This window comes from Pseudomonadota bacterium (assembly GCA_039028155.1).
Taxonomy (GTDB): domain Bacteria; phylum Pseudomonadota; class Alphaproteobacteria; order SP197; family SP197; genus JANQGO01.
Map to the genome: position 1 here is coordinate 1 of JBCCIS010000019.1, position 57,671 is coordinate 57,671.

Genomic DNA, 57,671 nt, shown 5'->3' on the forward strand with positions numbered 1-57,671 from the left:
CGTTCAGACACAGCAGCACATCATCGCCGCTACCGAAGCTATAGGTGACAACCTTGTAGCCATCGACCTCGACGTCGACGACAGCATCGGCCTCTTTCTCGTACCACATGATCGCCCTCCCCGGCTCTGCCGTCTGGCGACGGCGGCGAAAGCTTGGGACGGGGATGCAGTGAGGTCAAGGCGACGCGACTTGAAAGGCCGGTGATACACGCCCCGGTGTCAGCGCGGTGATGCCTCCGCGGCCGTCTCCGGCGCCGGCAAGACCTGGAAGTAGGGATGCACCGGCGCGTCCTTAGGCTTGACGAAGAAACGCCGCGCCAGTTCGCGGTAGCCCTTCTGCACGAAACCACCGTTCTCGGCCAACACCTCGTCGCGCATCAGACGATAGCGCGACGGCAGTTCGTACCACGGACGGCCGGGCTCGCGGTGGTGAACGGCATGCAGGTTGTTGTTGAGGAAAAGAACGGCCAGCGGCCACTCCGCCTCGTTGATCACCGTGCGGTGGCCGACCTGTTCGGCCGGACGGTGCTCGGCATAGGAACGCAGCAGCGTCAACGCCATGCCGGGATAGGCGAAGAACAGCAGATAGGCCCAGACCGGAATGCCGCAGACAGCGATCACCCAGGTCAACACCAGCGCGACACCGGCGACATGCAGCGACCACGCAGTGATCGCGCGCCTGTCGCCCTGCATGATGCTGACGATGCCCGCGCGGTAGAGCCAGAACGTCGTGACGAACGGCCCGATGATCAGGCGTCCGGCCAGGGTGCTGAGGATCCAGCGCAAGCCGCGACCGACGGCGCCCATCGACTCCCAGTCATCGGGTGTCGCGTAGCAGCTCTCCGGATCCTTGATCGGACAGGTGAGTTCCTGGTCGCGGTGATGGGTCAGATGGGTATCGCGGTAGACCCGGTAGGGATACCAAAGCGTGAGCGGCGGAAAGACGAGAAGCTCGTTGACCAGATCGCTGCGCGTGGGATGGCCGTGCACGGCCTCGTGCTGCAGCGAACCGTGCCAGGCGCAGAGCCAGCCGCCGAGCACGAACACCAGCCAGCCGGGCAACGCGTCATAGTTCCAGGTAACCGCGAACCAGCCGGCGTAGATGACCACGGCCAGCGCCCAGGTCGGCAGCTCGTAACGGCGCCAAATGCTAGGCACCTCTAGGCTGATGGGTTCGTGATGTCGCGCGCTCGTTCCTGACATGACCCTGTCATGTTTCCCTGGGATCACGGATTTGTCATGATGGGAATGCGCAGATTCCGAGACGATTAATCACCAAACGCGACAGATTGTGATAAAACGCAACAGTTGATGGAAAAAGAGGATAGTGTGGCTTCCTTACGCTACGACCGAAGGGAGACCGTCAGGATCTTCCGGGATCGCCTTCAGGCGGTTCTGGAGCAGGGTCAATTCAGTCAATCGGCCTTCGCCGAGCGCATCGGCATCGACCGCTCGACCTTGTCGCAGTTGCTGTCGCCCCATAACGACCGTTTGCCGCGCGCCGACACGGTGGCGGCGATGGCGCTGGCCGGTCAGGTCAGCGTCGACTGGCTGCTGGGCTTGAGCCAGGACGAGACCGGCGACGAGGCGATTGTCGGCCAGCCCCTGGAGATTGCCCGCGAAGCCTGGGACCCCGCCAACGAACGTTTGACCACGTGGCACGCGGAAGCCGCGGGCTACAAGATCCGCTACGTGCCGAGCACCCTGCCCGATCTCTTGAAGACCGATGCGGTGACCGCGTTCGAATACGAGCCCAGCAAAGGCATGACCGTTAACGAGGCGGCCACCACGGCACAATCCAGGCTCGACTATTCGCGCCGGCCCGAGACCGATATCGAGGCGTGCAGCTCATTCCAGTCCGTCGAGGGTTTTGCGCGCGGCGAAGGCATCTGGCGCGACCTGCCGGCCACGGCCAGGCGCGAACAGCTGACCCAGCTGGCGGATCTGTCGGAGGAGCTCTACCCGACGTTCCGGTGGTTCCTGTTCGATGCGCTGGAGCGTTACGTGCCGCCGATCACCGTGTTCGGTCCGTTGCGCGCCATCCTCTATGCCGGCGAGGTCTACTTCATCTTCAACGCGACCGAGCACATCCGGCTGTTGACCGAACATTTCGATTCGCTGATCCGCTCCGCCGTGGTACAGCCGAACGAACTGCCGCAATACGTTCGCGACCTCATGGGAGAGATCGATGGCTGAGCCCACAACGCCCATGCGCGGCGGATGCCTGTGCGGCGCCGTGCGTTACGAGTTGCGCGGCAAATGCCGCAATGTCGTCGGCTGCCATTGCGGTCAATGTCTGAAGACCCATGGCAACTTCGCCGCCTACAGCGCAGTCGCCAAAGACGATCTGGTGCTGACGGAAGATCGCGGGCTCACCTGGTACGTGTCCTCCGACAAGGCCAGGCGCGGCTTCTGCCGGGAATGCGGCGCGAGCCTGTTCTGGGAGCCCACCTTTGACGATTACGTCGCGGTCTCCGCCGGCTCCATGGACGGACCGACCGGCCTTAAGCTGGTGCGCCACATCTTCACCCAGGACAAGCCGGACTGGTACGACATCGCCGACGGCGCGGAGCAGTTCGAGACCAGCATGTACGGCGTCGACGCTGGATGATCGCGAGCCTGCCCATGTATCTGCTGCCCCAGATCGAAGGGGCGACGGCGGCATGGTGGCAGGGTCTGGCGCGCGCCTTCCGCGCCGTGGGCATCCAGGACGTGCCCGACCGTCTGGAACAGGTCCCCGACAGGTGGCGGCAGTGGTCCTCGCCCGACCTGTTGTTGTCGCAAAGCTGCGGCTATCCCCTGCGCCACGATTTCGCCGACCATCTGCAGCCCGTGGCGACGCCGTGTTACCGGGCCGATGGTTGCGACGGGCCGACTTACCTGAGTGTCATTGTCGTGGCCGAGGACAGTCCCGCTGCGGTGATCGCAGACCTCAGCGGCAAGCGCGCGGCGATCAACGGCTGGGACTCCCAGTCGGGCATGAGCGCGCTGCGCGCCGTCGTCGCGCCCCACCACGAGAATGGCCGCTTCTTCGGCGAGGTCATCGAGACCGGCAGCCACCGCGACAGCATGGCCGCGGTTCAGACGGGCAAGGCCGATGTCGCCGCGATCGACTGCGTCTCCTATGCGCTGGCGCTGCGCCACGCGCCGGACAAGGCGGCGGGTTTAAGGGTGCTCACGCAATCCCCCGCGGTGCCGGCCCTGCCCTATGTCACCCACATTCACCGCGATCAGAACACCGTCGCACGGCTGCGCGACGGGCTCGCCGCCGCCATCGCCGACCCGGATCTGGCGGCTGTTCGCGACGCGCTGCTGATCGATGATTTTGCCGTTCTGACGGTCGAGGACTACGCGCCGATCGACCGGATGCAGGACGAGGCCATCGCGCGAGGTTACCCACAAATCTCCTAACACTACACTATCTTGTGGATGAACAGCGTTCACGGCCGCAACATCTGTCTTTCTTCTGTATAAGTCAGATTATTCTTGAATCTCATTGAGTTAGACGTGACCCTTCACGTGGGAGTTCAAAGGGGAACGTTTGTACACCATGAGTGCCAAGCACCAGGCGCCAAGACTGGCGGGCGCATATTCCGTTATCTACGCCGACCCGCCGTGGAACTTCGCGACATACTCAAGAAAAGGTCGGGGCCGAAGCGCCCACGCCCACTACGACTGTATGTCGCACTCCGAACTTGAGGCGCTGCCCGTTGCGGATTGGGCGGCGGACGATGCCGTCCTCTTGATGTGGACCACCGACACGCACCTGCCCAAGGCCTTCGACCTGATGGAAGCCTGGGGCTTCACGTACAAGACCGTCGGGTTCTATTGGGCCAAGCTGAACCGTTCAGCACCGGTCGACCAGTTCAGCGAAAACGACTTCTTCACCGGCATGGGTTACTGGACCCGCGCCAACGCCGAGCAGTGCCTGCTGGCAACCCGCGGCGCGCCGAAGCGCAAGGGCCGCGACGTGCGCCGCCTTTTGGTCTCGCCACGCCGCGAGCACAGCCGCAAGCCCGACGAGGCCTATGGCCGCATCGAGCGACTGATGGACGGGCCTTATCTCGAGATGTTCGCCCGCTCGACCCAGCCGGGCTGGGACAGCTGGGGCAACCAGGCCGGTCTGTTCGACGCCGGCGAGGTCGCCACCCGCCGCTGGGCCTCCAACCTCAAAAAACACCCGCAGCCCGCGGCATCGCTGCGCTAGGCGGCCGAACGCGTGCTCCCTCTCCCCGTCGAGGGAGAGGGCCGGGGTGAGGGGGAGCGCGCGACAGCGCGCGTCATAGACCCGCCGCCACCTTCGCTTCCGCACACTCCTCATCCAGCTTCGGCTATGGCGCTGACGCGCCCAAGCCCACGCATCCCTCTCCCTCAAGGGGCGAGGGGAACCAGACGTGGCGTCTTACCCAGCCGACGTCACGACGTCGTTGACGTTGACCAGGGCCGACAGGCAGCGGGCGATGTAGAGGCCGGTCTCCGGTTCAAGGTCGTCGACCTGGACGTCGATCTGCAGTTCTGCGCGCGGGCCGTCGACCACGGCGCTGTGCCATCGGGTCGGCACCAGATCGCGCTTGGCGAACTGCTCGAGCACGCGCGGCATGACGCAGGGCTCGGGCAAGGCATAAACGGCGAAGTGGAAACGTTGGGCGCGGCTGGCGCCGGGCGCCTGGCTCGCGGGGTAGTCAGTTGGAACGGTCGACATGGCGATCGGTCTCCATCAAGGCAAAAGGACGAATCACGGTTTCCGGACAACCCTGGGGCGCCCGGCCGGTAATTCGCCTAATGGCCTTCTGGACCGACATCGCGTCGATATTCCTTGGTCCGTTGAGGACATGCGCCTTATACGCCGCAACCGAGGTTTGTTCAATTGGCGGCGATAGCAACGCGTGATGCCCGACACCGGCTTTAACCAAATCGAAACCGAACGGCTGGTGATCCGCCGGTTTGCACGGGGCGATGCCGCACGGTTCTGCACCTATCGGTCGATTCCAGACGTCGCGCTTTATCAAAGCTGGGAGGCCCCCTACTCACTAGCTGAAGCCGAGGCCTTCACGGACGAGATGGCGGTCTGCCACCCGGACACGGAAGGCGAATGGTTCCAGTTCGCGGTCGAGCGGCACGCAGAGCCGGGCCTGATCGGCGACGTTGCCGTCCTGGTGCCCGACGGCGATCCCGGTTCTGTCGAGATCGGCTATTCCCTCAACCCGACATTCGGCGGCCACGGCTATGCCAGCGAGGCGGTCGCCGCCATCACCACCTATTGTTTGGAGGCGCGCGGCAAGAACGAGGTCATGGCGTGGACCGACATCCGTAACCGCCCCTCGATCGCCCTGCTCGAACGGCTGGGCTTCAAACGCGACCCCGCATCGCGACAGCACACCATGTTCAAGGGCGCGTGGTGCGATGAAGACCGCTACGTCATGACATCACAGGATTGGGCGGCACGCGGTTGACGTGATGACCGCCATGATCTTCACATCCGCATGTACTGCGATCATGGCGTGAACAACCCCGCGTGCCACAGACCAACCATCGCGGTCTGACCTAACGCATCGGGCTCGCCGCGCGAGCTGTTTCTATGAGCCAGTCGACGAAGGCACAGACCTCCGGTCGTTTCGTCGCCTCTATTGTTGTTACGACGTCGAAACCGATGTCTGTCTCGACAGTGCTGTCCGCGAAGGGGCACACGAGAAGGCCGGCATCCAGCGAGTCCGACAGGGTCGGCCAGCCTGCCAATATGACGCCCTGGCCTGAGGCGGCCGCCTGAACCGCCAATCCGTAGTCGCTGAACCGTTTGCCCCGCGATGTATCGACACCCTCGATACCGACATGCCGGAGCCACGCGTCCCACGAAAACCAACGCCGTGTCGCGTGCGCCCAGTGCATATGGGACGTATCCCAGTGAATGAGCGGAACGTCCCGTAGCTGATCCAGTGTCTCAAGCCGTGCCGGTCCCTTGGCAAATGCGGGACTGCACGCGGGAAAGACAAGATCCTCGAACAGCCGCTTGGCGACGAGGTCCTCGTCCCGTGGAACGCCATAGCGAACGGCAACATCGACGTCGTTGCGCTTGAGGTCGTTGATCTTCTGGGACGCATCCACCAGGACGTCGATGTCTGGATGTGTTGCCCAGAACGATCCGAGCCGGGGTGCGAGCCATGTTGTCGCGAGCGATGCCTCGACCGACACGATCAATCGTTTGTTCAGCCGAAACTGCCGCATCGTCTGAACGGACTGCGAAAGATGGCGCATGCCGAGCGCGGCGTCGTTCCGTGCGGCTTCGCCGACGGGAGTGAGCCCGAGGCTATGCCCCCTGCGTTCTATCAGCTTCAGATCGAGCGTCGCTTCCAGCTTGGCGACCAGGTGCTTGACCGCCCCGGGTGTCACCCGCAGTTCCTCGGCAGCGCCACGATAACTCAAGTGTCGGGAGACCACTTCGAAGGCCCTAAGGGCGTTTAACGAGGGAATCCAATCGTCCATAAAGTCAGTTTTTCTCAACTTTAGGCGCAGCTCAAGTCGTTTTGGCCTGGACGAGATTGGCACTAAGTAATGGCCTGGCGGATGAGTCGTACACATCATCCGCAGGCAGATGGCGCAGAAAACTCAGCTTCGCGGCGGCGTTGTCGTACCGCCGGGCGACATGCGACGAGGAGGAAACTGGCGATGCGATCAAGCGATGGCGAAACACGGGATCTCGTAACATCGCGGCCCGGCGCGGGTTGGGATTTTGCCTTGGCCCGTCATCCCTACTTCGAGCATGAGCGCCCGCTGGGGCCGCACTACTGCGTCTACAACAGACGCCTGATGGTGGTTCACTTCGATCAACGCGATGTCGAGGACGGCTATTGGACCCTGCGCCAAAAGGTCGGCTTGCAGCACACCGGTGAATACGTTCTGCAGTTCAAGGGGCCGGATGCCGAGCGGCTTCTGGACAAACTCTTCACGCGCGACATCACCAAACAGAAAGTCGGGCGGTGCGGGTATGGGTTGGCCTGCTACGAAGACGGCGGAATGCTCGTCGATGGTATCGTGATGCGGCTCGACACCGATCGCTTTTGGTATGTCCAGGCCGATGGCGATTTCTACAGTTGGACCAGGGCGCACGCGATCGGCATGGACGTCAGCATCACCGATCCGGACGTCTTCGTGTCCCAGGTCCAGGGGCCGAACGCATTGGCCTTTCTGGAGGCCGCCAGCAAAGACGGCCTGCCGGAAGGCTTCACCTACTACGGCATTGCCCGGGTCGATCTGGGTGGCCAGGAATTCATCGTGACGCGCACCGGGTTTACCAACGAACTGGGATGGGAACTCTATACCGAACCCCATCACGATGCGGATGCGGTCTGGGAGCATTTGCGCACCCATGGAGAGCCCTTCGGTTTGGACTTCTATCCGGTCGACTCGACCGACCCCCGGCGGATCGAGGCCGGCATCCTGAACGCCGGCTCGGATTTCAACACCACGACGACGCCGTATGACGTCGGTCTTGGGCGTTTCGTCGATGATAACAAGGGGGACTTCATCGGCAAGACGGCGCTCAAGGATGCGGCGAAAGGACAGCGCCTTCACGGCATCAAATGCCTGACCAGTGAAATGGTGGTTTCCGGTGTGGTCGAACAGGAAGGGCGACGTGTCGGCATCGTGACGGCGGCGGCCATGTCACCCTACCTTGGACACAGCGTCGGCTATGCCCTTCTCGACACGGCCGACCTCGGCCCCGGCGCCAACGTCAGCGTCGGATGTCGCGATGGTTCCCTGCAGGAAGCCGAGCTGGTCGGGCTTCCCATGTACGACAAGGAGCGTGCCATCCCGCGCGGCAAGCTCGTCGATATCCCGACCAGACCCGGTCGCTAGGTATTGCAAGCTCAGTAGAGCCAGCGTTCTCAACGCCGCTATCGAAAACGTCCGGCTTAGAAGAAGCACGCAAGCGCCAACTGAGGTATGGTTGATAGACTGATGACGTTGTCACCGATCCGGGTTTCCTTCGACACTAGATAGCAACACTGACTCCGGTATCGGATGACGCTTCGGCGGCCCCTTTTCAACGGTGGGTTCACCAGTGGAACACAACCCAGACTTTGCCAATGTCTACGCCAAGGTCAGCAACTGGCAGCAGATAAGAGGTCTCGAACTCCTCGAAGAAGCGACGCCTGAGAGCGGTGAGAGCGTCCTCGATATCGGCTGCGGGCCAGGCGAGCTCACCGCCGAAATGGCGCGGCGCGTCGGACGCGACGGCCGGGCGTTCGGCATCGATCCGGACGCGGCCCGCATCGAACTGGCCAAGACGCGTTTCGGAACGGAACTACCGCAGTTAACGTTCGCGGTCGGACGCGGAGAAGCGATGCCAAAGGTGGCGAGCGGCTCCTTCGACCTCGTCTACTCGAACTATGCCATCCAATGGATCCGCGAGAAGGACCGGCTCTTGGAGGAGATCTGGCGTTGCCTCAAGCCCGGCGGCCGGATTGCCTTGGAGATGCCGGCCGCCACCACTGACGTGTTCGAGGAGGTGATGGCGATCGCCGTCGGCTGCAAGAAGAACCCCCTCGACTCCGTCTACTTTGTCGGCGAAAACGAATGGCTTCCGCTCTTGCGGGCACAGGGGTTCTCGATCCAGCGTTCCGAAAGCTTCTGTAACGCGATGCCCTTCGCCTCCGCCGAGGCCTTTTATGATTGGTGGGAGGGCACCACGCACGGCGCCTTCCAGCGCAGCCAGATCTCGGCGGATGAACGCCCCGGGTTTGAAGCGACCTTTGCCGGCGGCCGCACGGCGAATGTTCATTCGGTGCGCGTGCTTGGGACCAGGCCCGTCACCCAGCGCATTTTCCGTTTTCACGGAGTCGGTGCCGGCCCGCTCCCCCTCCTGGCCACCCCGAGGATGCTGCCATGGGTGGCCGGGTGGGGGAGCGGGCTGGTGATGCCGTTTGAACGGAAAATACGCTAGTTCAACGAAACATCCTCATAGGGATAGGTCGACAGGCGCTGCAGGCCGTTCTCCGTCATCAAAAACCTGCTCCTCCAGCTTGACGCCTTCGACGCCGTCCTCGACGCCGATATAGCTCTCGACGCAGATCGTCATGCCGGGATCGAACGAAAACGCCGAACTTTCCGATGTGTTGTCACTGAACGACACGTGCGGGTACTCGTCGCACAACCCGACACCGTGGGCCAAGACACCGTAGCGGCGCGCGTTGGAGCTCATATACACACCCGAAGGCACGATCTGCTGTGCGAAGTCGCCCTTCAAAACGATCGAAACCCATCTAGATTGAGGTGCAACGCAGACAGCCTGAAGGTCATGAACATTCAAATCAGAGGATTGATGGCCTCGTGGGCCTCAAGCGAACGGCAGCATGAACCGTACTCAACTGCGTCAAATGGGCTTTGAACTCGACGCTCGCGCACTTGGTGGCAGATCTCAGGGCGCGTGGTTCGCGACGGCGTCCAACGGTTCACCCGTCGTCCTCAAATGGTCTCCTGACGAGACGATGGTCGAATGGTATGCTGCCCTACTCCCTGGGCTTGATGAGCTCCGCGCGCGCGGTGTACCGGTGCCCGTGTACGTGCATGTGGGCGCTTTCGACGGTGGCACGCTCTCCGCACAGCAGTTCCTGCCTGGCCGGTCGGCGGACAACCCGTCGGCGGCGGTCGTCGAGTCAATGGTCGATTGCATCACTGCCAAGGCCGGCATCGCAGGGCCGCTACCAGCGACCGATCAGCGTACGTGGGGCACGTTTGTCGTCCACACGTTGAGAGGCGGCCAGGATGACCAGGCGATGCATCAACCGCTGCGCACCTGCGATCAGCGCACTACGGCCGTACTCGATCGCGTCGAGGCTATTGGTGCCAATGTCGACCCAAGCTGTTTCCCCAACGACGGACTGGTTCACAACGACTTACACACCGACAACGTCCTCATCGACGATGGGGCGCTCTCTGGCATTGTCGACTGGGAGGAAGCGTGCGCAGGCGACCATCTGTTCGACCTCGTCGCATTCGCCTTCGACCTCGACGGTCATAACCAGCCGATCTGGGACATCGTCGATTCTGCGGGCTTCGAGCCACAGGTGCTGCGCGCCTACGTCGCACTTCTAACGCTGAGATGCACCGCCTCGGCGATCCTTCACCACCCAGAGGACGTGGCGCGCCAGCTCGATCGTGCCAAGCGGGTCTTCGCTCGCTACGAAGTCTAATGTGCTTGTGTTATCCGTGGTTGCAGCGGACCCCACACATTGGCTGACATACTCCAGTGACCTCACATCAGAGTTTTTGCGGCACAGGTAATCTCAACCAGCTTCATGAGGCGTGCCGGGGTTGAGCCGAGGTTGAGGGTGAGTTAGACCACGTCATCTAGTTCAACAGAACATCCTCATAGGGATAGGTCGACAGGCGCTGCAGGCCGTTCTCCGTCATCAAAACCTGCTCCTCCAGCTTGACGCCTTCGACGCCGTCCTCGGCGCCGATATAGCTCTCGACGCAGATCGTCATGCCGGGGTCGAAGCTGAAGGCCGAACTTTCCGATGCGTTGTCACTGAACGACACGTGCGGGTATTCGTCGCACAACCCGACACCGTGGGCCAAGACACCGTAGCGGCGCGCGTTGAACTCGTTGGGGATCTTCCAGGACTTCTCGGCGATCTCCACGAAGCTCATGCCGGGCTTCATGATGTCCATGTTGTAGTGCACCTGATCATAGGCGTAGCGATAGAGGCGCTTCTGCTCGTCGCTCGGTTTGCCGGGTCCGCAGAACCAGGTGCGGCTGATGTCGGAGCAATAGCCGAACGGGCCGATCAGGTCGGTGTCAAAGGCCACGAGTTCGCCGGCGCGGATGATGCGGTCGCTGCATTCGCGGAACCACGGGTTGGTGCGCCCGCCGGACGCCAGGAGACGCGTCTCGATCCACTCGCCGCCGCGGGCAATGTTGACCTGGTGCAGGTGCGACCACAGCTCGTTCTCGGTGATGCCGGCGTGCATCTCCTCGTACATCTTCGCCATGCCGGCCTCGCACACCGAGATCGCGATGGTCATGGCGGCGATCTCGTCGGGCGACTTGATGGCGCGGGCGAGCTCCATGACCTGCTGGCCGTTATGGATCTCGTATCCCAGCTTTTCGATCTCCTTGGCGCCCGCGGGATCAAGGTGGTCGGCGGCGATGCGTTTATTGCCGTCGCCCATGGATTGGCGGATCGCGTCATCCATGTCCTGGGCCCACAGGTGCGCCTTTTCCGCGTACCGCTCGTCGGCGCCGAAGTAGGTCCAGCCAATGCACGGGCGGATCTCGCCGATCGTCTCCAGATGTTCGGACAAGTGCATGGAGGCCTTGTATTCGAACAGGATCGTCGGGCCTTCCGCCGGCACAAAGCAGTAGCGCGCCTGGTTGTGCAGGATCCAGACCTGCATGTTGCTGGAGCCGTTGGCGTATCGCACGTTGATGGGGTCATAGAGAATGACGCCGGCCAGATCGCGCTTCTTCAACTGCTCCTGCACGCGGCCGAGGCGATAGGCCCGCATGCGCTTGATGTCGATCTGCGGTTCGGCATCGTGCTGGGCGATGCCCGGGGTGTTGCGTCCCAGGCGAATCGCGTCGAGGGGTACGTCGTTCATGTTAACTCCCGGCGGCGGCCAACGGCCGTGTTGTGGCGCCCATGGGAATAGCGGACGAGGCCGGGTGTCAATCGGGAACGGCTGGCGGCGCCGACTTTTTTTGCTCTTCGTCGGGCCGAACAACGCCTTCGCGTGTCAGATAATCAAGGATTGCCCGAGCGGCCTCATCAGCCTCGGGATGGTCCAGAAGCTCGGCGCGCCCCTGCACCATCTGTGTCGCCGCCCGCATGCGATCGGCAGCACTGCCGTCGCCGACAATTTTTAGCCGCCGAGGTTTGGGCCGGGCGGCCTGCCAATGGCCGTCAATGGCATAGGGCGTGCTCTCACATGGCACCGTCTCGATCGTGCCGCGCCGCGCCTGCGCGAAAGCGACCGGCGCCGGATCGGGCGCCGCCGACGACACGGTGACGATGGCGTTGCGCGGCGCGCCGACCTTGCGGCGCCGCCCACCCGCCAAGCCTTGCGCAATCTCGACCCGCTCACCGCCGAACGACAAGCCGGCGGCGCCTGGGACCAATGGCCGGCCCGAACGCTCGGCGAGTAGATAGGGCACCATGCCGCTCGCCTCGCCCTGCTCGGCCCGCTCGCCCGCCAGCACCAAGGCGCCCGGACGGGTCTCCAGATAGGCCAGCAAGGGCGGCACGATGTCGTCGCCGCTCGCAATCGTTAGGACAGACATCCGCGCGACACCCATGCCCAGATAGTCGCGCAGCGCCGGTTCGGCATCGCTGCCGGCATGAATCAGATCGATGCTGACGTCCCGCAGCGACCGCGCCAGGGTGACGGCACGAGCATCGAGCAGCGCGCGGCGCGCCCTGGCCGACACCGGATGGCGGCCAAGTGAGACGAGCACGATGACCTGGTCAGTCACGAAACCTCACCCCTGACGCGGGCGGCAAGCGCCGGCATGACAAGTTGGGCGTCCTGGATGATCGCGAGGTCGGCGCGTTTCACCATGTCGGCATGCAGGTCGGTGTTGATGGCGACCACGCGTTCACACCGCTCGATGCCCTGCAGATGTTGAGGCGCGCCGGCTATACCAAAGGCGAGGTAACAGCGTGGTTCGACAAGCGTGCCTGACGCACCGACCTGGCGATCGCGCGGCAGCTGGCCGGTATCGCAAACGACACGGCTGCCGCCCTCGACAGCGCCCAGCGCGGCGGCGACGTCGTGAAACGCGGCCCAGTCGGTGACACCGTTGCCGGCGGAAACAATGAAGTCGGCCTCGGCCAGGGCGACGGCGCTTGTGTCGATCGGCATCGCGCCGTCGTCGTCCAGGCGTGACGCGACCGTGATCTCCGGCGCGTCCAGGCTGCGCGCTTCATGCGCGGGACCGCGATGGGGTTCGCCGGTTTCCGGCATCAACAGCATGACATCGCCCGGCGTGCGGACGATGTCGCGGACACCGCCATCGGCGCGGCAAGAGATGCTGTCCGCCTCGATCGCGAAAACACGCGCCGCGACCCGGAGACCGCGCGCGGCGGCCCGACGCCGCGCGACATCGCCCGCGCCAATAGGCGTTTCGGGCGCCAGGACGTGGCGCGGCCGAAGTATGTCGACCAGCGCGCCAGCCATCGCCGCCATCCTCTCGGGCTCGTAAGAGGACGGGCTTGTGCCACCCTTCACCGCGCGGTCAACCCCGGCAGCACCCAGTTCCTCGTGCACGGCCGGCGCCAACACGACGACGCCGCCATCGCCGTCGCGATCGGCCAAGCCGCGCGCCGCGCCCAGGACATCGCGGTCGTGAGGTGACAGGCGGCCATCCGGCATGTCGGCGAGGACCAGGACCCAGAACGCCGGGTCCTCGATAACTTTGACTGACGGAGCGACACCGTCGCGCGCAGTCTTTGCCGCGCTCGGCCTGGCTGCCGCGACCAGTCCCCGTCGCGCATCGCGTTCGGCACGGGGATCGCGGCGCACCAACCGGCCGGTCTCGCCCGCCTCCGCAGACACGGGCTCCGCCAGATCGCCGCCACGTCGCGCGTTGCGTTCGGCGCGTGGGTCTCGGCGCTTGCGCGTGGTCATGGGTCGACCGCCTCAAGCAGCAGCTCGGCGACATCGACGACCTGGGGCCGTGGCTCTACGACGCCTTCCAGCATCTGCATGCAGCCCGGACAAGAGACCGCCACGCGCTCGGCGCCGGTCTCGCGTGCCTGCTCCATGCGCAGGTCAGGGATCCGCGCCTTACCGGGGATATCGGTGACCGGCGCACCGCCGCCACCACCGCAACAGAACGAGCGCAGGCCGGAACGTGTCATCTCGCGGCGCTCCAGACCGAGCGCGTCGATCAGGCCGCGCGGCGCATCGACCTCGCCGTTGTAGCGGCCGAGATAACAGGGGTCATGATAGGTGACACTGCCTTCGCGGACGCCCGACACGGTCAGCCGATTCTCGGCGACCAGACGCGACAGAAGTTGCGTGTGGTGCAACACCTCGTAGTGCCCGCCAAACTCGGGATACTCGTTCTTCAGACAATGAAGCACATGGGGATCGGCGGTGACGATCCGCTCGATGCCGAGCCGGTCCAGCGTCGCGATGTTCTCCGTTGCGAGGCGCTGAAACGTCGCCTCGTCGCCCAAGCGCCGGGAGAGATCGCCGCACTCCTTTTCGTCATCACCCAGTACGACGAAATCCACGCGTGCCTTGCGCAAGAGTTTGACGAACGCACGAAGGGTCCGCTGATTGCGTCGGTCATAGGCGCCGTCGCCAAGCCACAAGAGCCAGTCGACGGCCTTGACCTCGCGCGCAAGACGCAGGTCCAGGTCGCTCGCCCAATCGAGCCGCTCACCAAGCGCGCGGCCACCAGGATTGTCGGCAAGCCGGGTTTCTTCCAGCGTTTCGGGCCCGCGTCCAGGCACCCTGCCCTCCTCCAACGTCAGGAAGCGGCGCAGGTCGACCATGGCATCGACATGCTCGATCATCATCGGACATTCATAGACGCAGGCGCGGCACGTCGTGCAGGCCCAGATCGTCGACTCAGGCACCAGATTGTCGGCGATCAATCCACCGGCGCCATGCCGGCGCGCGCCCAACGCGATGCCCGGATAAGGCTGGCCCGTGTACATCACATCGTTGGCGTTGCGGCTGGTACCCGCGACCAGATCCTGGATGAACTTCTTGGGCGTCAGCGGCTGGCCGGCGGCAAATGCCGGACACGCCGCCTCGCACCGACCGCACGAGACACAGGCGTCGAAACCCAGCAACTGGTTCCACGCGAACTCACCGATCGTGCCGACGCCGAGCGGCCCCTTCTCCAGATCGACCGGCTTGAGCGCGGCGTCCGGCGTCTTGCTCCTGAAGCGCGCCTGGCGCGGATGCCAGCCCAGATGCAGCGCACCCGCGACGGCATGGCGCATGGGACCGTAGGCGGCGAAAGCGATAAGTTCGGCCAAGACCCAGATGGTGAGGAGCAGCACAACGGTACCGACGAATACCGCGCCAGTGACATTCCAGATCGGGGTATCAGCGCCCAGTACCGACGCAGCGTACAACACGGCAAACGCCAGAATGGCGTAGGGCAAACGGTTCCATGCGCCGCCCGATAGACGGGCCGGTTTCGCCGGCCGTCGCCGTCGCAGAACAAGCACGCCCCCGACAGCCATGCCCGCAAGCGCAACGAGCAACAGGTAGCTCGGAATGTCAGTCGCCCAGTCGAACAACAACACGGCGGGGATCAAGATGAGTGCAGCCACAAATCCCGCCGCCGTCGGCACGTGCATACGCGCGGCATACCGGTCACGGGCAACGACATGGTGAACGTCGACAAGATAACGTCGCGGAATCGTCCACAGACCGCCGCCGGTCAGCGATGGACGCCCGCGACGCCAGCGCCTTGCGCGCAGGCCGATGGCCACCACCCCGATCAACCCGGCCAGTACGAAGAGAACGGCCAGCCAATGATAAACCAGGTACGCGACCCAACCGACGTCGAGAGAACCGTCAGACATCACGCATCAAGCGACGGGCGTCGTAGAGGGCGGCGTGGATGTTGCGTCCGGCAACGCAGTCGCCGATGCGGAACAGTTGGAAACGTCCGGTCTCCTGGTTGACGATTGCCTGGGGCCTGCCCTCGATCAGCGCGTCGAGATCGACCTCGCCCAGATTCGACGAGTACGGTTTGAGCGCGAAGTAGAGATCATCGACCGGCAGCGTACCGTGTTCGGCGACAACCTGGTCGACCAGGCGCTCTTCCTCCTGCAACGAGAATGGGTTGCGCAACGTGGCGCGCAGCTTGTTGCCGTCACGCCGGATCGCGGTCAGCCGCAGGTTGGGCGACATGACAACACCGAGGCGATACATCTCCGCCAGATGAACCGAAAAGTTCGTCGAGCCCATTTCCTCCGCCACCATGCGATCAGGCGTCGCAAGCTCGACCTGGGCGCCGCGCGTTGCCATGAACTGGGCGACGCTCGGCCCCTGGTGCTGGCCGTTGTCGTCGTGCAGCAGAACGTTTTCGCCGGGCTCGACCGTTCCCTCGAGAACATCCCAGGCCGACACCGCGAGATCGTCGCCGCCAAACAGGCCCTTGTTGGGCAGGCCGCCGGTCGCGACGACGACCAGGTCAGGCTCGTCCGCCTCGACCACCTCGGACGTCGCCGCCGTGTTCAAGCGGATGTCGATGGGCTTCTTCTCGACCTGCTGGGCCAGCCAACGCGTAATGCCGGAAAGGTTCTCTCGCCACCCCGCGCGGGCCGCCAGGTTGACCTGGCCGCCTAGCCGGTCGGTCTTTTCGTAGAGAACGACATCGTGGCCGCGTTCGGCCGCCGCGCGCGCGGCCTCCATGCCGGCAACGCCGCCACCGGCAACGACTATGCGCCGCTTGCTTTCGGCCTTGGGCAACACGTGGGGCAGGTTCTGCTCGCGTCCAGTCGACGGGTTCTGGATACACAAGGCATCGCCGCCGACATAGATGCGATCGATGCAGTAGTTGGCGCCGACGCATTGGCGCACATCGTCAACCCGGTCCTCCGACAGTTTCTTCATCAGATGAGGGTCGGCCATGTGGGCGCGGGTCATGGCGATCATGTCAACATGGCCTTCGGCCACCGCCCGGTCAGCGGTCGCCAGATCGGCGATGCGCCCGGCGTGGAACACGGTGATGTCGCAGGCCTGTTTGACCGCGCTGGGTAGATAGAGAAACGACGCCGGCGGATACGCCATGTTGGGGATCATGACGGCCAGCGCGTGGTGGGTTTCGGTGTTGCCGTGCATGACGTTCATGACGTCGACCAGGCCGCTATCGGCATAACGCTTCAGGACCCCGATCATCTCCTCTTGGGCGAGACCGCCGTCGAGCAACGAGTCGCCGGTGACGCGCAGGCAGATGATGAAGTCGTCGCCAACCGCGCGCCGCACCTCCTGCATGACGAGATGACCGAAGCGTTCGCGGTTCTTCAGGCTGCCGCCCCATTCGTCGTCACGCAGGTTGTTCGACGGCGTCAGGAACTGTTCGACCAGGTGGGAGGCGTCGAACATCATCTCGACACCGTCCAGGCCGCCCTCCTTGCATCGCGCCGCGGCCTTGCCGAATGCCTTGATGATCCGCTCGATATCGAAGTCTTCGATCTCCTTGGCAAAGGCGCGATGGGCGGGTTCGCGCATCTGGGTCGGCGCGACCAGCGGCAGCCAGTCGGCGGTGTCCCATCGGTTGCGTTTCCCCATATGCGTGATCTGGCACATGATCGCCGCGCCCTCGTCGTGCACGCGCCGCGAGAATTCCTGGAAGTACGGAATGACCCGGTCCTCACTGACCGAGATCTGGCCGAACGCCTCGGCTGAGCTGTCCGGCGCGACCGACGCCGAGCCGCCGAACATGGTGAGCCCGATGCCGCCCTTGGCCTTTTCCAGGTGATAACGTTGGTACCGCTCGCCCGGCATGCCGGCATCCGCATAGGCCGGCGCGTGGCTCGTGCTCATGACCCGGTTGCGGATCGTGAGGTTCTTGATCGTCAGCGGTTTGAGCAGCGCCTCGAACTGTGCCATGGCCGAATTGTCGCCCGTGCTGCGCCGAATGCAAGCGGACCTTGATGCCGGATTGGGCTAGAATGGCGATGTGAACCAAGAGGGAGGCCTGGAAGGTGAGCGACACGTTTTCCGCCGAAGGCGGCTGCCTGTGCGGCGAGGTCCGTTACCGCATGACGTCGGAGCCGCTGTTTGTCCATTGCTGCCACTGCACGCGCTGCCAGCGCGGCACCGGCTCGGCTTTTGTGCTGAACGCCATGATCGAAGCCGACAGGGTCGAGTTGCTACAAGGCAAACCCGTCACCGTCCCGGTGACCGCACCCAACGGCAACGTCCACAGCATCGCGCGCTGCCCGACCTGCGAGGTCGCGGTCTGGAGCACCTATTCAGGCGCCGGCGACAAGATCTACTTCGTGCGTGTCGGCACCCTGGACGAGGCCGACCGCGTACCGCCCGACATCCACATCTTTACCTCGACCAAACAACCCTGGGTGCAGTTGCCCGACGACGTGCCGGTGATGGAGGAGTACTACAGCGCCAAGAAGTACTGGCCCCAGGAAAGCCTGGAGCGCTTTGCGGTTCTGAAGGCCGGCTAAGCCGCCTCGGAAGGATTGCGTCAGGCCTGTCTGCTTAGAGCTTCACGCTGCTGTCTCGATGTCGCGCCGTCGCGCGAAGAGGCGCGTCAACAACCAGATCAGGATGACCACGGCGAGCAAATTGATCGAGGTCGTCGCGACCGGTCCGGCGGCACCGGCGGCCGGCACGGAGATGTCGGCGGCGGCCACCAGGGTCTCGAAGCTGAACTCGACACCGTCTTCTGCGAAGGCCACGCCGACATAGGGGCCGCTGATAAAGAACAGCCAAAGGGACGCGGTCTTGATCTGCACGAGCTGCAAGATCTGATTGATGATCGAGAGGACGACGCCCGAGCCCTTGCGCCGCATGAGTTGGACACCGGCAACGATGCTGTTGAGGAAAAGCACCACGAAGAGAGCAAAGATCAGAACGTTAAGCGCCGGTTGTTCGGCAAGGCCGCCGACCGTGCCCGACAGCAGTAACAACCCATAGACACCGCCGGCGACCTGGATAACGGCGACAATCACCGCGATGATAAAAGCCAGCCCAGTTGCCTTTGCGGTTGCCATGGCATCACTCCCTCTACTGACGGCACCAGTGCGGCCCGTCGCATCACCGGCAACCCATAGTAGTAGCTGGACATCGCTTGCCAAGGCAAGCTTGCAGCGCGTCCCTTCCGACGGTTTTTTCCGCCGGCGACTTACTGCATCATCAGCGGGTGCGCCGGCGTCGTGAGCGCCATGTGCAGGAGCGAGACGCCGAACGCCAGAACGATGAGACCACCCACCAGGGCGACCACTTCGACGACAACACCGATGCGGTTGCCGCTTTCCGGCAAGCGCTCGGCCAGGCGCAGGGAAAAACCGCGGGCATAGACCGCGAGCGCCGCAAGCACCGAGACGGTCAGCGCGGTGCCGATCGACATCGCAAGCACGGCCACGACGCCGGTGAAGGTGAGCCCGAGCGCATAGGCAAGCAGCAGAACCAGGATTGCGCCGCTGCATGGGCGCAAGCCGATCGAGATGATAACGCCAAGCCCCTTGCGCCACGACGCGCCGGCCTGCATGTCGCGGGGATCGGGCATGTGGCTGTGGCCGCAGTGATCGTGCCCCTGCCCGTCATGACCTATCTCGCCGTGGTGATGGTGCCCGGCATGATTGTCACCGTGACCGCCGGCGCGGCGGCGCCACAGCCGGCGACCCGCCGAGATCACCAGGATCAAGCCAAGCAGCAGCACGGCGGCGTAACTCGCCGTCTCGAAGTGGCCGGCGGTGCGTTGGGCGCCGCGTAACGGCAGGTCGAGTAACGTCACCGTCACCTCGACGGCGATAATCGCAACGATGCCCTGGGCCAACGCCGCCAGGAACGACAGCGTGACACCGCGGCGCAGCTCGCTCTCCTGGGTCAACATGTAGGTCGCGATGACGACCTTGCCGTGACCGGGTCCGACCGCGTGAAAGACGCCATAAAGAAAACTGAGCCCAACCAGGCCCCAGGCTGCCCACACGCCATGCTCGCCGACCGCTTTTACCGCGGCCGCCATGCGATCGTGCAGGTCGCGCTGCATCGTCTGCACCCAGACGACCAGCTGCGACCACGGATTATCAATGAAGGCAAATGCCAGAACGATCAGCACGACCGCCGCCACAACGGCGGCGACAGGCACCCAAGCGACCGGCAGGGGCCGGCCGCTCAGTCGCAGGTAACGTGTACCCATTCAGCGAACATGGCACCCAGGTCCGTGGGGCCGGTCTGGGTGCGGTCAATGGCCGCGGCCAGCGCGACAGCCTCGAAGGTCGGATCGGCCGACTGAGTCAGCGCGATGCAGGAGCCGGTTTCCCCGCCGCTCAGCATCACCGGCTCGCCTTCCAGGTGGACCATTTCGATGTAATAGCTGGGATCGTAGATCGAATAACTGACGAGCTGCGCATTGGGATCGACCGGTTCGTCAAGCTCAACGACAAAACGCATCCACAGGCGCTCGTCGCGCATCTCGGTCTCGTACTCCAAGACCTCGCCGATCGCCACTTCGCCGCCGTTGGCGATCATCTCTGTAAAGTAGTCGTAGTCGGCGAGACTGTTGAGGTTGATCTCCGCGAGTTCGTCGAGAACGTCTTGCAGCGGCCGATCCTCCATCGCCAACTCTTCGGCGACGATGGTGGAGTAGAAATAGTCAAAGAACCACTCCTGCTCGATCGCCGTGATCCGTCCGTCGTCATCAAACAGCAGGCCGCTTCTCAGATCGATCCAGGCGTGGGGGTGGGATGTCGCGGGCGCGCCGGGTAGCGAGACAAGAAGCGCCGCAACGGCCGCTATGAGCATTCGGGGCCACGTGACGACATTCGACAGGCAACGACGTGTCATGAACATCCAGTGTTACGAATTGGTCCGATCCCCTCAGAAACGCGCGCACTCTACCTCAATCCGGCGACCGGCGCACGTCACGTTCGAACACCTAACCGCGCGGTGAGTCCGAAATGTGGCAGCGCTACGGCGTCCGCCACAAGGTCACAGCCGGACCGTCGACGCCTAGAATCGGGTCGGACGTCGGCAAGGCGACAGTGTCGATGCTGGCGCGGATGGCGTCCTTTTGCGGTTCATGCTCGCGCTTGATGTCGGGCGACTGGCCCGGCGGATAGGCGCCGACAACGGAGAGACCCGGCGCATCGTCAAGCCGCCGGTGGCCAACGCCGGCCGGGATAACCGCTGCGTCGCCTGCCTCGACATCGAACACCGGCCCTTCCGGTCCGCCGAACTGGATGCGCGCGGTGCCCTTTGCGATACCGACGACCTCATGCGCCTGGGCGTGATAGTGGTGAAAATCGAAGATGACGCCGCCCCGCCAGCCGCCGCCCCAGCCGTGGCTGTGGAACATTTCCTCGAACGCGCCATCGGGATCGTCGCACGCGACGTCGACGGCGCCCTTGTAAAGGATCAGCGGCAAACGCCCATTGTTGGGAATATCGCCGTCATCGATCAGAATCTGATGGATCACTTCGGCCATGGTGACACTCCGTTGCCGGTCAATTCGAAGAGCCTGAGCCTTGGCGCCCAACCGGTCAACCCAATGCACTGACGCTCTTAAAGGCATCGACGGCAAATTTCTGGCAGTCCACCATGCGCGGCGCACAACCGAATTGGCCGAAAACATGAACGGAACGCCTGACTCCGCACAGACACCGCCCGACCTCGGCGACGGCTGGGCCGTCGCCGCGCCCGGCGAGCAAGGCATGGATGGCGCGCTGCTCGCCGGGATCGCCAAACACTTCACGGCCTGGGCCGAGTCCAATGTGCATGGCGTGGTGATCGCGCGTCGCGGCGCCCTGGTCTATGAGCGCTATTTCACCGGCGAGGACCAAGCCTGGGGCAAACCCTTGGGCGAGGTCACCTACGATGCCGCCATGCGCCACGATCTGCGGTCGATGACCAAAAGCATCACCGGCCTTCTGGTCGGTATCGCGTTCGACCGCGGCTGGCTCGATACGATCGACACACCGGTCTTTTCGTTCTTCCCGGAACACGACGATCTGAAGACGCCGGAGAAAGCAGGCATCACCCTTGCCCACCTGCTCACCATGTCGCCGGGCCTGGCGTGGGACGAGGACACGCCCTATAGCGACCCCGCCAACAGCGAGCGACAGATGTCGGTGGCCCCGGATCCCGTGCGCTATGTATTGGAGCAGCCGCTCGTGCGCCCGCCGGGCATCTCTTACAACTATGGCGGCGGCAACACGGCGCTGCTGGCGGCCATCTTGAAGCGGGTTTCCGGCCGCGACCTCGACGCCCTTGCCCAAGACGTCCTGTTCGATCCGCTCGACATCACCGACGTCGAATGGGTGCGTTATCCCGATGGCACGCCGATTGCGGCCTCGGGCCTGCGTCTGCGGCCCCGCGACATCGCCAAGTTCGGCCAGCTCGTCCTGGACAAGGGCCAGTGGCACGGCGAACGTGTCGTCTCAGCGGACTGGATCACGCAATCGATCACGCCGCAGATCAACGGCCAGAGCCTCTTCTTCTACGGCTACCACTGGTGGCTCGGCCGCTCGCTGGTCGACAAGCGCGAGGTCTCCTGGGCCGCCGCCGTCGGCTGGGGCGGTCAGCGCATGTTCATCGTGCCGAGCCACGGGCTCGTCGTGACCGTTCTGGCCGGCCTCTACGACAGCATGTTCCTGCAGCCAATCCCCGGTGAGGTCGTGCTCAGGCGCTACGCGCTGGCGTCGGTGCGGCCTTAAGTCAAACCGCAACAGCCACCACCGTGCAACCGTAAGGCGGCTCTGTTAGGGTGACACCGGCGCGCAGTTCAACCTTGGGTTAAGCATGAGTAGTAAGATGGCGGCATCGTCCGGGGCGGCGGCCGCGCGCAAAAGCCGGGTGACGCCGAAGACGGTGTTCGCCTGCGCCATCGGCAATATCCTGGAATGGTACGATTTCACCGCCTACGGTTTTCTGGCGACGATCATCGGCGCCAGCTTCTTTCCGTCCGGCGACAGCTTCGCGTCGGTACTCGCAGCGTTCGGCGCGCTTGCCGCCGGTTACGGCGCGCGACCGCTGGGCAGCATTATCGGCGGCCACCTGGGCGACCGGATCGGGCGCAAACCGACCATGATCCTGTGCATGGCAAGCATAAACATCTCGACGTTTTTGTTGGGCTTGTTGCCCACCTATGAGCAGATCGGCGTGATGGCCGCGGTCCTGCTTGTGGCGATCCGTCTCGTCCAGGGCCTGTCGGTAGCGGGCGAATACAGCTCGTCCTCGGTTCTGCTGGTCGAGAACGCCGAACCCCGCCGGCGCGGTTTTGTCGGCACCTGGATTGCCTGCGCCATGATGGCCGGCTGCCTGCTGGGCTCCGGCATGGCAGCGCTCTCCAGCGCGGTAGTCGGCGACGAGGCCATGAAGGAATGGGGCTGGCGCATCCCGTTCCTGTTCGGCGGCGTCATCGCCATCATCGGCATCATCATTCGCCGTCGCCTCACTGAGTCCGCGGCCATGCCGGGCGAAGACGAGATCCTCGCCATCCCCATCGTCAGCGCGTTCAGGGATCACTGGCGCACGATCGTCACGATCATCGGCATCAACATGCCGATTTCGGTCAGCTACTTCGTTCTCTTCGTCTATGCCGTTTCCTACCTGACCGACCAGATGCACTTCACGACGGCCCAGGCGATGGACATCAACACGGTCAGCCTGATCGCCATGACCGTGCTGATCCCGTTCACCGGCCTTGCCGCGGACCGTTTTGGCCGCAAGGCCGTGCTCTACGTCTCGCTGCTCGGCACGATCGTCGCCGGCTGGCCCGCCTGGTACCTCATGCACACGCCGGAGCTTGGCCTTGTCCTGGTCGGCCAGATGGTGCTCGCCTGCTTGAGTGCTGCGGGCTGGGCGTTGTCGGTTCCGTTGATGGTCGAGTTGCTGCCCGCCAAGGTGCGCTGCACCGGCGGCGGCCTCGGCTACAACATTTGCCTCGCCCTGTTCGGCGGCACGACACCGCTGATCGCCGCCTATCTGGTCGAGCGCACCGGCGACGATTTCACGCCGATCTATTACATCATGATCGCCGCCGCGATCGCCCTCTTCTTCACCTGGCGCATGCCGGAGATGGCGGGCAGAGACCTACCGAAGGATTAAGCCCGCAGCTTTTCGTTCTCCGGATCGAACGGCGATTCCTCGATGATCGTCACCCGGTGGCTGGTGCCCAGGATATCCATCTGGAGGTCGGTGCCGATCTCCGCGTGTTCCGGGCGCACCATGCCGAGCGCCAGCGACTTGCCGAGGCGGAAACCGAAACCGCCGGATGTCGCGCGGCCCACGACCTCGCCGTTGAGTGAGATCGGGTTGTTGCCGAGAGGATCGGCATCGGTGACGTCGTGCACCTCCATGGTGACGAACTGGTTCTGGAAGCCCCTCTCCTGCCACTGCGAGAGCGCGTCGCGGCCGATGAACTCACCCTTGTTCAGATGCACGAAGCGATGCAGGCCGGATTCAAGCGCGGCGTACTCGATCGAGAGCTCCTGGCCGACCATGCGGTAGGATTTTTCGATGCGCATGGCTTCCATGGCGCGAATGCCGAAGGGTTTGATGCCCAGATCCTCGCCCGCCGCCATGACGGCGTCGAAGATGTGGTTCTGATACTCCAGCGGATGGTGCAGCTCCCAACCGAGCTCGCCGACAAAGTTCATGCGCAAGGCAAGCGTCGGCGCCAGACCGACATCGATCCAGCGGCCCGACAACCACTTGAAGCTATCGCCGGAGAGGTCGTCGCGGGTGATGCTCTGCAGCAGCTCGCGCGATTTCGGACCGGCGACGACCAGGACGCCCATCTGGTTGGTCAGATGATCGAAACGGACCGAACCGTCGGTCGGCATGTGTTTCTTCAGCCAGTCGTGGTCGAGGCGCTGGAGCGCGCCGGCCGAGACGACATAGAACGAGTCGTCTGCCTCACGCATGATCGTGTATTCCGAATGCACGCCGCCGCGCGTGTTGAGCGCGTGGACCAGGCCGACGCGGCCGATCTTCTTCGGCAGCCGGTTGGCGATCAGGCCATCCAGGAAGGCTTCGGCGCCCGGGCCTGAGATACGGCACTTGGCGAACGCGGTCATATCCAGAATGCCGACGTTTTCGTGAACGTTGCGCACCTCGTTGCCGACATGCTCGAACCACTTCGAACGGCGGAACGACCAGTCGTCTTCCTGGGGCACGCCGGCAGGCGCGAACCAGTTGGCGCGCTCCCAGCCGAACTTCTGGCCGAACACGGCACCCAGCCCTTTCAGGCGGTCGTAGCAAGGCGCCTGACGCAATGGGCGTGCGGCCTCGCGCTCCTCGTCGGGGTAATGGATGGTGAAGACGTTGGCGTAGGCCTCCTCGTTCTTTTCGACGAGGTAGGACTTCGTGCAGTAGTCGCCGAAGCGGCGGGGATCGACGCCCAGCATGTCGATGGTGGGCTCGCCCTCGACCATCCATTCGGCGAGCTGCCAGCCGGCGCCGCCGGCCGCGGTGATGCCAAAGCTGTGGCCTTCGTTGAGCCAGAAGTTGGGCAGATCCCAGGCCGGGCCGATAATCGGGCTTCCGTCGGGCGTATAACAGATGGCGCCGTTATAGACCTGCTTGACGCCAACCTCGCCGAACGCGGGCACGCGGTTGATGGCGGATTCGATATGCGGCTCCAGCCGTTCCAGGTCTTCCTGGAAGAGTTCGTACTCCATGTCGTCGGACGGACCGTCGACATAACAGGCGGGCGCGCCCTTTTCATACGGCCCCAGGATCAGGCCGCCGCGTTCCTCGCGCATGTACCAGGAACCGTCGGACTCGCGCAGCACACCCATTTCGGGCAGACCGTCGGCCTTGCGCTTCTGGATGTCGGGATGCGGCTCGGTAACGATGTACTGGTGCTCGACCGGAATGACCGGCACGTCGAGGCCGACCATGGCGCCGACCTGACGCGCGAAGCTGCCGGAGGCCGTCACCACGTGCTCGCATGTGATGTCGCCCTTGTCGGTCTTGACCAGCCATTCGCCGGCGGGCGTACGCTCGATGCCGGTCACGGTGGTGTTGCGATAGATTTCGGCGCCGTTGTTGCGCGCGCCGATGGCAAGCGCCTGGGTCAGGTCAGCCGGTTGGATGTAACCGTCTTCGGGGTGCTGAATCGCACCCACCAACCCGTCGGTGTTGCACAGCGGCCAGACCTCCTTGATTTGATCGGGGGTCAGGAACTTCACCTCGACGCCGATGGTGTCGGCGACGCCGGCATACTGGCGGTACTCGTCCATACGCGCCTGGTTCATGGCGAGCCGGATGTTGGAGACCTTGGCGAAGCCGACGCGTTGGCCGGTCTCCTCCTCAAGCTCCTGATAGAAGCGCACGGCGAACTTGTGCACCTGGCCGACCGAGTAGCTCATGTTGAACAGCGGCAGGAGGCCCGCGGCGTGCCAGGTCGAGCCGGACGTCAGCTCCTTGCGTTCGACCAGAACGACATCGGACCAGCCCTTCTTGGCCAGGTGATAGAGGGTACCGACGCCGACAACGCCGCCACCGATAACAACGACCCGTGCATGGCTCTTCATGAATGCCTCTCCCCTGCACCGCCCGCTTTGGCGCGGTTGGTCCTGTCGTAACAAAAGCCAGGGCGCTTCACTAGCGTCCGCCAAGGCCCGCCATTGTCACGCAGGCGACACCGACTGTGCGTGTGCCGTCATGACGGCGCCGATTCGGCGGCGAGACGAGCCCCGCCTGCAAAAGCGCCGCTGTGTGACCGCCATCCTGGCCTGGAGCACGCGGAAGTCGCATAATCGTGGGTGATTGCGATCTTAGGGAGTAGGCCATGCCTATCCTGGTTGTTCTGACCCTGCTGGTTCAGATCGCCGCCTGCATTCATGTCGCCCGCAATGGGCGCGAGTACTGGTGGATCCTGTTCATCATCGCCGCGCCGTGGCTGGGCGCGCTCGTCTACTTCGCGGTCCACATCCTGCCCGGCATGCGCCACAGCAAGGCGGCGAAACAGATCAAGACGGATGTCGGCAAGCTGATCGACCCGGACAAGGATTACCGTCTGGCGGCCAACGACCTGGCCGACGTGGAGACCGTCGAGACACTGTCAGCGATGGCCGAACAATTGATGCAGCGGCAGCGCTATGAGGAGGCCGCCGTCCTGCTGAATCGCTCGCTGAAGGGCGTCCACGAGCATGATGCCGACACCCTGATCCGGCTCGCCGAAGCCTACTTCCTGGACGACAAGTTCGACGCGGCGCTCGGCGCGTTGGACCGGGTCCAGGAGCACCATCCGGGATACCGTTCACGCGCGGGCCATCTGCTCTATGCGCGCAGCCTGGAAGCCCTGGGCCGTGACGACGAAGCGCTCTCGACCTATGCCGATCTGGTCGGCTACGCCAACGAGGAAGAGCCGCGCGTGCGCTATGCCCTGTTGCTCCGCAAGACCGGACGACCGGACGAAGCGCGAGGGATGTTCGAGACTGTCGTCAACAGTGTCGAGCGTGGCGGCAAGGTCTATTTCCAGAGTCAAAAAGACTGGTACCAGGTCGCTAAGGATAATCTTTAACTCGCCGTCTCTAGCCCGCCCGCTCTAGCCCGGCGGTCAATTTGCTTGGCTATGTGATGGGCCGCGTCTTAGAGCAGATCCTGTTTTGATGGAATCGCTTCGCGAGTCCGTTAAGGCAGGTGATTCTGCTCTACTCACAGATCGAGAGCGGATTCACATGGTCAGGTGAAACCGTCAGAGGTTCCACCTGACCATGATCCGCTCTAGGGTCGCATCCATGACATCCGAGGGTATTGGCGCGCCGGTCAGGCGCAAGGAAGATCGGCGGTTTCTGACCGGGCGCGGGAACTATGTCGGCGACTATCACGTACCCGGTGCGCTGCATCTGGCGTTCGTCAGGTCGATCCATGCGCACGCCACGATCAGCACCATCGATACGTCGGCCGCGCGGAGCATGCCGGGCGTCGTCGATGTCCTGACCGGCGAGGATCTGGAAGCCGACGGCATCAAACCGATCCCCAATCGGATCGCATTCGACGGCAGCGACGGCAGGCCGCTGCCGATCCTGCCCCGGCCCGCCCTGGTTCGCGACATCGTCCGGGTTGTCGGCGACGCGGTGGCCGTTGTCGTCGCGGAGACCAGCGACGCCGCGCACGACGCCGCCGAAGCGGTTCACGTCGACTATGACGACATACCCGCCGTCGTCACCATGGATCAGGCGCGCGCCGACGACGCCGAGACGATCTGGGCCGATGCACCGGGCAACCTTGCCTATGTCTGGCAAAGCGGCGACGCGCCAGCGGCCGAAGAAGCATTCGCCAACGCCGCCCATGTCGTCAGCTTGGACCTCGTCAACAACCGCATCACCGCCAACCCGATGGAGCCGCGCCTTGTGGTTGCCGAGCCGGATGCGACGACCGGCGGTTTGATCTTCACCTTGGGCAGTCAAGCGCCGCACCTGCTGCGCACGCGTCTCGCCGGACTGTTGGACATGCAGGAATCGCAACTGCGTATCGTCTCGCCCGACTTCGGCGGCGGGTTCGGCATGCGCGGTTCGACCCCCTACCCCGAAGACATCGTTGCGTGCTGGCTTGCCCGGCGTCTGGATCGTCCGGTGCGTTGGACGGGCACACGCCACGAGGTGCTGATGACCGACACCCAGGCGCGCGACCAGGAGACGCGGGCCGAACTGGCGCTGGACGGCGACGGCCAGTTTCTTGCGCTGCGCGTTCACACGAGAGTCAATCTGGGCGCCTATCTGATCGGCATCGGAGCAACCCTGCCAATCAATCTCTATGCCCCGCTGATCGCCGGCATCTACCGGATCGGCGCCGTCGACATGAACATCGAGGGTATCCTGACCAATACGGTGCCGACGGCGCCCTATCGCGGCGCCGGCCGGCCTGAGGCCGCCTACGTCATAGAGCGTCTCGTCGACGAGGCCGCGGTCGCGACGGGCATCGACCGGATCGAGATAAGACACCGCAACATGTACCGGCCCGACGACCTGCCGGCCACCAACGTGACCGGCCTGACGATCGACAGCGGCGACTTCGCCGCGGTTATGGATCGCGCGCTGAATGGCGCGGCGGCGACGGACTTCGCGGCACGGCGGTCACGGTCTGAAGCCGGCGGCCGCTATCGCGGCCTTGGTTTCGCGACCTATATCGAATCGGCCGCCGACGGCTCGCCGACCAGCTATGAGTCCGCGCGGCTTCGGGTGAACCCGACCGGCAGCGCCACGCTGCATGTCGGCACCCACAGCCACGGCCAGGGCCATGCGACCGCGTTCGTGCAAATCGCCGCCGACCGGCTGGGCCTGCCGATCGACGCCATTGACCTCGCGTTTGGCGATACGGAGCGCGAGCCCTATGGCCTGGGCACCTATGCGTCGCGCTCGCTGGTCTCTGCCGGCCCAGCCATTGCGGTAGCAACCGACAAGGTGATCGCCAAGGGGCGGCATATCGCCGCCCACCTGCTGGAGGCCGATGTCGACGACGTCACCTATGCCGACGGCATGTTCGCCGTCGCCGGCACCAACCGCCAGGCAAGCTTTGCCGAGATAGCCGAGGCCGCCTATGTGCCGCACAACTTTCCCCATGACCGGCTGGAGCCCGGCCTGGACGAAACCGCGTTCAACAAAGTCAAGGCCGCGACGTTCCCCAATGGCTGCCACGTCGCGGAGGTCGAGATCGACCCCGACACCGGTGTCGTCACGCTGCTCAACTACGTCTGCGTCGACGATATCGGCACGGTGGTCAACCCGATGATCGCCGAGGCGCAGGTCCACGGTGCAGTCGCCCAGGGCGTCGGCCAGGCGCTGATGGAGCTGTGCCACTATCATCCCGATACCGGCCAGTTTCAGTCCGCGACGTTTCTGGACTACTGCATGCCGCGCGCCGGCGACCTGCCGATGGTCGACTGGTCGGCCCGACCGGTGCCGACAGGCACCAACAGCCTGGGCGTCAAAGGCGTCGGCGAGGTCGGCACCATCGCCGCACCCCCGGCGGTGATGAACGCGATCCTGGACGCGCTGCGCCCGATCGGCGTCACCCGTCTGGACATGCCGGCGACGGCTGAGACCGTGTGGCGAGCGATCCGGGATGCCCGGACCTGATCATCCGGCTTGCCTTGCGGCCAGCCTTCAGGAGATCCGCGCAGGCCGGGCCGACGTACCTTGATTGGGTCCGCTCGCGGACCGATCTAAGGATCAAGCCTTGCGAAGGAGACGGTCGATGAGTGGGAATGCGGACATCTTTGGATTGCATCACAACGCCTATCGCTGCCGCGACGCCGAGCAGACCCGGCAGTTCTACGAGGGCTTTCTGGGCCTGGAACTGGCCGAGGCGTTCGAGATCGCGACGACGCAGACCGGGCGCGACACCAGGGTCCTGCATGTCTTCTTTGAGATGGGCGACGGGTCGTTCCTTGCTTTCTTCGAGGCGCCGGGCCAGCCCTTCACGTTCAGGGACCAGCACGACTTCGACCTGCACATCGCGCTGGAAGTCAGCATGGAGACGCTGCACGCGATGTTCCAAAAGGGCAAGGACGCGGGCATCGAGACGCGCGGCATCGCCGACCACGGCTTCATCCACTCGATCTACTTCCGCGACCCCAACGGTTATGTCATCGAACTGACCGCCAAGACCGACACGCGCGACGCCGAGGAATGGGACCGCGTGAAAAGCGGCGCGCGGGAAACACTCGACAAGTGGACGGCAACCAAACCGGCTGACGCGGCCTGACATCCGGATGACAGCGCGCTAGTCTGGCTGGCATGTCAGAGGCCGCACGCAAAGCGATCGACGGCGACGGGCCGTTCTTCACCTTGCCACCACGCTGGTTCACCGATCCGGCGATCCTGGCGCGCGAGAAAGAAACCATCTTCTACAAGAGCTGGCGCTATGTCGGCCACCAAAGCGATCTGCCGGAACCCGGCAGTTACATCACCTGCCGCATCGTCGATCAGGAGATCTTTCTGATCCGCAGCCGGGATGGCGCGATCAAGGGCTTCTACAATGTCTGCCGTCATCGCGCCCATGAGCTGCTGGAGGGTCGCGGGCGAATCAAAGCAGTGATCACCTGCCCCTATCACGCCTGGGCCTATGACAGCGATGGCGCATTGCGCTCGGCACGCCTGTCGGACGGCGTGCGGGGCTTCGACAGAACAGATTTCAGCCTGACGCCCGTCCGTGTCGAATCGATGCTGGGCCTGTTGTTCGTCAACCTCGATCCGGACGCCGCGCCCTTCGCCGACCAGTTCGACGGTCTAGCCGACGAAATCACGTCGCTGGTCCCGTCATTTCAAGACCTGGTCAAGGTCGATGGTCAGCGCACGCGCAACGACAGCGATAACGGCGTCGACCTGAAGGCCAACTGGAAGGTGCTGATGGACAATTGCAGCGAGTGTTATCACTGCGACCCCGCCCATCCGGCCTTCGTCGATCTGGTCGACATGGAAAGCTACACGATCGAACTCAACACGATGTACACGCGCCACGAGATGGCGTGCACGAAACCCGCCAACGCCGCCTATGACTATCGCGCCGATACATCCGTGACGAAGGCCGTCTTCTGGCACCTGTGGCCGAACATGACCTTGGGCGTCATGCCGGGCTCACCGAACTTCGACGTGTTTATGTTCGAGCCCATTGACGTCGCGTCGACGCGCCTGGGCGGCGACAGCTTCCGGCTACCAGATGGCGCCGGCGAAACGGACGCCGCGCGGGCGCGTTACGGATCGAATGTGCTGTGGCCCGAGGACCGGGATCTCTGTGAATCCGTCCAGCGCGGTCTTCATTCGCGCGGCTATGAGCGAGGCCGTTTCATGGTCGACAGTCAGCGCAGCGCCATTTCCGAACACGTGCCCGCGTTCTTCCACCACAAGGTCGCCGAAGCGCTCGGCGAGGTCTGATGCCTAGACGGGCGCCATGCCCTTTTCGGCCAGTTCCTTCTTCGCCTCGTCGGTCTTGTCGAGTCCTTCAAGGCCCATGCCTTTCAGGACGCCCGGCGCCTTGGTGTACTGGATGTTCTGATAGGTCGTGATCTCCACCCGGTTGCCCCAGGGGTCGAGAAAGTCGAGGAACCGGCCAGGCAGCACCTCGACACCCATTGCCTTCAGAGTCTCGCGCACCAACTCCTTGTCATCGACAGCAATCCCGAAATGTCGTTTATCATCAGGTGATTGCGAGCGCCCCTTGGCAAAATTAATGAACTGATCACCGAAGTAGATAAACGCGGCATTCTCGCTTTGCGACTTAAGCTCAAAGTTTAAGAAGCCGCCGTAGAAGGCGAGCGCCTCATCGATATCACCTACTTCCAGCGCGATGTGATTGATACCCACCGCGTTGGCCTTCCTGCTCACCTGCTGTGCCGTCATGGCATCCTCCTGATGGCTGTCGACTAAAGCATGGGAACGCGCGCCGTACGCTTCAAGGATGCGTCACGCCTCGCCACAGGCCGCCGGTTGGCAACACTGTCATGACCTCGGCACGGATGGAGAAATAAGTTGCGAATGATTCTCATTCGCAGATATGGTTCGGCTCGCGTGGCGGGTGGACCGCGCGCTCGGCCCTCGGAACCCGTGGGCCGCAGACACCATGAGCAACCGCGGGCGCGCTTCGTCGGGCCCGGAGCCTAACGAGGGGAAACGTGCGATGAGCGGTTATTGGGGGCGCCTAAACTCTTGGAATTGGGGTTTCGGAAAGTGGGGTCACGGCCATCATCAACCACCAGTCGATCCCTCGGTGATCGTGCCGGAGGTATCGCTGACGCCCGCCTATCAGCCACTTGAAGGCGTGTTGCTCGGCGACCAAAGGGCCGATGTGGTCTGGCACCTGCGCGACCTGAACGGCGACGGCGACGCAAGCGACGAAGGCGAAACCATCGTCTTCTTCGATGAAACCAACGCTTCCGGCCTGCCGGATCCCACCGGCAATATCTTTAACGTCCACCAAGCCTCCGATGGAACGGTCTATGTCGGCGACGGCAACACAGACAGCGTCTACGCGCTGAACGATCTGAACGGTGACGGTGACGCCAACGACGCCGGCGAGGCGAGCGTCTGGTTCTCCGCTGAGAATGCCGGCGGCCTGCCCTTCGTCACGCCTAACGGCATCGCCGAAGGTCCGGACGGTGCCATCTATCTTGTCAATCCCGGCGTCGTCGCGGGCCCGTTCGATGACGCCGTCTACCGCACCGTCGACCTGAACAACGACGGCGACGCCAACGACCTCGGCGAAGCCACGGTCTGGCTTGATCTGAAGACGCTCAATGCCAGTTCCTCGGCCTTCGATATCTCATTTGCCGGCGACGTCGCCTTCATCTCCGACACCAATGGCGGCGACCCCGACACGATCTATCGCGCAGAAGACACGAACGGTAACGGTACGATCGATCCGGGCGAGGCCAAGGTCTTCATCGACGAGGACAACCCATTTGGCGCGCCTGTGGCATTCACACACGCAGTACAGGGCGACAGCGTGCTGACCTGGCAATTCCTTCCGTCGGGCGGCATTTCGTCGGTCTATCGTCTTACCGATCTGAACGGCAGCGGCGATATCGACCAGGCGGCGGAAGCGCAGGAGGTTTGGAACAGCAGCCTGCTGCCAGAAGGGTTCGACGTCTTCGTCGGTTTTTCGATCGCCGCGTCGGAGAACGGCGACGTCGCCATCACCTCGAACGGCGGTCCCAACCAGCGCAACGTCATCCGTCTGACCGATTTGAACGGCGACGGTGACTTTTTCGATTTCGGCGAGACCATTGTCGCGGTCTCCAACGCGCTTGACCCCGACATCGCCGAGCGGCCCCGGGCTGTCGCCTTCTATGATGACGGCACACCGGACCCGCATCCGCAGACCTATGAGGAAGGCGGGCCGGCCATCGAGTTCGCCACCGATCTCGCCATTACCGACACAGACTCGACCTTGCTCGGCGGCGCCGTGGTCAAGATCGTCGGTGGCCTGGACCCCAAGCACGATCTGCTGTCCGTCGAGCTGCCCAAGCACAGCGGCGTTCATGCGCACTATGACCCCAAGGAGGGCACACTGACGCTGAAGGGTTTGGCGAGTGCCGAGACCTATCAGGAGATCCTGCAGAGCCTCAGTTTCGAAAGCCGCACCGATGACCCGGACGAAACCCTGCGGCAGATCGAAATCACCGTGCAGGACGAGCGCGGCGAAGACGGCAGTTCGACCGCCGTGGCCACGACCATCGCGGTCGAAGCCAATCCCGATTTGAACACCATCTTCGGCAGTGACCGCAGCAACTTCCTCAAGGGTACGAACCAGGACGATCAGATCGTGGCCGGCGACGGCATCGATGTGGTGGATGGCCGCGCCGGCAATGACGTGCTGATCGGCGGGCCCGGCTGGGACAAGCTGAAAGGCGGGCCGGGCGATGACACGTTCATCTTCACCAGCGAGTCGGACACCGACGTCATTACCGACTTCGACCCGCTTCACGACAACGTGGTCCTGAAAGATATCACGCTCAACGGCGAAGCCATCGAGTCACTTGACGAGGCCAGCGCGGCGGCGCAGTCCTTTGGGCCCAACGTCACCATCTACAACTTCGACAACGACGCGACACTATGGATCATTGAAGATCATGGCTTGTATGGGTGAGCCAAAGCCGGCCACCCGTCCACACGGCAAGCCCACCCCGCGGGTCCATTGACGCCAACGGGTGTTCGGGCTCCCTGCGATAGCGCAGAGCGGCGCCATGTCTTTTTGGGTCATGTCACTGGCCGCCGCTCCGATCGCCGTGACCCGGTACGCCGTCAGCCGAACACCTTCTTGACGGCCGGGCGCACGGCGGCGTTGGCCACCACCCGGTTGGCATTGGGGAACTCCTGCATGGTCGGATGGCCCATGTCCGGGCTGAGCCAGGTGGCCAGCATGCGCACGTGGATATCGGCGGCGGTGAAACGGTTGCCGACCAGCCAGTCGTCGTCGCCGATGGCGTCGTCGATCATGCCCCAGATCTCGCGCAGCCGTATGCACGAGCGCGCCCGCGCGCTGGCGATATGCTCCTCGCTCTCGCAGAAACGCAGCGGATAGTAGCTCAGCTGATAGGCCATCTGCAGTGTGTTCGACAAATAGACCAGCCATTGCAGGAACGGCCCGCGCAGGGGGTCGTCAGCGCCCGGCGCCAGATTGGCTTCGGCGTGCCGATCGGTCAGGAAGACGGTGATCGCCGAGGCCTCGTGCATGGCGCCGCCGTCATAGATCAGGACGGGAACCCAGCCGTTGGGATTGAGCGCCAGGAGTTCCGGCGGGCGCGGCTCGTCGAGATCGATACTGGAGTCGAGCAGTTCGTAGTCCGCGCCGATTTCCTCGAGCACGGCGCGCGTGCCCATGGCGGCGGAATGATTCGCATAGAACAGTTTGTACATGTCTCCCCTTTTGCCAGTTCGCACCGGATGGCCAGCGATCAGTCACGCAGGACAAACGACGTTACATCGATGCGACTCAGAACAGCGAGTCGAGTTCACCGTCAATTCGGAACATATCCAGAATCTCACGAAACGCCTCGTCAGACAAACCTGTGTCTTTGTAACCACAGGCATAGAACCTTAGCCCGCCTTTGGCCGGATCCTCGTCCGGACGACTCAAACGTTTGTAGTCCAGGGCGAATCCTGCACACGGCTCACTGGTTCCAGCGCGAGCGTCATGATTCTCAAATCGAACGATCTGCAGACTTCCAAGCCTGGTCTCAACCAAACCACCAACTCGGTAGCCTTCGACTTCTTTTAGCAACGAAAACGAAAACAATCCCCTGACCGACGTCGACGGCTGCCACACAACAGCTTCGTGAGTAACGCACAACGTGCTTTCAGCGTAAAATGTATCGGCGTACCAAAGCGCACCCTCACAGAAACCGTTGACGCCTCGGAAGTAGTCTTCTCGGGTCCACGCTCGAAACTGGAACCAATCGTATTCGTCCGTTCCCAGTTGCAGGCGGCTCTCGTACTCCGTCGTGTCATTATGAATGACATCGGCGGCTGCTTGTTGTCCTAGAACTAGACTCAGCAGTGCGGTAGCAACAGATGCTTTCCTCCAACTCAAGAGCGCTCTCCCCATGCATTGCAAGTCTTCGCACTTCCTGTTGTGACACTGGAGTTGTGCGGCAACTCTTGGGGAGCCTAAGCACACTTGGTGGCGACAGTGTGGAAGTCAGCACGACTCTGAATTGGCCCGTGCATCTTAGGTTTGCAAACCCAAAGGCAGATGTTTAGGTCGAGTAAACGGTGCGGGGTTCGCCGAGCTTAACGGGCTGGGGAGGAAACCGGCCCCGGTGACTGGTGCTCTCAGGCGCCCCGCGCCATGCCGCGAAGCACGTCGACATAGCGATCGGCGAAGGCGTTCGCGGCGTCGCGGCCGCGCAGGGGTTGGTCGTAGCCGAAGGAAAGACACGCGCCTTCGGATGTCGAGACAATCGCGACCATGATCGGGTGCACGCCATGGTTCTGCGACGGCATGATCAAGATCCGGCCGATGCCGACCGGCCGCCCCGACAGGCGGTCGAGATCGCCGACATCCGAGACGCAGATGCCGCTGGCAAACCTATCGCTCGGCGCGGCGATCTGGTCGACCTGCTCGATCGTGACGTCAAGCGGCACATCCGTCTCCATCATGAGACTGGCCGGCCGGTTGTCTCGAAGCATCTCGCCCATGGCGCGCGCGAGCGCGATCGTGCTGAGGTCGTCGTGTTCGGGTCCGGCAAAGATATTGATGGCGGCGACGAACTCGCCGACGGCGGTGCCTGGAATCGCCGGGTTGCAATCGGCGCGCACATCGGTCGGCTCGACGATCCCCGTCCACGCCGTGTGCCCGGGCAGCGCCGGTCCCGCGCGCACCGCCGCGGCGCAGAAGGCGGCGGCCAGATGCACGCCCTCGCCGTGCAGGCGGTCGTGCAGCGCCTGAAGGTCTGCCTTCGGCAACACCCTGAGCATGGCGTGGGGGCGCCGTCGGGCCGCCGGCGCCGCCGCATCGACGGGCCAACTGGCCTGGTCCGGCCATTCGGCGAAGATGCCGGCTTCGCCTTTCAGCCCGGCGGCCGCCAGTCCACGTTCGGGCGCTTCGGTCAGCGGCAGCGACGCATGATCGAGGGCATTGGGATCGCGGACCAGTTTGTCTATCTCGTTGAACACGACCAGCGCCGAGCGTCCATCGATCGCCGCATGGTTGGTCACCAGGATCAGCCATCGGGCCCGACCCGCGTCATCCGTCAACACGACGAGCCGCCATGCGGTATCGGCCACATCGTGAACGATCGCCGCTTCACGGGCGTAGATCGCCTCCATGTCGAACGGCTCTTCAAGCCTCTCCGTGCGTATCTCGATGGTCTCGAACGGCACGTCGCACACCCACCACAGATTGTCGCGTGCCTCGATCCGTCCGCGCATGAGCGGGTGACGACCATGGATGACCTTGAGAGCGCGGCGCAGATCGCCGACATCCATCGGCTCACGCAGCTCCACCATGGCGACCAGTTGCACGGCACCGTTGCAGCGTCGGTTGAGTTCGACAAGCAACACCTCCTGCGGTCCTAGCTCTCGCGCGACGACGTCTGCGTTGTTCATGGTGTACCTTGGCGCTACCGGTCAGCTTCTTGCGGGCGATGCGTCGAGCGACAACCATTCACGGCCGCCAGAAGGCCGGTATCGCTCTGTCATCGAAAGGTCGCGCTGCCAAACTCTGACGGACATGGTCTTCATTGTGTGAACCGTTCGTGTGCTTTGTCGATACCGCAGGCGCCAAAGCCCAAGACGTCACGTTGCGCCACCGCTCCTTCGGGTCCATTATGGAGTCTGTTGCGAGCCTGGGAAACAAGAGGCTGAGTAAGGAAACTTGTCAACGTCTATTGGACGGAGACCAACCAATGGCAACGTTCTTACATTCTTACTGTGTGTCGTTGCGTATGCATTCGTCGTCGCCATGTTCTTTCGTCTTGTCATGCGTTACGACGAACCGCCTCCCTGGCGGTGGCACCGCAGATCATCAAGCGGCCCATCCCTGTCAGCTTGACGCCAGCGCCTTGTCGAACTCGCGGCGCGTGATCGGCGTGGTGCAGATGAGCCGACCGTCACAGACGACATGAAACACGCCATAGGCGGACGGGGCCCGGCGGCGTACGTCCTTGGCTGACGTCAACTCGAGCTCCTTGAAGGTCAGGCCGTGATCGTCAGCGGCCTCGCGCAGAATGGTGACGGTGTCGTCGATGTACGGGCACTGGTCCGAGCGCAAGACGGTGAGCCCGCCGCCCAACGCGGCGCGTTTCTTGTCCCAGTTGCCGGAGAATGACGGCGGATCGACGTCGCCCCAGCGCTTCACCATCAGCGAGAATGTCGGCGTCGCTTCGTCAACGCAAGTGAAGCCGTGCTTGTCCAGGAAGCGGCGGCCGATCAGCCAGTTGCCTTCGCTTGTCACCATGGCGATACCGGGAAAACCCGCGCGCTTCGCTTCATCGACGGCGAGGTTCATGAGGTGGCCGCTCAGGCCGCTACCCTTGCTGCGCCCGACGACCCACAGGCAGTGGATGACCAGATAGTCCTTGGCCTCGACCGCCCGCCAGGCGTAGGCGCCGGGGATCGTCTCGACGAAGCCGCGGCCGCCGTCCTTGATCATGTGGATCTTCAAGCCCTCGGCGAAACGTTTGTCGAGCCAGGCGCGTTTTCGTTTGTAGCCATCCGCCTTGCGCCGGCTCATCAGGCAGAAGAAGCCGGTCTCGTCCACATTGTCCGGACCCACCTCAACAGTGTTGAATGCGCCAGCAGCCATCCGGACTATAGATCCTTCGCCAGCCGCAGGGCGTCGTAGACCGCCGCGTGGATGTTGCGGCTGGCGACGCAATCGCCGATGCGGAAGAGTTGGAACCGCCCGTCCGGGTTGGTGCGCAGGGCCTGAGGTTCTCCCGCGATCAACGCGTCGTAGTCCGTCTGGCCGCGATTGAGCGAAAGCTCCTTCAGGTCGCCATAAAGGCCGTCATTGGCGAGTGTGCCGTAATCGGAGACGACCTGGTCGACGACCCGCTCCTCCTCCTCATGGCTATAGTCGTTGTGGAGAACGCAGACCAGATGTCCGTTCTCGCGGTAGATCTGTTTGAGGTGAAAGTCGGGCGTCAAGAGCACGTCCGACTTATAGAGGTTGTGCATGTGGGTCGGCAGATTGGTCGCACCGACCTCCTCGCCGATCATGCGTCCGTTGGTCACGACCTCGACCAACGCGCCGCGCTCGGCCATGTACTCCGCGCAGGATGGACCCTGTTGCATGCCATTCTCGTCATAGAGCAGCACGTTCTTACCGGGTTCCGCTGCGTCCATCAGGATGTCCCAAACGCTGGCGGCCAGGTCGGCGCCATCGAAGTAGCCGGTGTTGGGGCGTCCGCCGGTCGCCAGGATCACGACATCCGGGTTCTCAGCCACGACGGTGTCGCGGGTTGCTTCGGTGCCGAGACGTTTGTCGACGCCCAGCTTCGTCACCTGCCCGTCGAGCCAACGCACGATGCCCGACAGGTTTTCGCGCCAGGGCGCCTTGGCGGCAATGTTGATCTGGCCGCCGGGCTGATTGGCGGATTCGAAAAGGACGACACTGTGGCCCCGCTCGCCGGCGACGCGGGCGGCCTCCAAACCGCCGGGTCCGGCACCGACGACGACCACCTTGCGCGCGGCCTGTGCCTTGGCGATCACATGGGGCATCGTCTTTTCGCGGCCGGTCGCGGCGTTATAGGCGCACAACGCCTCGCCGCCCAACGAAACGCGGTCGACGCAATAGGTCGCGCCGACGCACTGGCGAATGTCGTCGACACGGCCTTCGACCAGTTTATTGACGATGTGCGGATCGGCGATGTGGGCGCGTGTCATGGCGATCATGTCGACATGGCCTTCGGCGATGGCGCGGTCGGCGGTCGGCAGGTCGCGGATCGCCGAGGCATGCAGCACGGGGATGTCGACTTGAGCCTTCACCGCACTGGCGAGGTAGAGGAACGGCGCCGGCGGATAGCTCATGTTCGGCATCAGCGTGGCGAGCCCGGACCAGTCGGTGCCGTGGCTTTGGTAGACGGACAAGAAGTCGATCAGGCCAGATTCAGCGAACCGTGTCGCGACCGTCATGCAGTCGGACTGATCAAGGCCGCCTTCCAGAAGCTCGTCGCCGGAGAGGCGCATGCCGACGATGAAGTCGTCGCCGACCGCCTCGCGGATTGCCTCGAACACCTCCAGGCCGAAACGCATGCGGTTCTCCAGGCTGCCGCCGTAGTCATCGGTCCGGCGGTTGACGCTGGGCGACAGGAAGGCATCGATCAGGTGTTGTGCGGCGGCGATGACCTCGACGCCATCCAGCCCGCCCTCACGGCAGCGCTGGGCCGCGCGCGCGTAACTGGCGATGATGCGGCGGATATCCCAATCCTCGGCTTCCTTGGGAAAGCTTCGGTGCAACGGTTCGCGCACAGGCGATGGCGCCACCAGCGGCATCCAGTTGCCGCCGTCCCAGCGTCCGCGCCGGCCGATATGGGTGATCTGGCACATGGTCGCCGCACCGTGGCTGTGCACGCGATCGGACAAGGCTTTCAGGTGCGGAATGACATCGTCGTGGGCGACGGAGAGCTGGCGAAACGGCAGTGGCGAATCCGGCGCGACCGACGACGAACCGCCGAACATGGTGAGCGCGATGCCGCCCTTTGCCTTTTCTTCGTGATAGAGCTGATAACGCTCGCCCGGCATACCGTTCTCGGCATAGGCCGGCGCGTGCGCGGTCGACATGATGCGGTTCCTCAGCGCCAGGCCCTTGATCGTGAGCGGCTTCAGGAGCGCGTCATACTGAGCCATCGAAACGACGTCCCTAGCGCGCGACGCGGTCGCGGTATTGGTAGTAGCGCTGCACGATCGGCAGGAACCAGGGATTGCCGTCGTAGAACGGTATGGTCGGGAACGCCAACCCCTCGAACGCGCATTCGGCTTCCGGCGTGCCCAGAATGCGCTGCGCGGTCTTGTAGCCCAGATAGGTCTGCTTCACGACGCCGGACCCGTTGCAGGCGAGCGCGAAGTGCAGGCCGTCCTTCACGCCGGTATGCGGCAGCTTGTCGAAGGCAAAGGCGACGTTGCCGGTCCAGCTATGCGTCACCTTGACGTCCTTCAGCTCCGGAAAGACGCCGGTCATGAAGTCGTGCAGAACCTTGCCGCTTTCCCGCGTCTCGACATCGCGGGTCTTGGCGCGGCCGCCGAAGATGACGCGCTTGCGGTCCGGCGACGGGCGGTAATAGTAGAGGATCTTCTTCGTGTCGGCGATCATACGGTGATTGGGGAACAGCCGGTTCATGGTCTCGTCCGGCAGTTCCTCAGTCGCGATGATATAGCTGCCGACCGGCACCAGGCGTCGGCGGAACTCCTGGGTCGCGCGCGGGGTGTAGCCGTTGGTCATCACGGCGACCTCTTTCGCCTTGACCGTGCCGCGGGAAGTCTTGACGTCAAAACCATCGCCGTCGCGGCTGATGCGCTCGACCGGCGTGTGCGCCGCCAGCTTGACTCCGGCCGCCATCACGCGGTCCAGGAACTCCTGATGGTAGACCGCCGGATGCAGACCGCCACCCGACAGCGTTACCTTGCCGCCGTGATAGATGTCGGTCGCGACTTCGTTCGCCACATCGCTCTTGGGGATCATGTAGCCGGTGTCGATGCCGACTTCCTTTTTCACCAGTTCGGCGTCACGGGCCATGGATTCGTAGTGGCTGGTCGCGTGGGCGCCGACGAAACGCCCGACCTTCTGGTAGTGGCACTGGATCTGCTCGGACGCGATGAACTCGTCGAAGAATGTCATCGCATTGTCACCTTCGCGGACCAGGGCGGCGGCCTTCGTCTGACCGTACTTGGCCTTCAGCTCGCCATAGCCGAGTTTCAGCCCGCCGCCGGCCATGCCGCCGCTGCGCGAGCTGGCGCCGTGGCCGGGGTCGCTGGCTTCCAGGATCAGGACATCGCGCCCGGCGCGCGCCAGGTAGAGCGCAGCCGACATGCCGGCATAGCCGGAGCCGACGACCGCCACGTCGACGGCCCGGGGCAAGGGGATCGGGACAAACTCTGGCCGGGGTGCTGCTTCCCACCAATAGGGCGTTGCCTTCCACTCGTCAGCAAACGGTGCCTCGGCCATGGGTGTCCTCCCGCGTTTCAATGCAACGTACCGCTTTCATGCCGCTGACGACAAGACGGGCGAACCCGACCAAAGACGACCTTGGCCTCGTCGTCGGCGACGGAAACTGGCCGTATTGCCGTCCGGGCGCGTGCCATAAGCTGCCGCAGGCCCAAGGAGGCAGGACCATGAATGACGAGGCACCCAGCGGACGGCGCGGCAGGCGCCATCGCGGCGAACACGGCGGCAGCGGCGCGCGGCGCGCCCAGCGCAGCCACAAATACTCGACCGACGCCCTGCCCTATATCCAGCGCAACATCCCGTTGACCGAGGTGCTGACCGAAGAGGCGCTGGAGATCATCGAGAACAACGCCGAAACGGTCATGGAAGAGGTCGGCATCGCCATCCACGACGACCAGGAGGTCGTCGATATGTGGAAGGAGGCCGGCGCCGATGTCGGCAAGGACGGCCAGACGCTCCACGTGCCGCGCGGCCTGGCGCGCAAGCTGTTGTCGACCGCCCCCAACCACTTCATCCAGCATGCCCGCAACCCCGACCGCAAGGTCAAGATTGGCGACGGCGCGACCGTCTTCGCACCAGTCTACGGTCCGCCCTTCATCCGCAATCTGGACGACGGTCGTCGCTACGCGACGATCGAGGATTTCCGGAACTTCGTGAAGCTGGCTTACATGACGCCGGCCATGCACCATTCCGGCGGTACCGTGTGTGAGCCGGTCGATATCCCGGTCAACAAGCGCCACCTGGATATGGTCTATTCACATATCCGCTATTCCGACAAACCGTTTATGGGCTCGGTGACAGCGCCAGAGCGCGCCGAAGACACGGTGGCGATGGCGAAGCTTGTCTTCGGCGATCAGTTCGTCGAGGACAACTGCTGCATCATCAACCTGATCAACGCCAACTCGCCGATGACCTTCGACGGTACCATGCTGGGCGCGCTGAAGGTTTATGCGCGCCACAACCAGGCCTGCGTCGTCTCGCCGTTCATTCTGGCCGGCGCCATGAGTCCGGTGACCGTTGCCGGCACGCTCGCCCAGCTTCTGGCCGAGGCCATGGTCGGCATGGCGACGACGCAACTGGTCAGGCCCGGCGCGCCGGTGGTGTTCGGCACCTTCGGCAGTTCAATCTCCATGCAATCGGGTGCGCCGACCTTCGGCACGCCGGAACCGACCCAGGTGCTCCTGGGCAGCGCGCAGTTGGCGCGCCGTCTGGGCGTGCCGTTCCGCTCCGGCGGATCGCTGTGCGGTTCAAAGATTGCCGACGCGCAGGCGGCCTATGAAAGCGCGAATACGCTGCTGCCGACGCTTCTTGGCGGCGTCAACTTCGTGCTGCACGCGGCGGGCTGGCTCGAGGGCGGCTTGGCGTCGGGTTACGAGAAGTTCGTCATGGACGCCGATCAGCTCGGCATGATGCAGGTGCTGGCCGCCGGCGTCGACACGTCGGAGAACGGCCAGGCCATGGACGCCATCCGCGAGGTCGGCCCAGGCAGCCATTTCCTGGGCTGCGCCCACACCCAGGCGAACTTCGAGACCGCCTTCTACCGCTCGACCATCGCCGACAACAACAGCTTCGAGCAGTGGGAGTCCGAAGGCAGCCAGGACGCGATGAAGCGCGCCAACACGCTGTGGAAGGAGATGCTGGCAAGCTACGAGGCGCCAGCCATCGATCCGAGCGTCGACGAAGCGCTCAACGCCTTCATCGCCGAGAAAAAGGCCGCGGTGCCCGATTCGTTTACCTGAGCGTGACGGCGGTCACCTGAGGCGGCGCTACCCCGTCTGGCCGATAGGCGGGCCCGGCACCATTTGCTAGACTGGCTCGTCTCGTTCGGTCAGCCCGCGTCTCCCATCGATGCCGGGTGACCGGCATTCGAAACACAGAATCAGGACCCGGCCGCCGCGCGCTTGGCGTTCGCCGGGCGACCTAGAACGCTCTGCCATGCATCTTGATGTCATCGACGACTACGACAGCTTCCTCGCTTTGAAGGACCCGTGGGACTCCGTCTATGCCGACGATCCCGAGGCGCAGTTTTATCTGTCGTGGACATGGATGACGAAGTGGCTGGATGCGGCGATCTCCGAATGGGTCGTTCTCGCCGCGCGCGACGAAACTGATGGCGACAGGTATGTCGCTTTCCTGCCGTTGCGCATCAGGGCGTTCCCGGCCAAGAACGGCACGTTCTACACCGAAATCTGGATGGCGGCCCAGGGTATCGCCGATTATGTCGGTTTTCTGTGCCGCGCCGGCGCTGAAGAGCAGGCCCTGCCGGCTCTCGCCAACTATGTGAAGACGCTGAAGTGGAACGGCCTGAACCTCCGGTGTTTCGACGCCTCGGATGCACGCATGAAGCTCTGGACGGATGCTTTTCCTCGTTCTGACTTCAAGCTGAAGCGCGTGACGTCGACCAACAACGAAGAGGGCTACGACAACGCGATCTGCCCGTACGTAACGTTGCCGGATGACTGGGACACTTATCTCGACAACCAGGTCAGCGCCAACACACGTCAGAAAATCCGTCGATTTCTGAGAAAGGTCGAGAACGACGATGCCTATCGCATCACCGTGACCGACAAAGACAGTTTGGAGAGCGACTACGAAGTCTTGCAGAAACTGTGGGACGACAAGTGGGGCGAGAGCAAGGGTGAAGCGGCGACACAGATCTTTGGCAGGATCCGCCGCATCATGCTGACGCACTGTCTGGAACACGACGCGCTGTTCATGCCGATCCTGTGGCACGGCGACAAGGCGGTCGGTGCCCTGGGTTCGATCGTCGACACGGTCAAAAAATCGATGCTGTTCATGCTGGCGGGCCGCGACCTGAAGGCCAAAGGTGTGCCAAGCGGCTTGGTGCTGCACGCCTACAGCATTCGCTATGCTATTGAGAACGGGTTCAAGACCTACGATTTCATGCGCGGCAACGAGCCCTATAAGTATTCCTTCGGCTCCAAGGAGCGCTTGGTCAAGTACATGGTCGTTGAGCGCAAGGTCGCCGGCAACCAGTTGGATCCGCGATGTGTGGGTTCGGCCACGCTCTTGACGCAACGGACGCAGGCCTATGGCCAATGGGCGCAAGCCGAGCGCGGCTATCGTCAGATCCTGAAGGCGCAGCCCGACAACGAAGAGGTCCAGACCCGCCTTGACCAGGTCCTGTCGATGAAGAGCAAGCCGAAAGCCTCCGGCAAGCGCCGATCCGCGTGAGGCGACGCTCGCCGTTGCCGCGCACGAAAGGACGCCTGGCCCGTCTCGCCCACCGTTTCCTCGCTCCGGCTCTTCTGATCGCGATCGTCTGGCCGCTGCCACTGCAAGCCGGCGGCGCCACAGAGCAGACAATCGTGGAACTGATCCATGCGCGCCTTAGCCTGATGGACGAGGTCGCGGCCTATAAGCTGCTCAACGACGTCCCGATTGAAGACCAGGAACGCGAAGCTGTCGTGCTGGCTCATGCGGTCGAAGCAGCCGAAGATGTCGGGTTGGATGGCGCAACGACGGTCGCGTTCTTTTCAGCCCAGATAGAGGCGGCCAAGGCAATCCAGGTTTGCTGGATGGAACGCTGGCGCCAAGGTGAATCGCCTGTGCCTGAAGGCGCACCGGATCTGGCCGGTGTCATACGACCTCAATTGATCGAGATCGGCGACGCGCTGATCGCCACGATCGCCCGGCACGCCGGCGAGACCGGCGGGATCGATGCGGGCACCCTCCCCGCCATTGACTGCCTGCCACCGGACAAGGCCGACACGATCACAAGTAGTCTCTCCGCTGTCGCACCGGCCACCCCCTAGCGATCACAGTTAACCTAAGCCACCTACCCAAGCGCCCGGCGCACCCTTATGCTCGCCCAAACAACAACAGGAGGGATCGCCATGACCGATTACGACTCCGCCAAGGTCGCGGCACTCCATCGCGAACTGCATAACCATCTGCCGTCCGATCCCGCGCTTCGGGTCAAGGTGCTGGAAAGCCTGCTGGTCGACAAGGGCATGATCGACCGCAAGACCATCGACTCCTGGGTCGAGGTCTATGCCGAGGAAATCGGTCCCAAACGTGGCGCCCACGTGGTCGCCAAGGCCTGGACCGACCCGGCGTTCAAGGAACGGTTGATGCAGGACGCGCCCAAGGCGATCGAGGAGCTCGGTTATCTGGGCGTGGCGACCGGTCACTTGCATGTGGTCGAAAACACCGACGATATCCATAACCTCGTCGTCTGTACGCTCTGCTCCTGTTACCCGTTTTCGGTCCTGGGCATCGCGCCCAATTGGTACAAGACCGCGGCCTACCGGTCGCGCGTCGTGCGCGACCCGCGTGGCGTGCTCGACGAGTTCGGCGTCGAGGTTTCCGACGACGTCGAAGTGCGCGTCTGGGACAGCACGGCGGAGCTGCGCTATCTCGTCTTGCCCCAGCGCCCATCCGGCACCGATGATATGAACGAAGATGAGCTCGCCAAGCTGGTCAGCCGTAACTCCATGATCGGCACCGACCGCGATCTCTCCAAGTACATAAACGGAGCGGGCTGATGGACGGCATTCATGATCTTGGCGGCAAGCAGGGCTACGGCCCGGTCGATGTCGATGAAGAAGAAGTCGCATTTCACGCGCCGTGGGAAGCGCGCATCTGGGCGATCTCGCGTAACCGCGGCGCGCCCGGATGCACCATCGACTGGTGGCGCCATGTGCGCGAGCTGATCGACCCGGCGGACTATCTGACCCGCGCCTACTTCGATCAGTGGATCCAGACCGAGCTAGCCGTCCATATCGATGCCGGCGTGTTCACGCTGGACGAGGTGATCACCGGCAAGTCGACGACCGAACCAGTACAGCATGGACCAGGCATCGACCGCGCCGGCGCTTTGGAGGCTGACCGCGCCCGGGCGACGCGCTTCGATCGCGACGTCAACGAAGCACCCGCCTTTCAACCGGGCGACCGTGTCAGGACCGCCCGGTTCGGCCACAGCCATCACACGCGCCTGCCCAAGTACGCCCGCGATCGCGAGGGCGAGATACTGTCCCATCGCGGCGCACACCTGTTCCCGGATGCCGGCGCACGTGGCATCCACGAGCCGCAGCACCTCTATACCGTCGGCTTCGACGGCGCCGAACTGTGGCCGGAGGCCGATGGCCGCCGCGAACGTGTCTTCGTGGACCTGTGGGAGAGTTACCTTGAGCCGGCGTGAGGGCGACACGCTCAAGCCGCTCGCCAGGCTCGACGGCGATCCCGTCTTCGATGAGCCGTGGCAGGCGGAAGTCCTGGCCATGGCCGACCGGCTGGCCGCGTCCGGTGTGTTTACGCGTGAGCTGTGGTCAGAGACCTTGGGCGACGAACTCGTGCGCGCCGAACGGGACGGCAAGCCGGACGATGTCACGACCTATTACGAAGCCACGCTCAAGACGCTCGAACGTCTTCTGGAAGACGGCGGCCACGTGACGCCGGACGCGCGGTTCGAACGTCGCGAAGCCTGGGAACACGCCTACCGCACGACACCCCATGGCAAGCCGGTATTGTTAGAGCGCGGCTGAACCACCCTGGAGCAGCACGCCTTTGCTGACGGCAACGCAAGTGCCGCGAATAGTCGGCGCCCGCACTTGGCCGTCTTCTGCCGGCACTGTGACGGTGATCTGACTGGGTCGCCCCATCTCCACGCCCTGCTCGATCTGAACCACTGTCTTGTCCGCAGGCATCGCACGACTCGCGGCAAGCAGTGACGCCAGCGCACCCGATGCGCTGCCGGTTGCCGGGTCTTCGATCGGATGGCCTAGCGGTGACAGGACGCGTGAGCGGACGCGAAATCCATTGTCGCGATCATCAAGCACGACAAAGGCGCAGAGCGCGAAGTCGTCGACCGTGTTGATCTCCGTCCTGGCGGCTTCGGCGAAGGCGCTGATGTCGAGCGTGATGTTCTCAAGATCATCCAAGGTCGCCAGTTCCGCAAACGCGAACTCCAGTCCAACCGACGCAACGGTCGGCGTAAATCGACCAGTGGCAATCGCTGTTTCAGGAAGGCTTAGACAGCGCGCGATGCGTGCGACGTCGCAGGTCCCCAGGCGCTCAACCGCTTGGGGCGCCGTGATCGCAGCACCGAGGACGGCATCGTCATCACGAACGATATCGATGGCAACCGGTCCACCGGCCTCGTCGAACACCATCGTGTCGTCGATGGCAAGGTCGAGGTCGCTGCCGCCACTGGCCAGCACGAAGGCCGTGCCGACATTGGGATGGCCGGCGAACGGCACTTCCGTCAGCGGCGTGAAGATACGCACATGGGCCGTCGTAGCGGGGTCGCGGGGCGGCAGGACGAACGTCGTCTCGGCATACCCGAATTCGTTCGCGATCGTCTGCATGGTGGCGTCGTCGAGCGAGCGGGCATCGGTGATGACGGCCAACGGATTACCCGCATAGCGCCGGTTGGTGAAGACGTCGACGGTCCAGAAGGGAACACCGTTTGTCATGATTTAGTCCCGCACGTTCTCTGCATGAGGCACTCGTGACGTGGCATCGGCGCAGCCAAACGGCAATCAGAGTTTTGTCGCGGTGACAATTGCGTGGGCGACGCCGTTCTCAGGCAGAGGCGGCTGGGTTAGTACCCGGACGCCGACGAATCTCTCCAGCTGTCGGCGCAAGCTTGCGCATGAGCGCCTCCAAGGGCCCGTTGGAAAAGACCATGAGCCACAGATGTGCCGCCACGACACAAGCGGCGAACAGCGCGATGGCCCAATAGAACCCATCGGCGGCATCGCAGTGCATGCCGCGCGAACAGACGGCATCGAACCATGCCGTTAGAACAATACCGTGGATGACGTAGAGCGTCAGCGCCATGCGCCCGGCGCTGGCCAGGGCACGCAGCGGCAGGCTCGCGCCGAAGCGCTGACCCAGTTCCAGGCAGGCGGTGATGACCGCGACCGCCGTGCCGGATGCCGCGACGACGTAGAGCGGTCCCGGCGGCCAGCCGTGCAGCGCGATCAGCATCTGTGCGGGGTCGCGATAGGTATCGCCACCCGGATAGACATGGCCCAGGCCGTTGAAGATCAGCGCGATGGCGACGCCGCCGAGAAACAGATGAAGGCGTGTGCGTCCGTCGTTGAGCTGCTGTCGGCCCAACCACAGCCCGACCAGAATGAACGCGAACCAAGGCAGGATAGGATGCAGCCCGTTGACCAAGAGGTTGCGCAGGAAACCGCCGATCGTCCACACGTCGACATAGCGGTCGGTGCGCCAGTCCCAGCCCCAGTTGTAGTCGACATAGAACCGCAGAAAGACGGCCGCCAGGATGACAATGATGGCCCCGGCCGCCAAAAGCGATCGTGGCGCGGCAAGAAAGGCCAGCGACAGGGCGAAGTAGACGCCATAGAAATGCAGGATGTCGCCGCGCCAGTAGGTGAAGAGGAGAATGCCGACGACAAACAGGAAGACCGCGCGCCGCGCCACGCAGCCGTAGAACAGCCCGCGGTCTTCGGACGGCGTCGCGCGCATCATCAGCGACAAGCCGACGCCGGCCAAGACGACAAATGTGCCGGCGGCGCGGCCCAGCAACTGCTGGTCAATGACGACCGCCCAGGCGGGACCCGCGAACCACGTCTTCATAATCCAGTTGAAGTTGACGATCAGCATGCCAAGCAGCGCCAGCGCGCGACAGATGTCCAGACCGACGAGGCGACCGGTGGACGTCATGACCCCGACCGCTCGCTCCGGCGCACGGTGTCGGTGCCGTCATAGTCGCCGTCCAGGGTGTACCAATAGACCCGCTCGCCGGGCCCCCGCGCCACGCGCCAACAGCCGGAACCGCCCGACCAATCGAAACACAACGTATCGTCTTCGATCCACCATCGACCGGAGTTGTCGTCACCCGCCCAAAAGTCGACACCGCTACCGTCCAGTTCCGTGTCGGACCTTGCCGTCCAGTTGCGTTCGAAATGCCACACTTCGATGTACTTGTCGGCGAAGTAATCCTGCAGCTCCGCCCCGGACATTGTCGGCGGCGGACGGTACGTCAGCATGACGACGAGCACACCAACGACAACGCAGCCAATCACTGCGAGCGGTAACCCAAGGCGGATCAAGGCCGATGGCGGTCGCTCGGGCCAGAAGGTATCGGCGATCGTGCCCGGACCCGCCTCAGACATGGCTTCTTAGATACGCGCCGACCTCGTTGAGCGACTCCATGCCCTCGGGCACGAAATGGCACCAGTATTCCGTGGTGTGAACCATGCCGGGCAACGTCTTGAAGCGGGCGTCGATACCGGCTTCGACCGCTTTCTCGACGACCCGCTTGCCGTCGTCATGCAGCACCTCGCGCTCGCCGGCATGCACCAGGAAGGGCGGCAGGCCGGCGAAGTCGCCGAAGACCGGCGAGACATAGGGATGGATCAGCGGCGTATCGTCGGTGACGTAGATGCTGGCCATCCAGGCGACGTCGTCCGGGCTGATCATCGGATCGAACGGCGCGCGTTCCGTCATCGACGGGCTGGAGCAGGTAAAGTCGGTCGCCGGCCCGAACGCGGCGGCGGCCTTGGGTAGGCGCCGCCCCTCGTCTCTCAAGCGCAGCATGAGCGCGAAGGTCAGGTTGCCGCCCGCCGAATCGCCGGCCAGAAAAACTTCGCGCGGCGCGCTCTCGCCGACTGGGCCGTTGGCCAGAATCCAGGTCCAGGCGGAGACGCAGTCGTTCAGGCCGGCGGGATAGGGATGCTCGGGCGCCAATCGGTAATCGATGGCGAGCACCGCCATGCCGGTCGCGTGCGACATCGCCTCGACCTGGTGACGATAGCCGGCAAGCGTGCCAGCGACCCAGCCGCCGCCATGGATGAACATGAGCCTGAGATCCGGATCGGCGCCCTCGGCCAGGACCCACTCCGACGGCACGGTGCCGGCAGAGACTTTCTCGATCCGCGTGGCGGGTGCGATGCGGGGCGCGACGCCGTCAATCACCAGGCTCTCATCGGTCTCGCGACGATAGGCCCCGATGATCTCGTCGACAGACGCACCGGGCACCGGCTCGTTATCGCGCGCGGCCTTTTCGGCTGCTTCCAGCAGCTTGGCAAACTCCGGTGACGGCATCTGGTCTTCCCTTAAGCGGATCGACGTTAGCGTCGCGCAACAGGTTGCCGTGACCAGCAGGCAAAGATCAACCGTTAGAGCAGACCGTGCATCTGGAGGTCGCGGCGTAGGGTCTCGGGCCCGATGTAGTGATGAGTGTGAAAGCCGAGCGACGAAGCCGCTTCCGCGTTGGAGGCTGTATCGTCGATGAACAGTGTCTCGTCTGCCTTCAGGCCGAAGCGTTCGAGGCTCAGGTGAAAGATGGCTGGATCCGGTTTAATGATCCCTTCCCGCCCCGAAACAACGATGTCGTCAAACCACCGCAAAAAACCGAAACGTTCTTCGGCCACCGGAAACGTCTCGGCGGACCAGTTCGTCAGACCAAAAAGCGGCACACCGGCGTTCCTTAGCTCCGCGACAATGGCCACGGTGTCGTCGAAGGTTCCGTTCCACATACGCTCGAACTGACCGTAGTAGGCTTCGATCAAGTCGCGGTGTTCGGGGAACTGCCCGACTAAGATCGCGGTGGCTTCGGCGGTACTGCGCCCGGCATCCTGCTGGCTGTTCCATGCCTGCGTGCAGACGTTCGCGAGGAAGTCTTCCATGACTGCCTCGTCATCGATCATCTCACGGTAGAGGTGGCGGGGATTCCAGTCGATCAGGACACCGCCCAGGTCGAAAACGACATGGCGCGGCCGGACGCTCACGTCTGATCGGCCACGGCGTCGCCGCTTTCGGGCTCGTCTTTCTTCTTGGCGGCCTTGCGTTTGGCCGGGCGGCGCCACGAGGCGGCCACGGGCGGCTCGGCGACGATCGCGACGCCATAGGCTTCGCCCGCCCGCTCGAACCAGGTCCACAGGTAGTCGGCCTGGCTGCGCTCGACATAAACGTCATAGACGGGCGCGTTATCGACCTGATCCAGGATGATCGTGGTGCGTGCCAGATGGCTCTGGGCGCACTGGCCGGCGGTGAAGACGCTTGGATGCAGATCGAGCGGGCAGCCCATGGCGAGAACGTCGCGGGCCATCGGTCCGGCCAGCCGGATTACCGTGCGGCCTTCCGAGACGTCGATCACGGCACGGGCGGCACCGTCGAGCGCCTCGACAAGCGCCCTTTCCGCGCCCGGCGGGCCGACGATCAGCCACTCGTCCGGACCCAGCCACAGGCCGGTCAAGCCGTTGCCCTGGCTGGTCGTGTTGGGGGTTAAAGGAAGATCTAAGCCCGTTGCCTTTTTAACTTCCTTTTCAATAGCTTGGCCACGCACGTTAATCTTCGTGAGATAGCGGCGTTCGGTCAGCCAAAGGCGAGCCTCGCCAGGCTCGGCGACGACCCTGGCATCGAGCCCCAGATGCGCCAGTGGGCTCTGTCTCAAGTAGCTCTCAACCACGCAACCGCTCCCCTTCCGGATCGAAGAACACGGGATCGACGATCTTGGCGCGGACCACCTTGTCTTCCAACGGCAGCGACACCGTCTGACCCTTGCGCGCATGCCCGCTCTTGATGAGCGCCAGCGCGATGGAGCGGCCGCAATTGGGGCTCCAATAGCTCGACGAGACCCAGCCCTCCATCGGCACCGGCGGCGGCGCGTTCGGCGTCGGCGAGATATGCGCACCTTCCGGCAACACGACGTTGGGGTCTTCCGTCTCCAGCCCCACGAGTTGCTTCCTGTCCTGGCGCTCGGTGTCGGGCCGGCTCAGGCCGCGCTTGCCCAGGAAGTCCGGCTTATTCTTGCTGACGATCCAGTCCATACCGAGATCGTAGGGCGTCGTCGTGCCGTCGGTATCCTGGCCGGCGATGATGAACCCCTTCTCGGCGCGCAGCACGTGCATGGCTTCTGTGCCATAGGGCGTGATCGCGTACTTTTCGCCGACGGACATCAAGGCGTTCCACAGCGCCAGCCCGTAGCTGGCGGGCACCTGGACTTCGAAGCCGAGCTCGCCAGAAAAGCTGATGCGGAAAATGCGCGCGGGAATGCCCGCGACTTCGCCGTCCTGCCACGCCATGAACGGGAAGGCTTCGGTCGAAAAGTCGACGCCGGTCGTCAGTTCTTCGACGAGCTTGCGGCTGTTCGGCCCGGCAATCGCGATCGCCGCCCAGTGGGTGGTGACCGAGGTGCAATAGACCTCCAGATCCGTCCACTCAGTTTGCAGCCACTCTTCGAGCCAGTTCAGCACCGTCGGCGCGCCACCGGTGGTGGTGCTCATTAAGAAGTGGTTTTCGCCGATGCGTGATGTCACGCCATCGTCGAACACCATGCCGTCGTCCTTGCACATCAGGCCGTAGCGGCAGCGCCCGACGGCGAGCTTGCTGAACGCATTCGTGTAGACGCGGTTGATCAGCTCGACCGCGTCGGGCCCTTGAATGTCGATCTTGCCGAGCGTGCTCGCATCCAGAATGCCGACCGACGCGCGCGCGGCGGCGACCTCGCGGTTCACCGCATCGGCGACGCTCTCGCGCTCGCGCAGATAACAGTAAGGCCGCTTCCACTGGCCGACGTCCTCGAAGTGGGCACCGTTTTGTTCGTGCCAGACATGCATCGGCGTCTTGCGGATGGGGTCCAGCAATTCCGCGCCGGTATCCTGTCCGGCGATCGCGCCGATGGTGGTCGCCGTATAGAACGGCCGGAACGTGGTGTGGCCGACCTCTGGGATTGGCTCCTCGCGGGTCTCGGCCAGGATGGCAAGCGCGTTGACGTTCGACGTCTTGCCCTGGTCGGTGCCCATGCCGGTCGTGGTGTAGCGCTTGAAATGCTCGACCGAGCGGTAGTTCTCGCGCACCGCCAGACCGACATCGGCGGCGGTGACGTCGTTCTGGAAATCCAGGAACTTCTTGGCGCCCTTGCGGTCGGTTGGGATCGACCAGACGGCGCGCGGCGCGCTCACATCGTCGTCGGCAACGGCCGGCAGATCCGGCGCGGCACCGGCGGTCTTGCCAACGGCTTCGGCGGCGGCGCGCCCGGCGGCGGCACCGCCCGCAAGGCACGCACTCAAGGCAAAGTCGCCATTCGCGGCGCCGACACTTGTCTCGGCCTGACGCGACACGTCCGGGCGGAACTGGCTCATGTCGTCATCCCAGCGCAGCTTGCCGCCCGACTGGGAATAAAGATGAACCGTCGGGTTCCAGCCGCCGGACATCATGACGAGATCACACGCGATGGTGCGCTTGGTGCCACTGACGGCCTTGCCGTCGGCGGTTAACGGGATCACGTCGACCTGGTTGACCCGTTTGTCGCCGCGCGTGCCTGTAATGCCGCTGCCCGCCAGGATCTCGATATCCCGGCCCCGGGCCTGCGAGGCCAGCGGCCCGCCGACCTCCGAGCGCAGATCGACGATCGCAGCGATCTTGATACCGCCATCGGCGGCGTCGAGTGCGGCGCGGTAACCGGACTCGTTGTTGGTCACAAGCACGGCATTGTTGCCGGGCCGCACACCGAATCGATTGACGTAACTGCGCGCGGCGCCTGCCAGCATGATGCCGGGCCGGTCGTTCTCGGCGAAGACCAGCGGGCGCTCCAGCGCGCCGGTCGCCAGGATTACGTGGCGCGCGCGGATCTTCCACAAGCGTTGGCGTGGCCCGTGCCGTTCGTTCCGCGGCAGATGATCGTTCAGCCGCTCGACGGCAATCAGATAGTTGTGGTCCTGATAGGCGACCACCGTAGTGCGCGGCAGCAGCGACACGTCCGACATCGAGGCGAGTTCGTCGGTCGTCTGGTCGATCCACTGGGTCGCTGCCTCACCGCCGACGCTCTCGCGGCTCGACAAAAGCGAGCCGCCAAACGCCATCTGTTCGTCGGCCAGCATGACCCGCGCACCGGCGCGACCGGCAGCGAGCGCAGCCGACAGCCCGGCCGCTCCACCGCCGACGACCAGGACATCGCAGAACGCATAACGCTTTTCATAGGTCTCAGGATCGGCCTCACGCGGCGCCTTGCCCAGGCCGGCGGCCTTGCGGATGACCTTCTCGTAGAGCATCCAGGCGGCTTCCGGCCACATGAATGTCTTGTAGTAGAAGCCGGCAGGCAGGAACTTCGACAGGTGATTGTTGATCGACTGGATGTCGAAGTTGACGCTGGGCCAGCAGTTCTGGCTGGCGCCGACCAGGCCGTCGAAGAGTTCGATCTGGGTCGCGCGGATGTTGGGTTCCGTCAAGGCCCCCTCGCCCAACTGGACCAGCGCGTTCGGCTCTTCCGGACCGGCGGTGACGATGCCGCGCGGCCGGTGGTACTTGAAGCTGCGCCCAACCAGATGCACGCCGTTGGCAAGCAAGGCAGAGGCCAGGGTATCACCGGGATGGCCGAGGAAACGGTCACCGTCATAGGTGAAGGCAAGCTCGCGGCTGCGATCGATCAAGCCGCCTTCGCTATTGCGGAACGACTGGCTCATGCGTCGTCTCCGTCAAGCGTCGGCCTAGGCTCGGTGATGCCGTAGACCTTCAGGACCTCATGGGTGACCGTCGAGCGCGCGACATGGAACCACTTGCGGCAGCCATGGGCGTGAAACCAGCGCTCGAAGTGGACGCCCTTCGGGTTCTCGCGCATGAAGAGATAGTCGCCCCACTCAGCGTCGCTCGCGGTATCCGGGTCGGGCCGCACGATGTGGCCTTCGCCACCACAGGTGAACTCGGTCTGGGCGCGCGCGCCGCACCATGGGCATGTAATGACTAGCATCTCTCGCCCCCGCCCTAGTGCGCCACCGCGGCGGCGCCGTGTTCGTCGATCAAGAAGCCGGTTTCGAACCGCTTCAGGTCGAAGGCTTCGTTGATCTTGTGCGGACGGTCCTGGGCGATGGTGTGGGCGAAGACCCAGCCCGAGCCCGGCGTCGCCTTGAAGCCGCCGGTGCCCCAGCCGCAGTTGATGTAGAAGCCGTCGACCGGCGTCTTCGAAACAATCGGGCTGGCGTCCGGGCACGTGTCGACGATACCACCCCAGGTGCGCATGACCTTGAGCCGGCTGACGATAGGATAGAGATCCTTCAGCGCCTCGATCTGGTGTTCGATGACATCGAACGACCCGCGCTGCGCGTAAGAGAGATAAGGGTCGATGCCGGCACCCAACACCAGTTCGCCCTTGTCTGATTGGCTGACATAGACGTGCACGGTGTTCGACATGATCACCGTGTCGATGACCGGCTTGATCGGCTCCGACACCATGGCCTGCAGCGGGTGGCTCTCGACCGGCAGACGAAGGCCCGCCATCGCCGCGACCACCGAGGCGTGACCGGCAACGACGGCGCCAATCTTCTTGGCGCGGATCGTGCCGCGGTTGGTTTCGACACCGGTCACCGCGCCGTTCTCTATATTGATGCCGGTGACCTCGCAGTTCTGGATGATGTCGATGCCGGCTTCGTCGGCGCTCCGCGCGTAGCCCCAGGCGACGGCGTCATGGCGGGCGGTCCCGGCGCGCCGCTGCATGGCGCCGCCCAGGACCGGATAACGGATGTTCTTGGAGATGTTGATGATCGGCGCGATTTGCTTGATCTGCGCCGGCGTCACCATCTCATAGTCGATACCGTTCAGGCGGCAGGCATGGCCGCGCCGGGTCAATTCCTTCAGGTCGTGTTCGTTATGGGCGAGGTTGATGACACCGCGCTGGGAGAACATGACGTTGTAGTTGAGGTCCTGGGAGAGCCCTTCCCACAGCTTCAGCGACTTCTCATAGAGATGCGCGCTTTCGTCCCACAGATAGTTGGAACGAACGATTGTGGTGTTACGTCCGGTATTGCCGCCGCCGAGCCAACCTTTTTCAAGCACCGCGACATTGGTGATGCCGTGTTCCTTGGCCAGGTAATAGGCGGTCGCCAGACCGTGGCCGCCGCCGCCGATGACAATGACATCGTATTCCGGCTTCGGGTCGGGGCTGCGCCACGCCTGAGGCCAGTTCTGATGGTAGTCGCGGGCCTGCCGAAGCAGGCTGAAAATGGAATACTTCACCTTGGCCATGGAGCCCCTGCCGACGCCACATTCCGGCCGGCACTATAGTCGTTCCGGCGCTGCAAGCTAGCGATGGGTGCCGGGCCGAATTGGCCCGGGAACGACACGGTTTGCCCGATTTACGCGCTACTCGGCGGCGTCTTTCGCGTCGGTGAAGATGGGTTCCACCTGCTTCAAGTCGCCGATGTCGATATGGCATTTGATGACGTGGCCAGGCTCGACTTCTTTGTCCGGCGGCACCTCGTCGTCGCAGATTTTGCCGATGTATCGCGGACAGCGGGTCGAGAAGCGGCAACCCTTGGGCGGGTTGATGACGCTCGGCATCTCGCCTTCCAACCGAATGCGCTTCTGTTTGACGTCCGGGTCGGGAATCGGCACCGCGGACAGCAATGCTTCCGTATACGGGTGGTATGGCGGCTGAAAGATCGTATCTGCCGGGCCGGACTCCATGATCTGGCCGAGATACATGACGACGATGTCGTCGGAGATGAAGCGGACGACGCTGAGGTCATGGCTGATGAAGAGCAAGGTCGTGTTGTATTCGGCCTGCACTTCGTTCAGGAGGTTGATCACGGCGGCCTGCACCGACACATCGAGCGCGGAGACCGGCTCGTCGGCGATCACCATGCTTGGGTTACCGGCGAACGCGCGCGCAACGGCGATGCGTTGTTTCTGACCGCCCGAAAGCTGGCGCGGCTTGCGCGTCGAGAACGCCGGGGGCAGACGCACGATGTTCAGCATGTCGGCGACGCGCTGGCGGACCTTGCTGCCGCTCGACTCAATCCCGAACTTCTTGATCACCCGGCCGATACAGTAGCCGACAGAGTGACTGGGATTCAGCGTGCCGTCGGGATTCTGGAACACCATCTGCAAGGCGCGGATCAGATTGCGATCACGTTTGCTGACCGGCACGATGCCGATGTTCTTGCCCTCGAACTCAATCGAGCCGTCGGTCG

At 63.7% G+C, this 57,671-nt stretch carries 54 protein-coding genes (1 of these 54 running past the window's edge); 22 read left to right on the top strand and 32 right to left on the bottom strand.

The genetic code is table 11. The features are described 5' to 3' along the window. Together AAF563_11840 and AAF563_11845 are read right to left on the bottom strand one after the other, a co-directional pair. The coding region (locus tag AAF563_11840) for a proline iminopeptidase (GenBank protein ID MEM7121963.1) at positions 1-109 on the bottom strand (109 nt) is incomplete at its 3' end. 110 nt (positions 110-219) lie between these two features. After that, positions 220-1,203 carry a fatty acid desaturase gene (locus AAF563_11845; GenBank protein MEM7121964.1) on the bottom strand — a complete coding sequence of 328 codons (984 nt, stop codon included), beginning with the start codon at positions 1,201-1,203 and terminating at the stop codon, positions 220-222. A gap of 126 nt (positions 1,204-1,329) precedes the next feature. Between AAF563_11845 and AAF563_11850 the strand changes: the two genes are divergently transcribed. The 4 genes from AAF563_11850 to AAF563_11865 all read left to right on the top strand — a co-directional run bounded on the left by AAF563_11850 (position 1,330) and on the right by AAF563_11865 (position 4,207). Then, on the top strand, positions 1,330-2,196 hold the full coding sequence (locus AAF563_11850) for a helix-turn-helix transcriptional regulator (GenBank protein ID MEM7121965.1): 867 nt from the start codon (positions 1,330-1,332) through the stop codon (positions 2,194-2,196). Then, positions 2,189-2,611, top strand: coding sequence for a GFA family protein (locus AAF563_11855; GenBank protein MEM7121966.1), 423 nt, complete (start codon positions 2,189-2,191; stop codon positions 2,609-2,611). The genes AAF563_11850 and AAF563_11855 overlap by 8 nt, the downstream gene beginning before the upstream one ends. Further along, a complete protein-coding gene (locus AAF563_11860; protein ID MEM7121967.1) occupies positions 2,608-3,411 on the top strand; it encodes a PhnD/SsuA/transferrin family substrate-binding protein in 804 nt (267 codons plus the stop codon). Before AAF563_11855 ends, AAF563_11860 begins: the two co-directional genes overlap by 4 nt. 139 nt (positions 3,412-3,550) lie before the next feature. Beyond that, the gene (locus AAF563_11865) at positions 3,551-4,207 is read left to right on the top strand and encodes an MT-A70 family methyltransferase (protein MEM7121968.1); all 657 of its coding nucleotides are present in this window, start codon (positions 3,551-3,553) and stop codon (positions 4,205-4,207) included. Positions 4,208-4,402: 195 nt separating this feature from the next. Here the strand turns inward: AAF563_11865 and AAF563_11870 are convergent, their stop codons facing one another. After that, positions 4,403-4,702: a hypothetical protein gene (locus tag AAF563_11870; GenBank protein ID MEM7121969.1), complete on the bottom strand. Its 300-nt coding sequence runs from the start codon at positions 4,700-4,702 to the stop codon at positions 4,403-4,405. A 187-nt stretch (positions 4,703-4,889) separates the two neighbouring features. Here AAF563_11870 and AAF563_11875 point away from each other — a divergent pair, with 187 nt between their 5' ends. Next, positions 4,890-5,453, top strand: a complete 564-nt coding sequence (locus AAF563_11875; GenBank protein MEM7121970.1) for a GNAT family protein — start codon at positions 4,890-4,892, stop codon at positions 5,451-5,453. 91 nt (positions 5,454-5,544) lie between these two features. On the opposite strand, the gene AAF563_11880 is transcribed toward AAF563_11875, so the two are convergent. Beyond that, positions 5,545-6,579, bottom strand: a complete 1,035-nt coding sequence (locus AAF563_11880) for a LysR substrate-binding domain-containing protein (GenBank protein ID MEM7121971.1) — start codon at positions 6,577-6,579, stop codon at positions 5,545-5,547. An 84-nt stretch (positions 6,580-6,663) separates the two neighbouring features. Here AAF563_11880 and AAF563_11885 point away from each other — a divergent pair, with 84 nt between their 5' ends. Then, on the top strand, positions 6,664-7,854 hold the full coding sequence (locus AAF563_11885; GenBank protein MEM7121972.1) for an aminomethyltransferase family protein: 1,191 nt from the start codon (positions 6,664-6,666) through the stop codon (positions 7,852-7,854). 205 nt (positions 7,855-8,059) lie between these two features. Continuing rightward, entirely contained in the window at positions 8,060-8,941 is an 882-nt protein-coding gene (locus AAF563_11890; protein ID MEM7121973.1) for a class I SAM-dependent methyltransferase, read from the top strand. A 15-nt stretch (positions 8,942-8,956) separates the two neighbouring features. On the opposite strand, the gene AAF563_11895 is transcribed toward AAF563_11890, so the two are convergent. Beyond that, positions 8,957-9,199, bottom strand: coding sequence for a hypothetical protein (locus AAF563_11895; GenBank protein ID MEM7121974.1), 243 nt, complete (start codon positions 9,197-9,199; stop codon positions 8,957-8,959). A 175-nt stretch (positions 9,200-9,374) separates the two neighbouring features. Between AAF563_11895 and AAF563_11900 the strand changes: the two genes are divergently transcribed. Beyond that, positions 9,375-10,190, top strand: coding sequence for a phosphotransferase (locus tag AAF563_11900; protein ID MEM7121975.1), 816 nt, complete (start codon positions 9,375-9,377; stop codon positions 10,188-10,190). A 157-nt stretch (positions 10,191-10,347) separates the two neighbouring features. On the opposite strand, the gene AAF563_11905 is transcribed toward AAF563_11900, so the two are convergent. From AAF563_11905 to AAF563_11925, 5 genes are all read right to left on the bottom strand, one after another. After that, positions 10,348-11,601 carry a Xaa-Pro peptidase family protein gene (locus tag AAF563_11905; protein MEM7121976.1) on the bottom strand — a complete coding sequence of 418 codons (1,254 nt, stop codon included), beginning with the start codon at positions 11,599-11,601 and terminating at the stop codon, positions 10,348-10,350. 67 nt (positions 11,602-11,668) lie between these two features. After that, positions 11,669-12,472: an electron transfer flavoprotein subunit beta gene (locus AAF563_11910; protein MEM7121977.1), complete on the bottom strand. Its 804-nt coding sequence runs from the start codon at positions 12,470-12,472 to the stop codon at positions 11,669-11,671. Beyond that, entirely contained in the window at positions 12,469-13,626 is a 1,158-nt protein-coding gene (locus AAF563_11915; GenBank protein MEM7121978.1) for an electron transfer flavoprotein subunit alpha/FixB family protein, read from the bottom strand. The genes AAF563_11910 and AAF563_11915 overlap by 4 nt, the downstream gene beginning before the upstream one ends. Continuing rightward, positions 13,623-15,548 carry a DUF3483 domain-containing protein gene (locus tag AAF563_11920; protein MEM7121979.1) on the bottom strand — a complete coding sequence of 642 codons (1,926 nt, stop codon included), beginning with the start codon at positions 15,546-15,548 and terminating at the stop codon, positions 13,623-13,625. The genes AAF563_11915 and AAF563_11920 overlap by 4 nt, the downstream gene beginning before the upstream one ends. Further along, a complete protein-coding gene (locus tag AAF563_11925) occupies positions 15,541-17,583 on the bottom strand; it encodes an NADH:flavin oxidoreductase (protein ID MEM7121980.1) in 2,043 nt (680 codons plus the stop codon). The genes AAF563_11920 and AAF563_11925 overlap by 8 nt, the downstream gene beginning before the upstream one ends. A 152-nt stretch (positions 17,584-17,735) precedes the next feature. Between AAF563_11925 and AAF563_11930 the strand changes: the two genes are divergently transcribed. Then, positions 17,736-18,158, top strand: a complete 423-nt coding sequence (locus AAF563_11930) for a GFA family protein (protein ID MEM7121981.1) — start codon at positions 17,736-17,738, stop codon at positions 18,156-18,158. A gap of 42 nt (positions 18,159-18,200) precedes the next feature. Here AAF563_11930 and AAF563_11935 read toward each other — a convergent pair whose 3' ends face one another. From AAF563_11935 to AAF563_11950, 4 genes are all read right to left on the bottom strand, one after another. Next, complete coding sequence (locus tag AAF563_11935) at positions 18,201-18,707, bottom strand: hypothetical protein (GenBank protein MEM7121982.1); 507 nt, start codon at positions 18,705-18,707, stop codon at positions 18,201-18,203. 131 nt (positions 18,708-18,838) lie between these two features. Further along, entirely contained in the window at positions 18,839-19,855 is a 1,017-nt protein-coding gene (locus tag AAF563_11940) for a nickel/cobalt transporter (GenBank protein ID MEM7121983.1), read from the bottom strand. Next, positions 19,831-20,502: a DUF1007 family protein gene (locus tag AAF563_11945; protein MEM7121984.1), complete on the bottom strand. Its 672-nt coding sequence runs from the start codon at positions 20,500-20,502 to the stop codon at positions 19,831-19,833. Before AAF563_11945 ends, AAF563_11940 begins: the two co-directional genes overlap by 25 nt. A gap of 124 nt (positions 20,503-20,626) precedes the next feature. Continuing rightward, complete coding sequence (locus AAF563_11950) at positions 20,627-21,142, bottom strand: cupin domain-containing protein (GenBank protein MEM7121985.1); 516 nt, start codon at positions 21,140-21,142, stop codon at positions 20,627-20,629. A 145-nt stretch (positions 21,143-21,287) separates the two neighbouring features. Here AAF563_11950 and AAF563_11955 point away from each other — a divergent pair, with 145 nt between their 5' ends. Continuing rightward, complete coding sequence (locus AAF563_11955; protein MEM7121986.1) at positions 21,288-22,370, top strand: serine hydrolase; 1,083 nt, start codon at positions 21,288-21,290, stop codon at positions 22,368-22,370. A gap of 85 nt (positions 22,371-22,455) precedes the next feature. After that, entirely contained in the window at positions 22,456-23,763 is a 1,308-nt protein-coding gene (locus tag AAF563_11960; protein MEM7121987.1) for an MFS transporter, read from the top strand. On the opposite strand, the gene AAF563_11965 is transcribed toward AAF563_11960, so the two are convergent. After that, positions 23,760-26,195: an FAD-dependent oxidoreductase gene (locus tag AAF563_11965; GenBank protein MEM7121988.1), complete on the bottom strand. Its 2,436-nt coding sequence runs from the start codon at positions 26,193-26,195 to the stop codon at positions 23,760-23,762. The two genes, AAF563_11960 and AAF563_11965, sit on opposite strands and share 4 nt — an antisense overlap. Before the next feature lie 257 nt (positions 26,196-26,452). On the opposite strand from AAF563_11965, the gene AAF563_11970 reads away from it, so the two are divergent. From AAF563_11970 to AAF563_11985, 4 genes are all read left to right on the top strand, one after another. Then, the gene (locus AAF563_11970) at positions 26,453-27,187 is read left to right on the top strand and encodes a tetratricopeptide repeat protein (protein ID MEM7121989.1); all 735 of its coding nucleotides are present in this window, start codon (positions 26,453-26,455) and stop codon (positions 27,185-27,187) included. 217 nt (positions 27,188-27,404) lie between these two features. Next, the gene (locus tag AAF563_11975; GenBank protein ID MEM7121990.1) at positions 27,405-29,744 is read left to right on the top strand and encodes a xanthine dehydrogenase family protein molybdopterin-binding subunit; all 2,340 of its coding nucleotides are present in this window, start codon (positions 27,405-27,407) and stop codon (positions 29,742-29,744) included. A gap of 118 nt (positions 29,745-29,862) precedes the next feature. Next, positions 29,863-30,372 carry a VOC family protein gene (locus tag AAF563_11980; GenBank protein ID MEM7121991.1) on the top strand — a complete coding sequence of 170 codons (510 nt, stop codon included), beginning with the start codon at positions 29,863-29,865 and terminating at the stop codon, positions 30,370-30,372. Between the two features lie 32 nt (positions 30,373-30,404). After that, positions 30,405-31,541: an aromatic ring-hydroxylating dioxygenase subunit alpha gene (locus tag AAF563_11985; protein ID MEM7121992.1), complete on the top strand. Its 1,137-nt coding sequence runs from the start codon at positions 30,405-30,407 to the stop codon at positions 31,539-31,541. A 3-nt stretch (positions 31,542-31,544) separates the two neighbouring features. Here the strand turns inward: AAF563_11985 and AAF563_11990 are convergent, their stop codons facing one another. After that, the gene (locus AAF563_11990; GenBank protein MEM7121993.1) at positions 31,545-32,006 is read right to left on the bottom strand and encodes a VOC family protein; all 462 of its coding nucleotides are present in this window, start codon (positions 32,004-32,006) and stop codon (positions 31,545-31,547) included. 277 nt (positions 32,007-32,283) lie between these two features. Between AAF563_11990 and AAF563_11995 the strand changes: the two genes are divergently transcribed. After that, positions 32,284-34,251 carry a hypothetical protein gene (locus AAF563_11995; GenBank protein MEM7121994.1) on the top strand — a complete coding sequence of 656 codons (1,968 nt, stop codon included), beginning with the start codon at positions 32,284-32,286 and terminating at the stop codon, positions 34,249-34,251. Between the two features lie 155 nt (positions 34,252-34,406). On the opposite strand, the gene AAF563_12000 is transcribed toward AAF563_11995, so the two are convergent. The 6 genes from AAF563_12000 to AAF563_12025 form a co-directional block, all read right to left on the bottom strand. Next, entirely contained in the window at positions 34,407-35,021 is a 615-nt protein-coding gene (locus AAF563_12000) for a glutathione S-transferase family protein (protein MEM7121995.1), read from the bottom strand. Positions 35,022-35,097: 76 nt separating this feature from the next. Beyond that, entirely contained in the window at positions 35,098-35,694 is a 597-nt protein-coding gene (locus AAF563_12005; GenBank protein ID MEM7121996.1) for a hypothetical protein, read from the bottom strand. A gap of 242 nt (positions 35,695-35,936) precedes the next feature. Further along, positions 35,937-37,211, bottom strand: a complete 1,275-nt coding sequence (locus AAF563_12010) for a hypothetical protein (GenBank protein MEM7121997.1) — start codon at positions 37,209-37,211, stop codon at positions 35,937-35,939. 436 nt (positions 37,212-37,647) lie between these two features. Further along, positions 37,648-38,409 (bottom strand): hypothetical protein, encoded by a 762-nt coding sequence (locus AAF563_12015; GenBank protein ID MEM7121998.1) that lies wholly within the window; start codon positions 38,407-38,409, stop codon positions 37,648-37,650. 5 nt (positions 38,410-38,414) lie between these two features. Continuing rightward, a complete protein-coding gene (locus tag AAF563_12020) occupies positions 38,415-40,454 on the bottom strand; it encodes an NADH:flavin oxidoreductase (protein MEM7121999.1) in 2,040 nt (679 codons plus the stop codon). Between the two features lie 13 nt (positions 40,455-40,467). Next, on the bottom strand, positions 40,468-41,769 hold the full coding sequence (locus AAF563_12025) for an FAD-dependent oxidoreductase (protein MEM7122000.1): 1,302 nt from the start codon (positions 41,767-41,769) through the stop codon (positions 40,468-40,470). Positions 41,770-41,936: 167 nt separating this feature from the next. Here AAF563_12025 and AAF563_12030 point away from each other — a divergent pair, with 167 nt between their 5' ends. The 6 genes from AAF563_12030 to AAF563_12055 all read left to right on the top strand — a co-directional run bounded on the left by AAF563_12030 (position 41,937) and on the right by AAF563_12055 (position 47,276). Next, a complete protein-coding gene (locus tag AAF563_12030; protein ID MEM7122001.1) occupies positions 41,937-43,508 on the top strand; it encodes a trimethylamine methyltransferase family protein in 1,572 nt (523 codons plus the stop codon). A 196-nt stretch (positions 43,509-43,704) separates the two neighbouring features. Then, the gene (locus tag AAF563_12035) at positions 43,705-44,964 is read left to right on the top strand and encodes a GNAT family N-acetyltransferase (protein ID MEM7122002.1); all 1,260 of its coding nucleotides are present in this window, start codon (positions 43,705-43,707) and stop codon (positions 44,962-44,964) included. A 14-nt stretch (positions 44,965-44,978) separates the two neighbouring features. Then, positions 44,979-45,545, top strand: a complete 567-nt coding sequence (aroQ, locus tag AAF563_12040) for a gamma subclass chorismate mutase AroQ (GenBank protein MEM7122003.1) — start codon at positions 44,979-44,981, stop codon at positions 45,543-45,545. Positions 45,546-45,626: 81 nt separating this feature from the next. Continuing rightward, positions 45,627-46,277 (top strand): nitrile hydratase subunit alpha, encoded by a 651-nt coding sequence (gene nthA / locus AAF563_12045; protein ID MEM7122004.1) that lies wholly within the window; start codon positions 45,627-45,629, stop codon positions 46,275-46,277. Next, positions 46,277-46,933 carry a nitrile hydratase subunit beta gene (gene nthB, locus AAF563_12050; protein ID MEM7122005.1) on the top strand — a complete coding sequence of 219 codons (657 nt, stop codon included), beginning with the start codon at positions 46,277-46,279 and terminating at the stop codon, positions 46,931-46,933. The genes nthA and nthB overlap by 1 nt, the downstream gene beginning before the upstream one ends. Further along, complete coding sequence (locus tag AAF563_12055; protein ID MEM7122006.1) at positions 46,920-47,276, top strand: nitrile hydratase accessory protein; 357 nt, start codon at positions 46,920-46,922, stop codon at positions 47,274-47,276. Before nthB ends, AAF563_12055 begins: the two co-directional genes overlap by 14 nt. Here the strand turns inward: AAF563_12055 and AAF563_12060 are convergent. The 10 genes from AAF563_12060 to AAF563_12105 form a co-directional block, all read right to left on the bottom strand. Continuing rightward, positions 47,262-48,206, bottom strand: a complete 945-nt coding sequence (locus tag AAF563_12060) for a PhzF family phenazine biosynthesis protein (GenBank protein ID MEM7122007.1) — start codon at positions 48,204-48,206, stop codon at positions 47,262-47,264. The genes AAF563_12055 and AAF563_12060 overlap by 15 nt on opposite strands. Before the next feature lie 109 nt (positions 48,207-48,315). After that, positions 48,316-49,425 carry a DUF418 domain-containing protein gene (locus AAF563_12065; protein MEM7122008.1) on the bottom strand — a complete coding sequence of 370 codons (1,110 nt, stop codon included), beginning with the start codon at positions 49,423-49,425 and terminating at the stop codon, positions 48,316-48,318. Further along, positions 49,422-49,877, bottom strand: coding sequence for a hypothetical protein (locus tag AAF563_12070; protein ID MEM7122009.1), 456 nt, complete (start codon positions 49,875-49,877; stop codon positions 49,422-49,424). Before AAF563_12070 ends, AAF563_12065 begins: the two co-directional genes overlap by 4 nt. After that, positions 49,870-50,808 carry an alpha/beta hydrolase gene (locus AAF563_12075; GenBank protein MEM7122010.1) on the bottom strand — a complete coding sequence of 313 codons (939 nt, stop codon included), beginning with the start codon at positions 50,806-50,808 and terminating at the stop codon, positions 49,870-49,872. Before AAF563_12075 ends, AAF563_12070 begins: the two co-directional genes overlap by 8 nt. 74 nt (positions 50,809-50,882) lie before the next feature. Then, on the bottom strand, positions 50,883-51,494 hold the full coding sequence (locus tag AAF563_12080) for an HAD family phosphatase (GenBank protein MEM7122011.1): 612 nt from the start codon (positions 51,492-51,494) through the stop codon (positions 50,883-50,885). Continuing rightward, positions 51,491-52,174 carry a sarcosine oxidase subunit gamma family protein gene (locus AAF563_12085; protein ID MEM7122012.1) on the bottom strand — a complete coding sequence of 228 codons (684 nt, stop codon included), beginning with the start codon at positions 52,172-52,174 and terminating at the stop codon, positions 51,491-51,493. Before AAF563_12085 ends, AAF563_12080 begins: the two co-directional genes overlap by 4 nt. Beyond that, positions 52,167-55,169 (bottom strand): sarcosine oxidase subunit alpha family protein, encoded by a 3,003-nt coding sequence (locus AAF563_12090; protein ID MEM7122013.1) that lies wholly within the window; start codon positions 55,167-55,169, stop codon positions 52,167-52,169. Before AAF563_12090 ends, AAF563_12085 begins: the two co-directional genes overlap by 8 nt. Next, positions 55,166-55,453: a sarcosine oxidase subunit delta gene (locus AAF563_12095; GenBank protein ID MEM7122014.1), complete on the bottom strand. Its 288-nt coding sequence runs from the start codon at positions 55,451-55,453 to the stop codon at positions 55,166-55,168. Before AAF563_12095 ends, AAF563_12090 begins: the two co-directional genes overlap by 4 nt. A gap of 14 nt (positions 55,454-55,467) precedes the next feature. After that, complete coding sequence (locus AAF563_12100; GenBank protein MEM7122015.1) at positions 55,468-56,724, bottom strand: sarcosine oxidase subunit beta family protein; 1,257 nt, start codon at positions 56,722-56,724, stop codon at positions 55,468-55,470. 117 nt (positions 56,725-56,841) lie between these two features. Beyond that, on the bottom strand, positions 56,842-57,671 hold the 3' portion of the coding sequence (locus tag AAF563_12105; GenBank protein MEM7122016.1) for an ABC transporter ATP-binding protein. It continues 1,264 nt past the right edge of the window; the window shows 830 of its 2,094 coding nt (coding positions 1,265-2,094); its start codon lies off the right edge, out of view; its stop codon occupies positions 56,842-56,844.

Coding starts and splice junctions, on each gene's coding strand:
- AAF563_11845 (MEM7121964.1), bottom strand. CDS start 1,203: ATGTCAGGAACGAGCGCGCGACATCACGAACCCATCAGCCTAGAGGTG.
- AAF563_11855 (MEM7121966.1), top strand. CDS start 2,189: ATGGCTGAGCCCACAACGCCCATGCGCGGCGGATGCCTGTGCGGCGCC.
- AAF563_11860 (MEM7121967.1), top strand. CDS start 2,608: ATGATCGCGAGCCTGCCCATGTATCTGCTGCCCCAGATCGAAGGGGCG.
- AAF563_11865 (MEM7121968.1), top strand. CDS start 3,551: ATGAGTGCCAAGCACCAGGCGCCAAGACTGGCGGGCGCATATTCCGTT.
- AAF563_11870 (MEM7121969.1), bottom strand. CDS start 4,702: ATGTCGACCGTTCCAACTGACTACCCCGCGAGCCAGGCGCCCGGCGCC.
- AAF563_11875 (MEM7121970.1), top strand. CDS start 4,890: ATGCCCGACACCGGCTTTAACCAAATCGAAACCGAACGGCTGGTGATC.
- AAF563_11880 (MEM7121971.1), bottom strand. CDS start 6,579: ATGATGTGTACGACTCATCCGCCAGGCCATTACTTAGTGCCAATCTCG.
- AAF563_11885 (MEM7121972.1), top strand. CDS start 6,664: ATGCGATCAAGCGATGGCGAAACACGGGATCTCGTAACATCGCGGCCC.
- AAF563_11895 (MEM7121974.1), bottom strand. CDS start 9,199: ATGAGCTCCAACGCGCGCCGCTACGGTGTCTTGGCCCACGGTGTCGGG.
- AAF563_11900 (MEM7121975.1), top strand. CDS start 9,375: ATGGGCTTTGAACTCGACGCTCGCGCACTTGGTGGCAGATCTCAGGGC.
- AAF563_11905 (MEM7121976.1), bottom strand. CDS start 11,601: ATGAACGACGTACCCCTCGACGCGATTCGCCTGGGACGCAACACCCCG.
- AAF563_11915 (MEM7121978.1), bottom strand. CDS start 13,626: ATGACCACGCGCAAGCGCCGAGACCCACGCGCCGAACGCAACGCGCGA.
- AAF563_11920 (MEM7121979.1), bottom strand. CDS start 15,548: ATGTCTGACGGTTCTCTCGACGTCGGTTGGGTCGCGTACCTGGTTTAT.
- AAF563_11925 (MEM7121980.1), bottom strand. CDS start 17,583: ATGGCACAGTTCGAGGCGCTGCTCAAACCGCTGACGATCAAGAACCTC.
- AAF563_11930 (MEM7121981.1), top strand. CDS start 17,736: ATGACGTCGGAGCCGCTGTTTGTCCATTGCTGCCACTGCACGCGCTGC.
- AAF563_11935 (MEM7121982.1), bottom strand. CDS start 18,707: ATGGCAACCGCAAAGGCAACTGGGCTGGCTTTTATCATCGCGGTGATT.
- AAF563_11940 (MEM7121983.1), bottom strand. CDS start 19,855: ATGGGTACACGTTACCTGCGACTGAGCGGCCGGCCCCTGCCGGTCGCT.
- AAF563_11945 (MEM7121984.1), bottom strand. CDS start 20,502: ATGACACGTCGTTGCCTGTCGAATGTCGTCACGTGGCCCCGAATGCTC.
- AAF563_11950 (MEM7121985.1), bottom strand. CDS start 21,142: ATGGCCGAAGTGATCCATCAGATTCTGATCGATGACGGCGATATTCCC.
- AAF563_11955 (MEM7121986.1), top strand. CDS start 21,288: ATGAACGGAACGCCTGACTCCGCACAGACACCGCCCGACCTCGGCGAC.
- AAF563_11960 (MEM7121987.1), top strand. CDS start 22,456: ATGAGTAGTAAGATGGCGGCATCGTCCGGGGCGGCGGCCGCGCGCAAA.
- AAF563_11965 (MEM7121988.1), bottom strand. CDS start 26,195: ATGAAGAGCCATGCACGGGTCGTTGTTATCGGTGGCGGCGTTGTCGGC.
- AAF563_11970 (MEM7121989.1), top strand. CDS start 26,453: ATGCCTATCCTGGTTGTTCTGACCCTGCTGGTTCAGATCGCCGCCTGC.
- AAF563_11975 (MEM7121990.1), top strand. CDS start 27,405: ATGACATCCGAGGGTATTGGCGCGCCGGTCAGGCGCAAGGAAGATCGG.
- AAF563_11980 (MEM7121991.1), top strand. CDS start 29,863: ATGAGTGGGAATGCGGACATCTTTGGATTGCATCACAACGCCTATCGC.
- AAF563_11985 (MEM7121992.1), top strand. CDS start 30,405: ATGTCAGAGGCCGCACGCAAAGCGATCGACGGCGACGGGCCGTTCTTC.
- AAF563_11990 (MEM7121993.1), bottom strand. CDS start 32,006: ATGACGGCACAGCAGGTGAGCAGGAAGGCCAACGCGGTGGGTATCAAT.
- AAF563_11995 (MEM7121994.1), top strand. CDS start 32,284: ATGAGCGGTTATTGGGGGCGCCTAAACTCTTGGAATTGGGGTTTCGGA.
- AAF563_12000 (MEM7121995.1), bottom strand. CDS start 35,021: ATGTACAAACTGTTCTATGCGAATCATTCCGCCGCCATGGGCACGCGC.
- AAF563_12010 (MEM7121997.1), bottom strand. CDS start 37,211: ATGAACAACGCAGACGTCGTCGCGCGAGAGCTAGGACCGCAGGAGGTG.
- AAF563_12015 (MEM7121998.1), bottom strand. CDS start 38,409: ATGGCTGCTGGCGCATTCAACACTGTTGAGGTGGGTCCGGACAATGTG.
- AAF563_12020 (MEM7121999.1), bottom strand. CDS start 40,454: ATGGCTCAGTATGACGCGCTCCTGAAGCCGCTCACGATCAAGGGCCTG.
- AAF563_12025 (MEM7122000.1), bottom strand. CDS start 41,769: ATGGCCGAGGCACCGTTTGCTGACGAGTGGAAGGCAACGCCCTATTGG.
- AAF563_12030 (MEM7122001.1), top strand. CDS start 41,937: ATGAATGACGAGGCACCCAGCGGACGGCGCGGCAGGCGCCATCGCGGC.
- AAF563_12035 (MEM7122002.1), top strand. CDS start 43,705: ATGCATCTTGATGTCATCGACGACTACGACAGCTTCCTCGCTTTGAAG.
- nthA (MEM7122004.1), top strand. CDS start 45,627: ATGACCGATTACGACTCCGCCAAGGTCGCGGCACTCCATCGCGAACTG.
- nthB (MEM7122005.1), top strand. CDS start 46,277: ATGGACGGCATTCATGATCTTGGCGGCAAGCAGGGCTACGGCCCGGTC.
- AAF563_12060 (MEM7122007.1), bottom strand. CDS start 48,206: ATGACAAACGGTGTTCCCTTCTGGACCGTCGACGTCTTCACCAACCGG.
- AAF563_12065 (MEM7122008.1), bottom strand. CDS start 49,425: ATGACGTCCACCGGTCGCCTCGTCGGTCTGGACATCTGTCGCGCGCTG.
- AAF563_12070 (MEM7122009.1), bottom strand. CDS start 49,877: ATGTCTGAGGCGGGTCCGGGCACGATCGCCGATACCTTCTGGCCCGAG.
- AAF563_12075 (MEM7122010.1), bottom strand. CDS start 50,808: ATGCCGTCACCGGAGTTTGCCAAGCTGCTGGAAGCAGCCGAAAAGGCC.
- AAF563_12090 (MEM7122013.1), bottom strand. CDS start 55,169: ATGAGCCAGTCGTTCCGCAATAGCGAAGGCGGCTTGATCGATCGCAGC.
- AAF563_12095 (MEM7122014.1), bottom strand. CDS start 55,453: ATGCTAGTCATTACATGCCCATGGTGCGGCGCGCGCGCCCAGACCGAG.
- AAF563_12100 (MEM7122015.1), bottom strand. CDS start 56,724: ATGGCCAAGGTGAAGTATTCCATTTTCAGCCTGCTTCGGCAGGCCCGC.